Source organism: Falsiroseomonas sp. (genome assembly GCF_041690465.1).
GTDB lineage: Bacteria > Pseudomonadota > Alphaproteobacteria > Acetobacterales > Acetobacteraceae > Falsiroseomonas.
The window spans coordinates 110105-166615 of the sequence record NZ_JAWLHG010000008.1 but is presented as its reverse complement, the minus strand read 5'-3'; the positions used below and the strand labels follow the sequence as shown (position 1 = coordinate 166615).

General features: G+C 71.2%; 50 protein-coding genes (1 of these 50 running past the window's edge). 26 read left to right on the top strand and 24 right to left on the bottom strand.

All coding sequences use genetic code 11. The features are described from left to right. Positions 1–43 precede the first annotated feature (43 nt). A complete protein-coding gene (locus ACESM1_RS11165) occupies positions 44–532 on the top strand; it encodes a cupin domain-containing protein (protein WP_372620066.1) in 489 nt (162 codons plus the stop codon). A gap of 24 nt (positions 533–556) precedes the next feature. On the opposite strand, the gene ACESM1_RS11160 is transcribed toward ACESM1_RS11165, so the two are convergent. Next, the gene (locus ACESM1_RS11160; protein ID WP_372620064.1) at positions 557–928 is read right to left on the bottom strand and encodes a TraR/DksA family transcriptional regulator; all 372 of its coding nucleotides are present in this window, start codon (positions 926–928) and stop codon (positions 557–559) included. A gap of 265 nt (positions 929–1193) precedes the next feature. On the opposite strand from ACESM1_RS11160, the gene ACESM1_RS11155 reads away from it, so the two are divergent. The 3 genes from ACESM1_RS11155 to ACESM1_RS11145 all read left to right on the top strand — a co-directional run bounded on the left by ACESM1_RS11155 (position 1194) and on the right by ACESM1_RS11145 (position 4192). Continuing rightward, entirely contained in the window at positions 1194–2675 is a 1482-nt protein-coding gene (locus ACESM1_RS11155) for a SulP family inorganic anion transporter (protein WP_372620099.1), read from the top strand. Positions 2676–2688: 13 nt separating this feature from the next. After that, entirely contained in the window at positions 2689–3543 is an 855-nt protein-coding gene (locus ACESM1_RS11150; protein ID WP_372620062.1) for a universal stress protein, read from the top strand. 193 nt (positions 3544–3736) lie between these two features. Further along, complete coding sequence (locus ACESM1_RS11145; protein ID WP_372620060.1) at positions 3737–4192, top strand: cupin domain-containing protein; 456 nt, start codon at positions 3737–3739, stop codon at positions 4190–4192. Positions 4193–4412: 220 nt separating this feature from the next. Here ACESM1_RS11145 and hppD read toward each other — a convergent pair whose 3' ends face one another. After that, positions 4413–5522: a 4-hydroxyphenylpyruvate dioxygenase gene (gene hppD / locus ACESM1_RS11140; protein WP_372620058.1), complete on the bottom strand. Its 1110-nt coding sequence runs from the start codon at positions 5520–5522 to the stop codon at positions 4413–4415. Positions 5523–5629: 107 nt separating this feature from the next. Here hppD and ACESM1_RS11135 point away from each other — a divergent pair, with 107 nt between their 5' ends. Beyond that, positions 5630–6109, top strand: a complete 480-nt coding sequence (locus ACESM1_RS11135; RefSeq protein ID WP_372620057.1) for an Lrp/AsnC family transcriptional regulator — start codon at positions 5630–5632, stop codon at positions 6107–6109. A 7-nt stretch (positions 6110–6116) separates the two neighbouring features. On the opposite strand, the gene ACESM1_RS11130 is transcribed toward ACESM1_RS11135, so the two are convergent. Beyond that, entirely contained in the window at positions 6117–6635 is a 519-nt protein-coding gene (locus tag ACESM1_RS11130) for a response regulator (protein WP_372620056.1), read from the bottom strand. A gap of 52 nt (positions 6636–6687) precedes the next feature. Then, positions 6688–8979, bottom strand: a complete 2292-nt coding sequence (gene glgX, locus ACESM1_RS11125) for a glycogen debranching protein GlgX (RefSeq protein WP_372620054.1) — start codon at positions 8977–8979, stop codon at positions 6688–6690. Positions 8980–9190: 211 nt separating this feature from the next. Between glgX and treZ the strand changes: the two genes are divergently transcribed. From treZ to ACESM1_RS11095, 6 genes are all read left to right on the top strand, one after another. Next, positions 9191–10933, top strand: a complete 1743-nt coding sequence (gene treZ, locus ACESM1_RS11120) for a malto-oligosyltrehalose trehalohydrolase (protein WP_372620052.1) — start codon at positions 9191–9193, stop codon at positions 10931–10933. Next, positions 10930–13107 (top strand): 4-alpha-glucanotransferase, encoded by a 2178-nt coding sequence (gene malQ, locus ACESM1_RS11115; RefSeq protein ID WP_372620051.1) that lies wholly within the window; start codon positions 10930–10932, stop codon positions 13105–13107. The genes treZ and malQ overlap by 4 nt, the downstream gene beginning before the upstream one ends. Then, on the top strand, positions 13100–15880 hold the full coding sequence (gene treY / locus ACESM1_RS11110) for a malto-oligosyltrehalose synthase (RefSeq protein ID WP_372620050.1): 2781 nt from the start codon (positions 13100–13102) through the stop codon (positions 15878–15880). The genes malQ and treY overlap by 8 nt, the downstream gene beginning before the upstream one ends. A gap of 297 nt (positions 15881–16177) precedes the next feature. Further along, positions 16178–18001, top strand: coding sequence for an FAD-dependent oxidoreductase (locus ACESM1_RS11105; protein ID WP_372620049.1), 1824 nt, complete (start codon positions 16178–16180; stop codon positions 17999–18001). Positions 18002–18009: 8 nt separating this feature from the next. Continuing rightward, positions 18010–19854, top strand: a complete 1845-nt coding sequence (locus ACESM1_RS11100) for a 2-oxoacid:acceptor oxidoreductase subunit alpha (protein WP_372620048.1) — start codon at positions 18010–18012, stop codon at positions 19852–19854. Next, positions 19851–20906, top strand: a complete 1056-nt coding sequence (locus ACESM1_RS11095) for a 2-oxoacid:ferredoxin oxidoreductase subunit beta (RefSeq protein WP_372620046.1) — start codon at positions 19851–19853, stop codon at positions 20904–20906. Before ACESM1_RS11100 ends, ACESM1_RS11095 begins: the two co-directional genes overlap by 4 nt. Positions 20907–20915: 9 nt before the next feature. On the opposite strand, the gene ACESM1_RS11090 is transcribed toward ACESM1_RS11095, so the two are convergent. The 6 genes from ACESM1_RS11090 to ACESM1_RS11065 form a co-directional block, all read right to left on the bottom strand. After that, positions 20916–21641 carry an SDR family oxidoreductase gene (locus ACESM1_RS11090; protein WP_372620044.1) on the bottom strand — a complete coding sequence of 242 codons (726 nt, stop codon included), beginning with the start codon at positions 21639–21641 and terminating at the stop codon, positions 20916–20918. Next, positions 21638–23149 (bottom strand): tripartite tricarboxylate transporter permease, encoded by a 1512-nt coding sequence (locus ACESM1_RS11085; RefSeq protein WP_372620042.1) that lies wholly within the window; start codon positions 23147–23149, stop codon positions 21638–21640. The genes ACESM1_RS11090 and ACESM1_RS11085 overlap by 4 nt, the downstream gene beginning before the upstream one ends. Continuing rightward, on the bottom strand, positions 23146–23697 hold the full coding sequence (locus ACESM1_RS11080) for a tripartite tricarboxylate transporter TctB family protein (RefSeq protein WP_372620040.1): 552 nt from the start codon (positions 23695–23697) through the stop codon (positions 23146–23148). The genes ACESM1_RS11085 and ACESM1_RS11080 overlap by 4 nt, the downstream gene beginning before the upstream one ends. Beyond that, the gene (locus tag ACESM1_RS11075) at positions 23694–24704 is read right to left on the bottom strand and encodes a Bug family tripartite tricarboxylate transporter substrate binding protein (protein WP_372620039.1); all 1011 of its coding nucleotides are present in this window, start codon (positions 24702–24704) and stop codon (positions 23694–23696) included. Before ACESM1_RS11075 ends, ACESM1_RS11080 begins: the two co-directional genes overlap by 4 nt. A 71-nt stretch (positions 24705–24775) precedes the next feature. Continuing rightward, entirely contained in the window at positions 24776–25624 is an 849-nt protein-coding gene (locus ACESM1_RS11070; protein WP_372620037.1) for a GNAT family N-acetyltransferase, read from the bottom strand. Next, positions 25621–25857: a hypothetical protein gene (locus ACESM1_RS11065; protein WP_372620036.1), complete on the bottom strand. Its 237-nt coding sequence runs from the start codon at positions 25855–25857 to the stop codon at positions 25621–25623. Before ACESM1_RS11065 ends, ACESM1_RS11070 begins: the two co-directional genes overlap by 4 nt. A 202-nt stretch (positions 25858–26059) precedes the next feature. Between ACESM1_RS11065 and ACESM1_RS11060 the strand changes: the two genes are divergently transcribed. From ACESM1_RS11060 to ACESM1_RS11050, 3 genes are read left to right on the top strand one after another with little or no spacing between them, the layout of a single operon-like run. Further along, entirely contained in the window at positions 26060–27070 is a 1011-nt protein-coding gene (locus ACESM1_RS11060; RefSeq protein WP_372620034.1) for a Gfo/Idh/MocA family protein, read from the top strand. Beyond that, on the top strand, positions 27070–27888 hold the full coding sequence (locus ACESM1_RS11055; protein ID WP_372620032.1) for a sugar phosphate isomerase/epimerase family protein: 819 nt from the start codon (positions 27070–27072) through the stop codon (positions 27886–27888). The genes ACESM1_RS11060 and ACESM1_RS11055 overlap by 1 nt, the downstream gene beginning before the upstream one ends. Further along, positions 27888–29315 (top strand): mandelate racemase, encoded by a 1428-nt coding sequence (locus ACESM1_RS11050; RefSeq protein ID WP_372620030.1) that lies wholly within the window; start codon positions 27888–27890, stop codon positions 29313–29315. Before ACESM1_RS11055 ends, ACESM1_RS11050 begins: the two co-directional genes overlap by 1 nt. A 9-nt stretch (positions 29316–29324) precedes the next feature. On the opposite strand, the gene ACESM1_RS11045 is transcribed toward ACESM1_RS11050, so the two are convergent. The 3 genes from ACESM1_RS11045 to ACESM1_RS11035 form a co-directional block, all read right to left on the bottom strand. Then, entirely contained in the window at positions 29325–30371 is a 1047-nt protein-coding gene (locus ACESM1_RS11045; protein ID WP_372620029.1) for a dihydrodipicolinate synthase family protein, read from the bottom strand. 2 nt (positions 30372–30373) lie between these two features. Beyond that, positions 30374–31396, bottom strand: coding sequence for an NAD-dependent epimerase/dehydratase family protein (locus ACESM1_RS11040; protein WP_372620027.1), 1023 nt, complete (start codon positions 31394–31396; stop codon positions 30374–30376). A 69-nt stretch (positions 31397–31465) separates the two neighbouring features. Then, positions 31466–32617, bottom strand: a complete 1152-nt coding sequence (locus ACESM1_RS11035; RefSeq protein WP_372620025.1) for an FAD-dependent oxidoreductase — start codon at positions 32615–32617, stop codon at positions 31466–31468. Positions 32618–32686: 69 nt separating this feature from the next. Here ACESM1_RS11035 and ACESM1_RS11030 point away from each other — a divergent pair, with 69 nt between their 5' ends. Continuing rightward, entirely contained in the window at positions 32687–33727 is a 1041-nt protein-coding gene (locus ACESM1_RS11030; RefSeq protein WP_372620023.1) for a ring-opening amidohydrolase, read from the top strand. Here ACESM1_RS11030 and ACESM1_RS11025 read toward each other — a convergent pair. Genes ACESM1_RS11025 through ACESM1_RS10990 form a run of 8 tightly spaced genes read right to left on the bottom strand, consistent with a single transcriptional unit; the run spans position 33724 to position 42135 of the window. Continuing rightward, on the bottom strand, positions 33724–34893 hold the full coding sequence (locus ACESM1_RS11025) for an amidase (RefSeq protein WP_372620022.1): 1170 nt from the start codon (positions 34891–34893) through the stop codon (positions 33724–33726). The genes ACESM1_RS11030 and ACESM1_RS11025 overlap by 4 nt on opposite strands. Then, on the bottom strand, positions 34890–35882 hold the full coding sequence (locus ACESM1_RS11020; protein WP_372620020.1) for an ABC transporter substrate-binding protein: 993 nt from the start codon (positions 35880–35882) through the stop codon (positions 34890–34892). Before ACESM1_RS11020 ends, ACESM1_RS11025 begins: the two co-directional genes overlap by 4 nt. Before the next feature lie 11 nt (positions 35883–35893). Further along, positions 35894–36826 (bottom strand): ABC transporter permease, encoded by a 933-nt coding sequence (locus ACESM1_RS11015; protein ID WP_372620018.1) that lies wholly within the window; start codon positions 36824–36826, stop codon positions 35894–35896. Next, a complete protein-coding gene (locus ACESM1_RS11010) occupies positions 36823–37695 on the bottom strand; it encodes an ABC transporter permease (protein ID WP_372620016.1) in 873 nt (290 codons plus the stop codon). Before ACESM1_RS11010 ends, ACESM1_RS11015 begins: the two co-directional genes overlap by 4 nt. Beyond that, on the bottom strand, positions 37685–38461 hold the full coding sequence (locus ACESM1_RS11005; RefSeq protein ID WP_372620015.1) for an ABC transporter ATP-binding protein: 777 nt from the start codon (positions 38459–38461) through the stop codon (positions 37685–37687). The genes ACESM1_RS11010 and ACESM1_RS11005 overlap by 11 nt, the downstream gene beginning before the upstream one ends. After that, a complete protein-coding gene (locus tag ACESM1_RS11000) occupies positions 38448–40787 on the bottom strand; it encodes a molybdopterin cofactor-binding domain-containing protein (RefSeq protein WP_372620013.1) in 2340 nt (779 codons plus the stop codon). The genes ACESM1_RS11005 and ACESM1_RS11000 overlap by 14 nt, the downstream gene beginning before the upstream one ends. Further along, entirely contained in the window at positions 40787–41269 is a 483-nt protein-coding gene (locus ACESM1_RS10995; RefSeq protein ID WP_372620011.1) for a (2Fe-2S)-binding protein, read from the bottom strand. The genes ACESM1_RS11000 and ACESM1_RS10995 overlap by 1 nt, the downstream gene beginning before the upstream one ends. After that, entirely contained in the window at positions 41266–42135 is an 870-nt protein-coding gene (locus ACESM1_RS10990) for an FAD binding domain-containing protein (protein WP_372620009.1), read from the bottom strand. The genes ACESM1_RS10995 and ACESM1_RS10990 overlap by 4 nt, the downstream gene beginning before the upstream one ends. Before the next feature lie 135 nt (positions 42136–42270). Between ACESM1_RS10990 and ACESM1_RS10985 the strand changes: the two genes are divergently transcribed. Next, positions 42271–42822, top strand: a complete 552-nt coding sequence (locus tag ACESM1_RS10985) for a nucleoside 2-deoxyribosyltransferase (RefSeq protein ID WP_372620008.1) — start codon at positions 42271–42273, stop codon at positions 42820–42822. A gap of 61 nt (positions 42823–42883) precedes the next feature. Here the strand turns inward: ACESM1_RS10985 and trpE are convergent, their stop codons facing one another. Together trpE and ACESM1_RS10975 are read right to left on the bottom strand one after the other, a co-directional pair. After that, complete coding sequence (trpE, locus tag ACESM1_RS10980; RefSeq protein WP_372620007.1) at positions 42884–44383, bottom strand: anthranilate synthase component I; 1500 nt, start codon at positions 44381–44383, stop codon at positions 42884–42886. Then, positions 44380–46281, bottom strand: coding sequence for a peptidylprolyl isomerase (locus tag ACESM1_RS10975; RefSeq protein WP_372620006.1), 1902 nt, complete (start codon positions 46279–46281; stop codon positions 44380–44382). Before ACESM1_RS10975 ends, trpE begins: the two co-directional genes overlap by 4 nt. Before the next feature lie 98 nt (positions 46282–46379). On the opposite strand from ACESM1_RS10975, the gene tpiA reads away from it, so the two are divergent. The 8 genes from tpiA to ACESM1_RS10935 all read left to right on the top strand — a co-directional run bounded on the left by tpiA (position 46380) and on the right by ACESM1_RS10935 (position 52779). Further along, positions 46380–47138, top strand: a complete 759-nt coding sequence (gene tpiA, locus ACESM1_RS10970; RefSeq protein ID WP_372620097.1) for a triose-phosphate isomerase — start codon at positions 46380–46382, stop codon at positions 47136–47138. Positions 47139–47396: 258 nt separating this feature from the next. Further along, positions 47397–47786, top strand: coding sequence for a hypothetical protein (locus ACESM1_RS10965; RefSeq protein ID WP_372620005.1), 390 nt, complete (start codon positions 47397–47399; stop codon positions 47784–47786). Between the two features lie 32 nt (positions 47787–47818). Then, positions 47819–47998 carry a hypothetical protein gene (locus tag ACESM1_RS10960; protein WP_372620003.1) on the top strand — a complete coding sequence of 60 codons (180 nt, stop codon included), beginning with the start codon at positions 47819–47821 and terminating at the stop codon, positions 47996–47998. Positions 47999–48100: 102 nt separating this feature from the next. Next, on the top strand, positions 48101–49084 hold the full coding sequence (locus tag ACESM1_RS10955; protein ID WP_372620002.1) for an LLM class flavin-dependent oxidoreductase: 984 nt from the start codon (positions 48101–48103) through the stop codon (positions 49082–49084). 242 nt (positions 49085–49326) lie between these two features. Beyond that, a complete protein-coding gene (locus tag ACESM1_RS10950) occupies positions 49327–49635 on the top strand; it encodes a hypothetical protein (RefSeq protein WP_372620000.1) in 309 nt (102 codons plus the stop codon). A gap of 286 nt (positions 49636–49921) precedes the next feature. After that, the gene (locus ACESM1_RS10945) at positions 49922–50746 is read left to right on the top strand and encodes a DUF389 domain-containing protein (protein WP_372619999.1); all 825 of its coding nucleotides are present in this window, start codon (positions 49922–49924) and stop codon (positions 50744–50746) included. A 246-nt stretch (positions 50747–50992) separates the two neighbouring features. Next, positions 50993–51388: an SPW repeat protein gene (locus ACESM1_RS10940; RefSeq protein ID WP_372619997.1), complete on the top strand. Its 396-nt coding sequence runs from the start codon at positions 50993–50995 to the stop codon at positions 51386–51388. Next, complete coding sequence (locus ACESM1_RS10935; RefSeq protein ID WP_372619995.1) at positions 51385–52779, top strand: NAD(P)/FAD-dependent oxidoreductase; 1395 nt, start codon at positions 51385–51387, stop codon at positions 52777–52779. Before ACESM1_RS10940 ends, ACESM1_RS10935 begins: the two co-directional genes overlap by 4 nt. 58 nt (positions 52780–52837) lie before the next feature. Here the strand turns inward: ACESM1_RS10935 and ACESM1_RS10930 are convergent, their stop codons facing one another. Beyond that, on the bottom strand, positions 52838–54544 hold the full coding sequence (locus ACESM1_RS10930) for a di-heme-cytochrome C peroxidase (protein ID WP_372619994.1): 1707 nt from the start codon (positions 54542–54544) through the stop codon (positions 52838–52840). A gap of 161 nt (positions 54545–54705) precedes the next feature. Between ACESM1_RS10930 and ACESM1_RS10925 the strand changes: the two genes are divergently transcribed. Both ACESM1_RS10925 and ACESM1_RS10920 read left to right on the top strand, forming a co-directional pair. Beyond that, positions 54706–55902: a M20 aminoacylase family protein gene (locus ACESM1_RS10925; protein ID WP_372619992.1), complete on the top strand. Its 1197-nt coding sequence runs from the start codon at positions 54706–54708 to the stop codon at positions 55900–55902. 135 nt (positions 55903–56037) lie between these two features. Further along, on the top strand, positions 56038–56511 hold the beginning of the coding sequence (locus tag ACESM1_RS10920) for a peptide ABC transporter substrate-binding protein (RefSeq protein WP_372619991.1). It continues 1323 nt past the right edge of the window; 474 of the gene's 1797 nt are visible here — the first part of the coding sequence; the start codon lies at positions 56038–56040; the stop codon falls past the right edge of the window.

The window sequence follows — 56511 nt, the reverse complement described above, 5'->3', positions numbered from 1 at the left end:
CTCCTGTGCGTTTGATCACCTGTGCCGCAGTCAGGAGCCCCCCATGCCGCACGATGGCCACACCCCCCAGGCGACGCCCGAGGACGGCTGGAAGCACACAGGCGTGCGTGTCATCCCCGGCGAGAGCCTCGACACCAACACTCCTCAGACCCCCGGGATGAACCGGGCCGCCGCGATCAACGCCGCGCGCGTCGGTGCGCAGAAGATCTGGGCCGGCACCGTCCACATCCACCCAGACGCCAAGACCGGTGCGCACCACCATGGCCCGCTGGAGAGCGTGATCTATGTGCTGCGCGGCCGCGCGCGCATGCGGTGGGGCGAAAGGCTGGAATTCGTCGCCGAGGCCGGCCCTGGCGACTTCATCTACGTCCCGCCCTACGTCCCGCACCAGGAGATCAACGCGAGCACCGAGGAGACGCTGGAATGCGTCCTGGTGCGCTCCGACAACGAGGCGGTGGTCGTCAACCTCGACATCGAGCCGGTGGAGAAGCCCGAGGGCGTTGCCTGGGTGGACCCGATCCACAAGGCATAGCTGCGCCGCGCTGCCAGGACCGCACTACCGCTTCGATTGCCCCGCGCAGGCGATGCAGGTCGGGACCGCGGGATCGAGCGCGAGCCGCGCCGGCGCGATCGGCTCGCCGCATTGCGTGCACCAGCCGTATTCCCCCGCCTCGACGCGTGCCAGCGCCGCCTCGATGCGCTGCAGCGCGGCGGCACGGCGGCGCTCGGTCGCCATGGCCATCGCCTGCTGGTTCATCGCATCCATCCGCGACAGGCGCCCGACGCTCGCCTGGTCGAGCGCCACCGGATCGCGGCTCTCCGCAGAGGCGGTACTCACGTCGCGCAGCGCATCGCGTTCCGCAAGCAGGCGCCGATGCAGTGTCGCGACATCCACGCCAGGGTGATCACCATGCTGGTTTGAGCTCATCGCCTCATCACAGCCAAGGCGACGGCGCGAGGGAAGCGACAATCGCGTGCCATGCCGGCCATCGCGGTATTCGGGTTGTGCAGCGCAGTATAATGCTGGTAGAGGCTCGCAGATGAACTTCGCGCCGCCGTAACGCGCCTCCTGTCAGGCGTCAGCCAGACCGACGCGCATCGCCGCACGCCATCGTGTGCCGCGCCTTCCCTGCCATGACCTCGTCGCCATCGCGGCCGCTGCCGCGGCGGTCGGGCTGTTCCTGGAGTTCGTCATGTCCTTCGCCCGGCTGCGCGCCGAGTGGTTCGGCAATGTCCGCGCCGATATCCTGGCCGGTACCGTCGTCGCCCTCGCCCTGATCCCGGAGGCGATCGCCTTCTCCATCATTGCCGGCGTGGATCCGAAGGTCGGCCTCTACGCCTCGTTCTGCATCGCCGTGATCATCGCCTTCGCGGGCGGCCGGCCGGGCATGATCTCGGCGGCCACCGGCGCGATGGCGCTCGTGATGGTCACGCTGGTGAAGGAGCATGGGCTGCAGTACCTGCTGGCGGCGACGCTGCTCTGCGGCGTGCTGCAGATCCTGGCCGGCCTGCTGAAGCTCGGCGTGCTCATGCGCTTCGTCTCGCGCTCGGTGATGACCGGCTTCGTCAATGCTCTGGCCATCCTCATCTTCATGGCGCAGCTGCCGGAGCTGATCGGCGTCACCTGGTTCACCTACGTCATGGTCGCGGCCGGGCTGGCGATCATCTATCTGCTGCCGCGCGTGACGACGGCGGTGCCGTCGCCCCTGGTCGCGATCGTGCTGCTGACCGCCGTCGCGATCGGCTTCGGCCTCGATGTGCGCACCGTCGGCGACATGGGCGAACTGCCGGCCGAGCTGCCCGCCTTCCTGCTGCCCGAGGTGCCGCTCACCTTCGAGACGCTGCGCATCATCCTGCCGGTCTCGCTGACACTCGCGGTGGTCGGGCTGCTGGAATCGCTGATGACGGCGCAGATCGTGGACGAGCTGACCGACACCGACAGCGGCAAGCACCGCGAGAGCATGGGGCAGGGGGCGGCGAACATCGTCGCCGGCCTGTTCGGCGGCATGGCTGGCTGCGCGATGATCGGCCAGTCGGTGATCAACGTGAAGTCCGGCGGCCGCGGGCGGCTTTCCACCCTCTGGGCCGGTCTGTTCCTGCTGTTCCTGATCCTGGTGCTGGCCGACTTGGTGCGGCAGATCCCGATGGCGGCGCTGGTGGCGGTGATGATCATGGTCTCGATCGGCACCTTCTCCTGGAAGTCGCTGGCGGATCTGCGCGTTCACCCCAGGGAATCGAGCGTGGTGATGCTGGCAACCGTCGCCGTCACGGTCGTGACGCACGACCTGGCGCAAGGCGTGCTGGTGGGCGTGCTGCTCTCCGGCATCTTCTTCGCGCGTAAGGTGGCGCGCATCTTCACGGTGGACTCGGAACTCTCGGCCGATGGCCGCACGCGAACCTACCGCGTCACGGGCCAGGTGTTCTTCGGATCGGCCGAGGCCTTCGGCGAGGCCTTCGACCTGCGCGAGGCGATCGAGCGCGTGGTGATCGATGTCACCCGCGCGCATGTCTGGGACCTCACGGCGGTGGCGGCGCTCGACCGCATCGTGCTGAAGTTCCGCCGCGAGGGCGCGGAGGTCGAGATCCTCGGCATGAACGCGGCGAGTGCCACGCTGGTCGACCGGCTCGCCACCTACGACAAGCCGGGCCGCGAGGCGAACCTCGCGCTGCATTGAGGGAGGCAACGCAATGGCCCGCATCCTGGCCTGCACCGACGGCTCGATCTATGCGGAGAGCATCCTGGACCACGCTGCCTGGGCCTCTTCCCGGCTCGGGGGCGCGGGCGTGCGCGTGCTGCACGTGCTGGACCGCGCTGGCGCCGCGCTGCCGGTGGACCGCAGCGGCACGCTCGGCCTCGACGAATCCGAGGAATTGCTGCGCGAGCTCGCCGCCCTCGACGAGGCGCGCGGGCGCCTCGCGCTGCGGCGCGGCCGCGCGATCCTCGAAGCCGCCGAGGCACGACTGCGCGCCGCCGGCGTGGCCGAGGTGACGCTCACCCAGCGCCACGGCGCGCTGGTGGACACGGTGGTGGAGTTCGAGGAGGAGGCCGACCTGCTGGTGGTCGGTAAGCGCGGCGAGGCGGCGGATTTCTCCGTCGGCCATCTCGGCGCCAATCTCGAGCGCGTGCTGCGCGCCAGCCCGCGCCCGGTGCTCGTCGCCTCCCGCGCCTTCAAGCCGATCACGCGGTGCGCCATCGCCTATGATGGCGGGCCGGCGGCGCTGAAGATCGTGGAGTTCGCAGCGCGCGCGCCGGCGCTTGATGGGCTGGAGGTGCATCTGGTCACCGTTGCGCCGCCCGGCGCCACCGGCGCGACGCTGCTGGAGACTCCCTCCGGCATCCTCGAACGCGCCGGCCGGGCACCGGTGCGCGCGGTGCTGCACGGCGAGACCGAGCAGGCGATCGCCGCTCATGTCGCCGCCGCGGGGATCGACCTGCTGGTGATGGGCGCCTATGGCCATGGCCGCATCCGCACCATGATCCTCGGCAGCACCACCACGGCGCTGCTGCAGGCCTGCCGGATTCCGGTGCTGGTGTTCCGCTGACGGTCCCGTCGCTGGTCGCGCCGCGCCGCGTCTCGTGATCGGCCGCCACGGAACCGGCGGCCGGGGGCGATGCGTCAAGCGGTTGCGGGCAGCAAAGGGTGCGGCCATGCAGGCGAGCGACCATACAGGCGCGAAGATTCTCGGGCCCGGTGACGGAGCCTCCGGATTCCTTGGCACCATCGGTGTGCGCTTCATGATAGGCGGCAGCGAGGCCGGTGAGCGCTTCGCCCTGGTCGAGCACCCGATGCCGCCGCGTGCGCTCGCAGCGCCGATGCACCGACATGCGCGCGAGGACGAGTACAGCTTCGTGCTGGAGGGGCGCATGGGTGCGCTGCTCGGGGACCAGGTGGTGTTCGCCGGTCCGGGCGACCTGGTCTTCAAGCCACGCAACCAGTGGCACACCTTCTGGAACGCCGGCGACGCGCCGGCGCGCATCCTTGAGATCATCTCGCCCGCCGGCTTCGAGGAATTCTTCCGCGAGGTGGTCGAGCGCGGCGGCGTGACGCGCATCGCGCCGGAGGACTTCGCCGGCCTCTGCCAGCGCTACGCCCTGGAAATGGACATGCGGAGCGTGACGGGGATTGTGCAGCGCTTCGGCTTGCGCTTCCCGGCCGAGGTGCCGAACCCCGCCGGGAACGCGCGCGACTAACGACGATGCGTTAGAGCGGCGTGCCGAAATGCTGGTGCATTTCGGCCTTCAAACGCCAGCGCCGCTCCGCGGCTCGGCTTCGCCGCACTGGCGGCGGCGGCCGTTCGGCCGCTCGGCCGGCGTCATGCTGAAGGCATGCTCTCCGCATGACGCCGGCCGCAGGTCAGAATATCGGCACGTCGCTCAAGGCCGAGCCGCTTGCGGTGCCTCGGCCCTGCCGCTATCCCGCCGTCGGCTTCAGCACGCCGCGGCGGATCTGGTCGAGCTCGATGCTCTCGAACAGGGCGCGGAAATTGCCCTCGCCGAAGCCCTGGTCGCCCTTGCGCTGGATCAGCTCGAAGAAGATCGGGCCGATCACCGTGCCGGTGAAGATCTGCAGCAGCCGCCCGCCCTCCGGCGTCGGCGCGCCGTCGGTCAGGATCCGGTTCTTCGCCAGCCGCGCCACTTCCTCCGCGCCCAGGTCCGGCATGCGTTGCGGCAGCAGCTCGTAGTAGGTGTCGGGCGTGTCCATGAACTGCACGCCGCCGGCGCGCATCGCCTCCACGCTCGCGAAAATGTCGGTGGTGCCAAGCGCCACGTGCTGGATGCCCTCGCCACCATAGGCGCGCAGGTATTCCTCGATCTGGCTCTTGTCGTCGCTGCTCTCGTTGATGGGGATGCGGACCTGGCCACAAGGCGAGGTCAGCGCGCGGGACTTCAGCCCGGTCAGCTTGCCCTCGATATCGAAGTAGCGGATCTCGCGGAAGTTGAAGAGCTTCTCGTAGAACTGCCACCACACATCCATCCGTCCGCGATGGACGTTGTGCGTCAGGTGGTCGATCACCGTAAGTCCGCTGCCCGCCGGCTTCGGGTCGCGCTCGCCGGTCCAGCGGAAATCCACGTCGTAGATGCTGCCATTCGTGCCGTAGCGGTCCACGAAGTAGAGCAGGCTGCCGCCGATGCCCTCGATCGCCGGGATGTTCAGCTCCATCGGCCCGACCTTGCCCGTCACGGGCTTCGCGCCCAGCGCGATGGCGCGGGCGTAAGCCTGCGCCGCATCGGCGACGCGGAATGCCATGGCGCAGGCGGAGGGGCCGTGCACGCGCTGGAAGGCTTGGGCGAAGCTGTCGGGTTCGGCGTTGAGGATGAAGTTGACGTCGCCTTGCCGCCACAGCGTCACCTGCTTGGAGCGGTGCCGCGCCACCGCGGTGAAGCCGAGCCTGCCGAACAGCGCTTCGAGACAGGCGATGTCCGGCCCCGTGAACTCGACGAACTCGAAGCCATCGGTGCCCATCGGGTTTGCGTCGGTGATCTGGCCGGCCAGCGCCGTGCGGTCGGGCGGGATGTCCATGCGTCGCCTCCTCGTTCGAGGCGAGGGATAGCCCATGCGGCGGAGCGGAAGGCGGCGGATTGCATGGAAAATTTGCGCGCAGCCGCAGGAATCCGCTACGAAGCCGCATGCTGAAGGCGAAATCCACCATCGAGCTGGATGCGGCCGATCGCCGTATCCTGCGCGTGCTGCAGCGCGACGGTCGCATCGCCGTCACCGCGCTGGCCGAGGAGGTCGGCCTTTCCGCCACCCCCTGCCAGCGCCGCATCCGCCGGCTGGAGGAGGCGGGCGTGATCGCGCGCTACGCCGCGGTGCTGGATCCCGCACGCGTCGGCCTGCCGATCCAGGCCTTCGTGCAGGTCGGCCTCTCCTCCCACGCCGAGGAGGTCGCGGAGGCCTTCCACAAGGCGATCGCCGCACGCGAGGAGGTGCTGGCCGCCTGGGCGATGAGCGGCGGCATGGACTACATGCTGCATGTCGTCGCCGCCGATTTCGACGCCTATGCCGAGTTCGCGCTGAAGGCGCTGCTGCGCATGCCGGGCGTGAAGGAGACGCGCAGCTCCTTCGTGCTCACCGCGCTGAAGCCGCCGGGCGCCGTGCCGGTGTGATCGGCGATCAGTCCACGAACAGGTGGAAGCCGGGCGGCCAGGCGCGCGGCGCCTGCCCACGGCCGAGCTGCTCCAGCGCCTCGAGCGCCCCGGGCAGGTCCGCCACGGCAAAGGGCTTCTGCAGGCAGGCGCGGCCGCCGCTGTCCTCCATCTCCTGACGGAAGCCGGGGCCGTAGGCGCTGGCATAGAGCACCGTCACGCCGCGCTGCGTCAGCACGCGGCCGACATTCAGCCCGTTACCGCCATGGCCCAGCTTGATGTCCACCACCGCAAAGGCTGGCGGTGCGGCGGCGGCGAGCTGCAGTGCTTCCGTCTCGCTACCCGCCATGCCGCTGACGTGGAAGCCGGACTGTTCCAGCGTCTCGGCCATCGCCATCGCCGACAGCGTCTCGTCCTCCACGACGAGCACGGTCCGTGCCGGATGTTCGTCGTGCCGCGGGCGCCGCTCGGCGCGGGCTGGACGCTGCGGCGGCGCAGTAATGTCCAGCCGGAACACCTCCGGCGCGCTCTGGCGTCGTGCCTGCATGACGATGGCGCTCCTCCCGGCCGTATGCCCCACTATCTGGGCTGTAACTCCATCATCGTGCTCGCGTCCGCGTGCGCGGACTGCGCACATTCGGTTGAGGATCAGGAGCAGTACGTTCCGGTTTCGGGATCGCCGGCGGAGTCGTGCCGGCCAGCAGCGCCGTGCGAGCGGCCGCCAGGATCGCCCCGCCGCCCCGCTCCGGATGCAGCAGGAACAGCAGCAGCGTCCGCGCCGCCACCGGATAGGGATGGCCGAAGCCGAACTCCTCCGGCTCGTCCATGTCGGGGCGGTGCGTGTCCACCATCAGCAGCCAGTGCTGGCCCGCCGGCGGTTCCGGCAGCTCGAACTCCACCCTCTCATGTTGCGCGTTCAGCACCAGCAGCAGCGTGGCGTCGGAAGCCGGGCGGCGGATGCCGGTAGCCTGCGCGCGGCCGTCGAGCAGCATGCCGAAGCAGCTGGTCGCCGGGTCGTCCCAGTGGCCGTTGTCCATCTCCTCGCCGGAAGGCTTCAGCCAGGTGACGTCCTTCACTGCCAGCGCCTCGTTCATCGCGCCGGTGAGGAAGCGGCCGCGGCGCAGCACCGGGAAGTTCTGCCGCAGCGCCACCAGCTTGCGGGTGAAGGCGGCGAGGCTGCGCCCCTCCTCGTCGATCCCCGACCAGTCCACCCAGTTGATCGCGTTGTCCTGGCAATAGGCGTTGTTGTTGCCGCCTTGCGTGCGCCCGAACTCGTCGCCCGCCAGGATCATCGGCGTGCCCTGCGCCAGCAGCAGGGTCGCCAGCATGTTGCGCTTCTGCCGCGCGCGCAGCTCGCGGATCTCGGGGTCGCCGGTCGGGCCTTCCGCGCCATGGTTCCAGGAGAGGTTGTGCTCGTGGCCGTCCCGGTTCTCCTCGCCATTCGCATCGTTGTGCTTCTCGTTGTAGGAGACGAGGTCGTTCAGCGTGAAGCCGTCATGCGCGGTGACGAAGTTCACGCTCGCCCATGGCTTGCGCCCGCGCCGGTCGAACAGGTCGGACGAGGCGGTGAGCCTGGTCGCGAGCTCCGCCGCCTTGCCGCCATCGCCCTTCCAGAAGGCGCGCACGGTGTCGCGGAAGCGGTCGTTCCACTCGGCCCAGCCCGGCGGAAAGCCGCCCACCTGGTAGCCGCCCGGCCCGCAATCCCAGGGCTCTGCGATCAGCTTCACGCGGGAGAGCATCGGGTCCTGGCGGCAGCTGTCGAGGAAGCCGCCGCCCTCGTCGAAGCCGTGATCCTCGCGGCCAAGGATGGTGGCGAGATCGAAGCGGAAGCCATCCACCCGCATCTCCCCGGCCCAGTAGCGGAGGCTGTCGGTGACCATCTGCAGCACGCGCGGATGCGAGAGGTTCAGCGTGTTCCCGGTGCCGGTGTCGTTGATGTAGTAGCGCCGTTCCGGCGCCAGCCGGTAGTAGCTGGCATTGTCGATGCCCTTGAAGGACAGCATCGGGCCGCGCTCGTTGCCTTCGGCGGTGTGGTTGTACACGACGTCGAGGATCACCTCGAGCCCGGCATCGTGCAGCCGTGCCACCATCTGCTTGAACTCGCGCGCAGCGTAGCCCGGGTTGGTGGCGTAGCGACGCGTGGGCGCGAAAAAGACGATGGTGTTGTAGCCCCAATAGTTCGTCAGCCCCTTTTCGAGCAGGAACTGGTCGTTGACGAAATTGTGCACCGGCAGTAGCTCGACCGAGGTGACACCGAGTGTGCGCAGGTACTCCACCACCTCCGGCGCGGCGAGCCCGGCATAGGTGCCGCGCATCTCCTCCGACAGAGTGGGGTGGCAGCGGGTGAAGCCCTTCACATGCGTCTCGTAGATGATGGTGCGGTCCCACGGCACGGCGGGGCTACGCTCGCGCCCCCAGGTGAAGGCGGGGTCGATCACCCGGCATTTCGGCATCAGCGCGGCGCTGTCGCGCTCGTCGAGGGTCAGGTCGTCGCCGGATTCCAGAACGTAGCCGAAGATCTCGGGTCCCCAGGTCAGATCGCCCACCACCTCCCGCGCATAGGGGTCCAGCAGCAGCTTGTTTGGGTTGAAGCGGTGGCCGGCCTCCGGCGCATGCGGACCGTGCACGCGATAGCCGTACACCGTGCCGGGCCGTGCATCGGGCAGGTAGCCGTGCCAAACCTCGTCGGTGAATTCCGGCAGCTCGACCCGTTCGAGCTCGCGCTCCCCCGCATCGTCGAACAGGCACAGCTCCACCTTCGACGCATGCGCGGAGAACAGCGCGAAGTTCACGCCGAGCCCATCCCAGCTCGCGCCGAGCGGGAAGGGAAGTCCCTCGCGTACCCGTGAGGGGCGCATCTGTGCCGGTGCTGCCACAAAGTCCGAAGCCATGTATCTTCTGCCCAGTCCATTCCTCGCCCGTGCCAGAACAGGGCGCCCATCGCGGCGTTCCCCGCAGCGTTCCCTCGGCTTTCCCTCGGGGGCGCTTCGGCGCGGAGCATAGTCACGTATGTCACAAAGGCCACCCGAAGCGCGGGCGACCGCGACGCCCGCGCGTTGCGCGCACCGCATGCCCTTTGGCGCCGAGCTGCGCAAGGATGGCGTGCGGTTCCGTCTCTTCGCGCCCGCCCATGCGACGATCGGGCTGGAGCTCGACGGCGCCGATCCGCTGCCCATGCATGCGGCGGATGGCTGGCACGAGCTGCATGTCGAGCAGGCGCGCGCCGGCACGCGCTACCGCTTCGTGCTGCCCGATGGGCTGCGCGTGCCCGATCCCGCCTCCCGCTTCCAGCCTGAGGATGTGCACGGCCCGAGCGAGGTGGTGGATCCCGCCGCGCACGCATGGCACGACGCCGGCTGGACCGGCCGCCGCTGGGAGGAGGCGGTGATCTATGAGCTGCACATCGGCGCCTTCACGCCGGAGGGCAGCTTCCGTGCGGCGATCGGGCGGCTCGATCACCTCGTCGCGCTCGGCGTGACGGCGATCGAGATCATGCCCGTTGCGGCATTCCCCGGCGCGCGCAACTGGGGCTACGACGGCGTGCAGATCTTCGCGCCGGACGCATCCCATGGCCGCCCGGAGGATCTCAAGGCATTGGTGGAGGCGGCGCATGCGCGCGGCCTGATCGTGCTGCTCGACGTGGTGTACAACCACTTCGGGCCGGAGGGGAACTACCTGCACCCGATCGCGCGTGACACCTTCTTCACCGAGCGGCACCACACGCCCTGGGGCGCGGCGCTGAACTTCGACGGGCCGGAGAGCCGGCCGGTGCGCGACTTCTTCATCCACAACGCGCTGTACTGGATCGAGGAGTTCCATCTCGACGGCCTGCGCCTCGATGCCGTGCACGCCATCCTGGACGACGGCCCGCGCGACGTCCTGACGGAGCTCGCCGAACGCGTGCGCGCAGCCGCGCCCGGCCGGCACATCCACCTGGTCCTGGAGAATGAGGGCAACGAGGCCTCGCGCCTGCCGCGCGACAGCGAGGGGCGGCCGCGCCTCTACACCGCGCAGTGGAACGACGACGTGCACCATGTGCTGCATGTCGCCGCGACGGGCGAATCCGCGGGCTATTACGGCGAGTACCTCGGCGACACGCGCAAGCTCGCCCGCGCACTGGCGGAGGGCTTCGCCTTCCAGGGCGAGCACATGCCCTATCGAGGCCATGCGCGCGGCGAGCCAAGCGCACACCTGCCGCCGACCGCCTTCGTCGCCTTCATCCAGAACCACGACCAGATCGGCAACCGCGCCTTTGGCGAGCGCATCACCTCGCTGGCGCCGGAGGACGCGGTGCGGGCCATCGCGGCGACATACCTGCTGCTGCCGCAGGTGCCCATGCTGTTCATGGGCGAGGAGTGGGGCGCCATGCAGCCCTTCCCCTTCTTCTGCGATGTCGGGCCGGAACTGGCCGACGCGGTGCGCGAGGGCAGGCGCGCGGAGTTCGCGCGCTTCCCCGAATTCCGGGATCCCGCCGCGCGCGCACGCATCCCCGACCCGCTGGCCGGTTCCACCTTCGCGAGCGCGAAACTGCGCTGGGAGGATGCGTCGCGCCCGCCGCATGCCGCTTGGCTCGACTGGTACCGCCGCATCCTCGCGCTCCGGCACGCGGAGATCGTGCCGCGCCTTGGCGCGATCCGCAGCGGCGGTGCATGGGAGATCATCGGCGAAAGCGCCGTCGCGCTGCGCTGGGGTGCGCTGCACCTGGCGGCGAATCTCTCTGCCGTTCCCGTCGCAGGGTTCCCACAAGCGGGCGGCCGCATCATCTGGCAGGAGGGTGAGCCCGGCGAGACGGGCGCGTTCGGGCCATGGTCGGTCCGCTGGAGCATCGAGGAGGAGCGGCCATGACGGCAACGCAGGATGGCACCGCCGCATTGGACGCGCTGGCGCTGCGCATGGGGATCGAGCCCGAATACCGCGACGTGCGCGGCCAGCTGATGCGCGCGGGCGCGGAGTCGAAGCGGATGCTGCTCGCAGCGATGGGCGTGCCGGCGCCGGACGAGGCGGCGGCGCGCGCCGCCCTGGAGGCGCTGGAGCGCGATGAGTGGCGGCACGCGCTGCCGCCGGTGATCGTGCTGCGCTCCGATGATCCCGCGCCGAAGGTCACGCTGGCGCTGCCCGCCGGCAGCGGCTCCGTCGCCTGGCAGCTCTCGCTGGAGCAGGGCGGCGAGCGCGGCGGCGAGCTGGCCTTCGACACGCTGGACCGCATTGCCGAGGCGACGCTCGACGGAGGCCGCATCGAACGTCGCGCGCTGCCGCTGCCGGCGGACCTGCCCTGGGGCTATCACCGCCTGCGCGTCACGCCGGGCGATGCGGCGATGCTTGTCATCGTGACGCCCGGCCGCTGCTGGTTGCCGCGGGCACTGCAGGAGGGCCGACGCGTATGGGGCATCTCGGCGCAGCTCTATACGATGCGTTCGGCCGGCGATTGGGGCATCGGCGATTACGGCGACCTGCGCAGCCTGGTGGAGATCGCCGCCGCGCGCGGCGCCGCGGTGATCGGGCTCAACCCGCTGCACGCGCTGTTCCCCGATAATCCGGAGCATGCTAGCCCCTACTCTCCGGCCAGCCGGCTGCTGCTGAACATCCTCAACATCGACGTGACCGCGCTGCCGGAGCTGCCGGAATGCCGCTCGGCGCGGGACCTCCTCGCCTCCGCCGAGTTCCGTCGCCGCATCGCCGCGGCGCGCGCGAAGCCGTTGGTGGATTACAGCGCGGTCACCGCGCTGAAGCTCGAGATGCTCGAGCTGCTGTTCGAGACCTTCCGCACCGTCGGCGACCGCAAGCGCCATGACGCCTTCGCCGCATTCCGCCGCGAGCTCGGCGAGGTGCTGGAGCGGAGCTGCCTCTTTCTCGCGCTGCGCGAGCACTTCGCCAGGCAGGCGCCGGAGCTCGCCGACTGGCGCAGCTGGCCGGCCGGCTTCCGCGACCCGGCCTCGCCCGAGGTGCGCCGCTTCGCGGAGGAGCACGCGCATCGCCTGGACTTCCACGTCTGGCTTCAATGGGTGGCGGATGCGCAACTCGGCGCCGCGGCGGAGGCGGCGGCGCGGCATGGCATGGTCGTCGGGCTCTACCGCGACCTCGCCGTCGGTGCCGACAGCGCAGGCGCAGAAACCTGGACGGACCAGAAGGCTGTGCTCTCCGGCGTGCAGGTCGGTGCGCCGCGCGACATCTTCAATCCTGCCGGCCAGGATTGGGGCCTGCCGCCCTTCCATCCGCGGGCGCTGCGCGCGGAAGGCTATCGCAGCTTTATCGAGTTGGTGCGCGCCAACATGCGGCACGCCGGCGGCCTGCGCATCGACCATGTGATGGGTCTGCTGCACCTGTTCTGCATTCCCGCGGGGAAGAAGCCGGCGGAAGGCGCCTACATTGCCTATCCGATCGACGACCTCGTCGGCATCCTCGCGCTGGAGAGCCAGCGCAATCGCTGCCTGGTGGTGGGCGAGGATCTCGGCACCGTGCCGGCTGGCTTCCGCGAGCGGATGGCGGCGGCGAACATCCTTTCCTACCGCATCCTGTTCTTCGAGCAGGAGGAGGATTCCGGCGTCTTCCTTCGCCCCGACGCCTACCCGCCGCTCGCCATGGCGGTGGTCGGCAGCCACGACCTGCCGACGCTGCGCGGCTGGTGGGAAGGGCGCGACATCGACCTCAAGGAACGCTACGGCCTGCTGCCCACCGAGGAGGAGGTGCGCTGGCAGCGCGACCTGCGCGAGCGCGACCGCGCGCGCCTGCTGGAGGCGCTGCGCGAGGCCGGCCTGCTCGGTGCGGGCGAGCCCGACGTTCCCGCTATCTCGCGTGCTGCGCATGCCTTCCTCGCGCGCAGCTCATCCCTCCTCGCCGTCGCGCAGCTCGACGATATGCTGGACGAGGGCGACCAGGTGAACGTGCCCTCCACCTCCTGGGAGCATCCGAACTGGCGGCGCAAGCTCTCGTTGCCGCTGGAGGAATTGCCGGGGAATCATGGCTTCGACGCGTTGGCCGCGCTGTTCCGTGCCGAGCGTGGCGCCACCGGCCATGGATGAGCCGCCGCGCGCGACCTACCGGCTGCAATTCCATGCCGGCTTCGACTTCGCGGCGGCCGCTTCGCTGGCGCCCTATCTCGCGCGGCTCGGCGTCAGCCATGTCTATGCCTCGCCCTATCTGAAGGCGCGGCCGGGCAGCAGCCATGGCTACGACATCGTGGACCATGGCAGCCTGAACCCGGAGCTCGGCGACGAGGCGGCGTTCCGCGCGATGGCGCAGGCGTTCCGAGCGCACGGGCTTGGCCAGATCCTGGACTTCGTGCCGAACCACATGGGGGTCGGCGGGGCCGACAATCCGCGTTGGCTCGACGTGCTGGAATGGGGCGCCGATTCCGTCTTCGCCGGCTGGTTCGACATCGACTGGGACCCGGACCGCCGCTATCTGCTCGGCAAGCTGCTGATCCCGTTCCTCGGCGACCAGTACGGCAAGGTGCTGGAGGCTGGCGACCTCGCGCTGCGCTTCGACGCGGAGGCCGGCGGCTTCGCCGTCTGGGCCTATGACACGCACAAGCTGCCCATCTCGCCACGCCATTACGCGCGCATCCTCGGCGATGCGCATCCCGAGCTCGAACGGCTGGGCGATGCCTTCTCCGCACTTCCGGACTGGCACGTCCATCTCGGCCGGCGCGCGCGCGAATTGCAGGCGGAACTCGCCGCGCTGGCGCGCGACCGCACCGATGTGCGCGCGGCGGTCGAGGAAGCGGTCGCTCGGCTGAACGGCACGGCGGGCGACCTGGAAAGCTGGCGCGCGCTTGACGCGTTGATCCAGGACCAGTCCTGGCGCGCCGCGCATTTCCGCGTCGCCGCCGACGACATCAACTACCGCCGCTTCTTCAACATCAACGAGCTTGCCGGCATCCGCATGGAACTGCCGGAACTGTTCGACCACGCCCACCGGCTGATCTTCGACCTGCTGCGCGACGGCACGCTGGACGGGCTGCGCATCGATCATGTGGACGGGCTGCTCGACCCGAAGGGCTACCTGGTCCGCCTGCGCGAGCGTGCGCCGCGCCCCTTCTACCTGGTCGTCGAGAAGATCCTCGCCCGCCACGAAGCGCTGCGCGAGGACTGGCCGGTGGAGGGCACCACCGGCTACGAATTCGCCAATCTGCTCACCGGCCTCCTGACCGACCCGTCCGGCGAGGCCGCGCTCACCCGCGCCTATGCCGATTTCGCCGGCGACACCGGCGCCTTCGCCGACATCGTGCGTGACAGCAAGCTGCGCATCATGGACAACGAGATGGCGAGCGAGCTGAACGTGCTCGCGCGTGATGCCGGCCGCATCGCGCGGCAGAACCCGCGCACTGCCGATTTCACCCGCAACATCCTCGGCCGCGCGCTGAAGGCGGTCGTCGCCGCCTTCCCGGTGTACCGCACCTATGTGGATGCCGAGGCCGCGCCCTCCGAAGCCGACCGCCGCGACCTCGACTGGGCTGTGGCGCAGGCCCGGCGCGCCGAGCCCGACCTCGATCCCAGCGTCTTCGATTTCCTGCACCGGTTGCTCTCGGCGGATCTGGTCGCGCAACCGCGCAGCGGATTCAGCCGGCACGCCGTCACGCGCTTCGCCATGCGCGTGCAGCAGTACAGCGGCCCGGTGATGGCCAAGGGCCTCGAGGACACCGCCTTCTATCGCTACAACCGGCTGGTGGCGCTGAACGAGGTGGGCGGCACGCCGGAACAGGTGGGCCTCGGCCTCGCCGCTTTTCACAAGGCGAATGCGCAGCGTGCGCGTCGCTGGCCGCAGGCGATGCTCTCCACCTCCACCCACGACACCAAGCGCGGCGAGGATCTGCGCGCGCGCCTGCTGACGCTGTCGGAACTGCCGGAGGAATGGGCCCGCCAGGTGCGCGCCTGGAGCCGCATCATCCGCGCGCGGCGCGGCGACGTGGAAGGCACCGCGCCGCCGCATCCGAACGACGAATACCTGTTCTTCCAGCTGCTGCTCGGCGCCTGGCCCGCGGAGATGACCGGCATGCTGCCGGGTGCCGATGCGGTGGCTTCGCTCACCACGCGCCTCCAGGAGGCGATGCGCAAGTCGCTGCGCGAGGCGAAGCTCCGCTCCTCCTGGGCAGCGCCGAACGCGCCCTATGAGGAGGCGATGCTCGGCTTCGTGCGGGATGCGCTCGACACCACCGCCTCCAACGCCTTTTTCGAGGCCTTCCTGCCCTTCCAGGCGCGCATCGCCGGGCTCGGCCTGCGCAATGCGCTGGTGCAGGCCGCGCTGAAGCTGACCCTGCCGGGCGTGCCCGATATCTACCAGGGCGCAGAGCTGTGGGAACTCAGCCTCGTGGATCCCGATAACCGTCGCCCGGTGGATTTCGCCCATCGCGCGCGGCTGCTGGAGGCGGTGGAGCGTGACCTGGCCGGCGATCGCACTGCCTCGCTGCGGGCGATGCTGGAGAGCTGGCAGGATGGCCGCATCAAGCTGGCGCTCACGGCAACGCTGCTGGCGCATCGGCGCGCGCGGCCGCGCCTCTTCGCCGCAGGTGGCTACACGCCGCTGGCGGCGCAGGGCGAGGAGGCGGACCGAATTTGCGCGTACCACCGTAGCGAGGGCGAGGATGCGCTGCTGGTGGTGGCCTGCCGCTTCCCCGCACGCGGCCCGCTCGCCGCCGGCACCATGCTGCCCTGGCCCGACGCAGTGCCGGAGGGCAGCACGTGGTGCGACCTGCTGACCGGCCGCGTGGTGGAGCGGAGCGCGCCGCTGCTGGACCTCGCGGCGCCGTTGGAGGCGTTGCCCGTGGCCGTGCTGGTCCCGGCCGCATCCGGCTGAACAGCTACCGGCCGCCGGGCGGCGGCAGCCGGTTCTCGCAACACCGGGTCTAGGCAGTGCGTTGGCGCTGCGGCATCCTTATGGGGTCGCTGCTCGTCACGGTCGGATTCGGCCGCGGCGTGTCGGTGGCACCGGTTGCGCTGTGCAGTGGATCTGGGGAGATCCGGCGCGGTGCCGGCTTGGCACCCTGGCGGACCACCTTCGCGTCGCGGCCTCGCGGCGCCCAAGTCTCCTTCGCGGCGCAGCCCAATGGGGGCGGCCCGGACAGCCCCCGCTGGCACAGCGAGGGAGGTACGCGTGAAGGTCACTGCGGCGAAGTCCCCGGACCATTTTCACAAGGTGGTGGACTGCCAGTACGCCTGCCCGGCGCATACGCCGGTGCCCGAATACATCAGGTTGATCGCGGCCGGGCGCTACACCGATGCCTACATGGTCAACTGGCGCTCCAATGTCTTCCCCGGGATCCTCGGCCGCACCTGCGACCGCCCCTGCGAGCCCGCCTGCCGCCGCGGCCGGGTGGAGGAGGAGCCGGTGGCGATCTGCCGGCTGAAGCGCGTGGCGGCCGACAACAAGCAGGACATCCGCGCCCTGCTCCCCGCGCCGGCCGCAGAGCGCAACGGCAAGCGCATCGCCTGCATCGGCGCCGGGCCGGCCTCGCTCACCGTGGCGCGCGACCTCGCCCCGCTTGGCTACGAGGTGGTGGTGTTCGACGGCGATGCGAAGGCCGGCGGCATGATACGCACCCAGATCCCGCGCTTCCGCCTGCCGGAGGAAGTGATCGACGAGGAGGTGGGCTATGTCCTCGGCCTCGGTGTCGAAACACGCCTCAACCGCCGCGTGGACAGCCTGAAGGCGCTGCTCGCCGAGGGTTGGGATGCCGTCTTCGTCGGCACCGGCGCGCCGCGCGGCCGCGACCTCGACGTGCCGGGCCGGAAGGAAGCGGCGGCCAACATCCATATCGGGATCGAGTGGCTCTCCTCCGTCTCCTTCGGTCACATCGAGAGGATCGGACGTCGCGTCGTCGTGCTCGGCGGCGGCAACACGGCGATGGATTGCTGCCGCTCCGCCCGTCGCCTCGGCGGCGAGGAGGTGACGGTCGTCGTCCGCTCCGGGTTCGCGGAAATGAAGGCGAGCCCCTGGGAGAAGGAGGACGCGATGCACGAAGGCATTCCGATCCTCAACTACCTGGTGCCGAAATCCTTCACGCACGACGCCGGCCGGCTCACTGGAGCGGTGTTCGAGAAAGTGGCGCCGCAAACGGACGAGAAGGGGCGCCGCCAACTGGTGCCGACCGGAGAGCCGGACGTTCACATCCCCTGCGACGACGTGCTGGTGGCGATCGGGCAGGAGAATGCCTTCGAGTGGATCGAGCGCGACATCGGGCTCGAGTTCGATCGCTGGGGCCTGCCTAAGCTCGACCCCGCGACGCACCAATCCACGATCCCGAATGTCTTCTTCGGCGGCGACGCCGCCTTCGGGCCGAAGAACATCATCTGGGCCGTGGCGCATGGGCACGAGGCGGCGGTCTCGATGGATCTCTTCTGCCGCGGCGAGGACGTGACGGTCCGGCCGCCGCCCGACTACAGCCTCGTGAGCCAGAAGATGGGCATCCATGAGTGGAGCTACGACAATGATATCTCGATAGACCTCCGCTACAAGGTGCCGATGCGGGAGACGGATGTGGCGTTGCGCGACATCCGCGTGGAGGTCGAGCTCGGCTACGATCGGGAACTGGCCTTCAAGGAAGCCGAGCGCTGTCTGAACTGCGACGTGCAGACGGTGTTCGCGCCGAAGCTCTGCATCGAATGCGATGCCTGCGCCGACATCTGCCCGGTGGACTGCATCAGCTTCATCGAGGATGGCGAGGAGGCGGAGTTGCGCACGCGGCTGCGCGCGCCGGCGATCAACCTCACGCAGGACCTCTATATCGGCGAGGGCCTGAAGACCGGCCGCGTGATGGTGAAGGACGAGGATGTCTGCCTGCATTGCGGGCTCTGCGCCGAGCGCTGCCCGACCGGTGCGTGGGACATGCAGAAATTCCTGCTCGAGACCGCGAAGCCGCACCCCTGCGGCCGATCCGCGCTCGCCCGGCCGGCGCCGCTGGCTGCCCCTGCGGAGTGATGCCGGAGATGCCTCAGCCTGTCACCGCGACCAACGACTTCGTCGTCAAGTTCGCCAACGTCAACGGATCCGGCTCGGCCAGCGCCAACCAGCTCTTCGCCAAGTCGATCCTGCGCATGGGTATCCCCATCGCATCCCGCAACATCTTTCCCTCCAACATCCAGGGCCTGCCGACCTGGTTCGAGGTGCGCGTCTCCGGCGAAGGCCATCTCGGCCGGCGCGGTGGCGTGGACCTGATGGTGGCGATGAACCCGCAGACCTGGGACCGCGACCTCGCGGACCTCGAGCCGGGCGGCTACCTGTTCTACGATTCCACGCGCCCGATCCTGCCCTCGCGCCTGCGCTCGGACATCACGGTGATCGGCGTGCCGCTGACGGCGATGTGCAACGCCTCCTATGAGGAGCCGCGGCAGCGCCAGCTGTTCAAGAACATCATCTATGTCGGCGCGCTCTCCGCATTGCTGAACATGGATCCGGCCGCGACGGAGCAACTGATCCGCGAGCAGTTCAAGGGCAAGGACAAGCTGATCCAGCCGAACCTCGACGCGCTGAAGATGGGGCGTGACTGGGCGTTGGCGAACCTGGACTGTCCGATCGGATTGCGACTCGAGAAGGCCGATGCGGTCGGCGACCGCATCTTCGTGGATGGCAATGGTGCCGCCGGCCTCGGCGCCGTCTATGGCGGCGCGACGGTCTGCGCCTGGTATCCGATCACGCCCTCGACTTCACTCGCCGAGGCCTTCGAGCGACGCGCCCGGCAGTTCCGCACCAACCCGGACGGCACGAAGCGCTACGCCATCGTGCAGGCGGAGGATGAACTGGCCTCCATCGGCATGGTCATCGGCGCCGGCTGGAACGGCGCGCGCGCCTTCACCGCCACGTCCGGCCCCGGCATCTCGCTGATGGCGGAGTTCGTCGGCCTCGCCTACTTCGCCGAGATCCCCGCGGTGATCTTCGATGTGCAGCGCGCCGGTCCCTCCACCGGCATGCCGACGCGCACCCAGCAGGCCGACATCCTCGCTGCGGCCTATGCGAGCCATGGCGACACCAGGCATGTGCTGCTGCTGCCCGAGGATCCGCATGAATGCTTCACCATGGGTGCGGATGCCTTCGATCTGGCGGATCGGCTGCAGACGCCGGTCTTCGTCATGCTCGACCTCGACATCGGCATGAACGACTGGCTCTGCGCCCCCTTCCGCTGGGACGATGCGCGGCGGATGGACCGCGGCAAGGTGATGACCGCGGAGGAGTTGGAAGCCGGCAGGACCTTCGGCCGCTACCTCGACGTGGATGGCGACGGCATCCCCTATCGCACCTGGCCCGGCACGCACCCGACCAAGGGCGCCTATTTCACCCGCGGCACCTCCCGCGATCGCTTCGCGCGCTACACGGAGGAAGGCCCGGCCTATGTGGACAACATGCAGCGCCTGCTCCGCAAGTTCGACACCGCGAAGGGCATGGTGCCGCGCCCCGTGGAGCGCGCGGCCGCGCAGCCGACGCCCTATGGCGTGATCTACTACGGCTCGACCTCGGCGGCGATGAACGAGGCGCTGCAGTCGCTGGAGGCGGAGGGCATCCACCTCGACGCGCTGCGCATCCGCGCCTTCCCCTTTCACGACGACGTTGCCGGGTTCGTGCACCGGCACGAGCGCGTCTTCGTGGTCGAGCAGAACCGCGACGCGCAGCTCCGCACGCTGCTGATGAACGAGTGCGAACTCGATCCCGCCGCGCTGCTCCCCGTGCTGCACTACGATGGCACGCCGATCACCGCGCGGTTCATCCGTACCGCCATCGCCGACCGCGCGTCGGCCCTCAAGATCGTCCCGCTCGTGCGGGCCGGAGCCGCCGAATGACCTTCCTCCCCAAACCCCAGCTCCACCACCCGAAGCTCGCCACCAATGCGCTTGGCCTGACGCGGCGCGACTATGAGGGCGCGGTCTCAACCCTCTGCGCCGGCTGTGGCCATGATTCGATCAGCGCCGCCATCGTGCAGGCCTGCTTCGAGCTGGACCTGCCGCCGCATCGCATCGCGAAGCTGTCCGGCATCGGCTGTTCTTCCAAGACTCCGACCTACTTCCTCGGCGCGGCGCACGGGTTCAACTCAGTGCATGGCCGCATGCCCTCGGTGCTGACCGGCGCCAACTTGGCGAACCGGGAGCTGGTCTATCTCGGCGTCTCGGGCGACGGCGACAGCGCCTCCATCGGCCTCGGCCAGTTCGCGCACAGCCTGCGCCGCGGCGTGAACATGACCTACATCGTCGAGAACAACGGCGTGTACGGCCTCACCAAGGGCCAGTTCTCCGCCACCTCCGACAAGGGTTCCAAGGCCAAGAAGGGCACCATCAACACCGACGAGCCGATCGACCTGGTGGCGATGGCGCTGCAGCTTGGCGCCACCTTCGTCGGCCGCTCCTTCTCCGGCGACAAGACGCAGCTCGTCCCGCTGATCAAGGCGGCGCTGCTGCATCCCGGCGCGGCCTTCATCGACTGCATCAGCCCCTGCGTCGCCTTCAACAACCATGAGGGCTCCACCAAGAGCTTCGACTTCGTGCGCGCGCACAACGAGGCGGTGAACAAGCTCGACGTCATCCTCGGTCGCGACAAGATCGAGACCGAGTACGAGCCGGGCAGCGTGGTGGAGGTCACGCAGCATGACGGCAGCGTGCTGCGCCTGCGCAAGCTCGCGGCCGAGCACGACCCGACCGACCGTGTCTCGGCGATGAACTACCTGCAGGAACGCAAGGCGGCCGGCGAGATCGTCACCGGCCTGATTTTCGTCGAGCCGGACGCGGAGGACCTGCACGACCATCTCGGCAGCGTGCAGGCGCCGCTGAATGCGTTCGGCGACGCCGATCTCTGCCCCGGCGCGGCAGCACTCGACAAGGTCAATGCTGCGCTGCGCTGAGGCGCCGCGCTACGTCAGGCCGCCATCCACCCGCAGCAGCCGGCCGGTGATGGCGGAAGCAAGGTCGCTCGCCAGGAACAGCGTGGCCTTCGCGACCTCCTCCGCGGTGGCCGCCCGACCGAGCGGCGTCTCCGAGTCGTAATCGGCCAGCGCCTGCTCCGGCGCCGGGCCGAGGCCGCTCGCCGCGCGTGTGGCGATGCGGGCGTGCAGCGCCTCGGTCGCGACCGGCCCCGGGCCCACCGCATTCACGCGGATGCCGCGCGGCCCGAGTTCCTGCGCCGCGACGCGCACGATGCCCAGCACCGCGTGCTTGGTCGCGTTGTACAGCGCCTGCCGTGGCGCGCCGCGCTCCGACATGATGGAGCCCATCGCAACAACCGAGCCGCCGCGCGGCATTAGCGGCACGCCATGCTTCAGGCAGAGCGCGACGCCGCGCACGTTCACCGCGAAGATGCGGTCCCACTCCGCCATGTCGAGCGCCGTCAGCTCCCGCCAGGGGGGCACCAGGCCAGCATTGGCCACCAGCACGTCCAGCCGCCCGTGCCGCTCACCGATCCGCCCGAAGGCTGCGGCGACCTGCGCCTCATCCGCCACGTCGCACCGCTCGTCCGCGCCATCGAGGTCGAGCGTGACGACTGCCGCGCCCTCAGCGCGGAAGCGCGCGGCGATGGCGGCACCGAGGCCGCGTGCGCCACCGGTGACGGCGGCGATGCGCCCCGCGAGCAGACCGCTCACGTGACGGCGCTGCCCCGCCGGAAGGGCCGGGTGATGCGCGCCATCGCGCCCGGGATCGCCCACAGCGCCGCCAGCACGGTCAGCGCGCAGATGAAGGCGCTGATCGGTCGCGTGAAGAAGGGGCTGATATCGCCGCCGGTCAGCGTCAGCCCGCGCAGCAGGTTCTTGTCCAGCAACTCGCCCAGCACGATGCCGAGCACCAGCGGCGCCATCGGGAAGCGCAGCTCCCGCAGGATGAAGCCGACCAGCCCCGCGCCGAGCATCACCCAGATATCGAACAGGCGGGAGGTGATGGCGAAGGCGCCGACGGTGCACAGCACGAAGACGATGGGCATCAGCCGCGCGCGCGGGATCAGCAGCACCCAGAGCAGCGGCCGCACCAGCACCAGGCCATAGACCAGCTTCACCATGTCGGCGATCACCAGCATGGCGACGATCTGGTAGATGAACTCCGGCGCCGTGATCGCCAGCATCGGGCCGGGGTTGAGCCCGTGGATCATCATCGCCGCCATCAGCACCGCCGCCGGCGCGCTGCCCGGCACCGCGAGGGTCAGCACCGGGATGATGGCGCCGGGGACGCAGGCGCTCTCGCCGGTCTCGGCCGCCATCAGCCCTTCGACGCTGCCCTTGCCGAACTTCTCGCGCTCCGCGCTCGCCCGCTTCGCGGCGGCGTAGCTGGTCCAGGCGGCGATGTCTTCGCCCAGGCCCGGCATTGCGCCGATGAAGGTGCCGAGTGCGCCGGAGCGGAAGATGGTACGCCAGTACTGCGCGACGTCGCGGATGCGCGGGATCACGCTGTCGAGCTTGGAACTCGCCGCCTTCACCGCCGGCCCGCGCATGGAATTCAGCACCTCCGCCACGCCGAAGACGCCCACCAGCACCGGCAGCAGGCCGAGCCCGCCCGCGAGGTCCGCACTGCCGAAGGCGAAGCGCGGATAGGCGTGGTTCGTCTCCTGGCCCACGGTTGCGACCAGCAGACCGAGGAAGCCGGCGATGTAGCCCTTCAGCGGATCGCCGCCCGAGAGGCTGCCGGCGATGACGATGCCGAACAGCGCCACCCAGAACATCTCGTAGCTGCCGAATTCCAGCGCGAACTCGCCGAAGATCGGCGCGAAGGTGGCGAGGATCATCGCGCCGAACAGCGTGCCGAGCCAGGACCCGAGCGTGGAGATGCCCATCGCCCGGCCTGCCAGGCCCTGCCGCGCCAGCGGGTAGCCGTCGAGGGTCGAGGCGGCGGAGGCCGGCGTGCCCGGGATGTTCAGCAGGATGGCGCTGCGCGAGCCGCCATAGATCGCGCCGACATAGACGCAGACCAGGACCATCATCGCCACGTTCGGGCCCATGCTGAAGGTCAGCGTGGTCAGCAGCGCGACACCCATCGTCGCGGTCAGCCCCGGCAGTGCGCCGACAAAGATGCCGATCAGCACCGCCCAGAAGGCGTGGAAAGCCACCCCGCCCTCGAACACATGCGCAAAGCCCGCGACGAGCATGGAAATCGGGTCGTTCAAGGCAGGCGCACCAGGAAGATCCGCTCGAAGACGTAGGTCACCGCGAGCCCGGTGCCGAGGCCGAGCAGCGCCGCCTCGATCACCCGCCGCCAGCGGCGCTGTGCGCTCGCTTCCCATTCGAAAGCGGTGGTGAAGGCGAAGACGAACAGCGCGCTGGCCATCCAGAACGGCATCCGCCCGACCAGCACGCCGGCATAGAGGACGCCGAGCCCCGCCGCGATCAGCAGCTTCCGCCCGTCACCCGATGCCAGCGCCCGTGCCGGCGCAGGCGATCCGGACAGCGCGCCGCGGCGGATGGCGCGCAGCCCGAGCAGGATGGCGAGGATGGCGACGACCGTGCCGTGGAAGCCGGGCACGATGCCCGGCGCCGTCAGGCCGGTCTGCGACTGCTCGATGAAGGTCGGCATCTGCAAGGCAAGCGCGACGACGCCGAGGCCGAAGGCAAGCAGCACCGCCGCGGTGTAGAGGTCCACCCGCGGCGAAAGCGGCGCCCGCTCGCCGGAGAAGGGGCTTTCCGCTTCCTGCTCCGGCGTCTCGGGTTGGCTCAAAGCCGCTCGATCCCCAGCGTGCCCGGGTTCACCTTCGCCGTGCCGCCGTCGAAGTAGAGCCAAGCGGTCTGCCGCACCATCTTCCACGCCTCGTCATAGGCCTCCTGGCCTTGGATCGGCGTGAAGACGGCGGCGCGGCGGTCTGCGTATTCCTTCATGCGGTCGCTGTTCGCGATCTTCTCGCGCCAGACCTGGCCGACGGTGTCAACGACGTTCTGCGGCACGCCCTTGGGGCACCAGATGCCGAAGTAGTTGAGCGGCGCCGGCATGTTCTGGATCCAGTTCCGCACCGAGGGGATCTCGCCATGCCCCGACAGCGTCACCGGTCGTTCCGCCTGAACCGCCAGCGGGATCAGGCGGCGGGCGCGGATCATCTCCGCCGCTTCCACCAGCAGCACCGCGCCGAGCGGCGTCTCGCCGCTCACCGTCGCGATCATCGCCGGGTTGCCGCCGTCATAGGTTGCGTGGCGATAGTCGATGTTGGTGGCGGCCTTGATCGCCGACATCATGTTGTGCCCTGCCGAGCTGACGCCCGCCGTCGCCACCGCCAGGCCCGTGCCCCGGCTCCGCAGCGCCTCCAGCGCGCCGGCGAAGTCGCGGATGCCGGCCTGCGGGTTGGCGACCAGGATGTTCACGTTGGCCACCGCGAAGAACAGGTTCCAGTCCTTCAGTTCGGTGTCGAGCAGGCCGAGCACCTTGTAGCAGCCGACATCCACCGCGGCGCCGGCCGCCCAGGTCAGCCCGTCCTTCTCCGCGGCAAGCGCGTTGCGCGTGCCGATGGAGCCCGAGGCGCCGGGCTGGTTCACCACTACGAAGCGCTGGCCGAGCGCGGATTCGAGCTCGGTCGCGACGAGGCGCGCCATCTGGTCGGTGGAGCCGCCCGCCGCCCAGGGCACGATGATCGTCACCGGCCGTTCCGGCCGCCACGCGCCCTGCGCGCGCGACAGGCCGGGCATGGCGAGCGCCGCCGTGCCCGCGGCGATCAGGTTTCTCCGAGTCGTCGTCATCTGCTTACCTCCCTCCCGTGGTTGCGGTAACCCGCCGGTTACCCGAATGGTGCTGGCATGTCGGCCGAGCGTCAACCGAACTCCGGCCCCGCCATCGCCACGAGGCGTCGCACGATGCCCGGCGGCGGCGCGCCGCGTGCCATGCGGGTGAAGGGGCGCAGGCGTTCCGCGCCGGCGTCCTCCAGCAGCGCGGCCGCCTCGTCTGCCAGGTCGAGCAGCGCCGGCCCGCCGATCGCACGCGAAGCGGCGGCGACCAGCGCGCGGGCGGTGGCGGGGTCCTCGGCGACCACCGGCCCGATCTGCGGCGTTCGCAACCCGTCGCGGCCGAGCACGAAGCCGGAGCCGTCCTCCGCAATCCAGCAGGCCTGCGGCAGTCTGGCTGCGAATCCGCGCAGCAGCGACGCGCGCGGCGCGCCGAAGGCGGCGGCGTCGCAGGCGAGCAGGGCGGGCCAGTCGGTATCGCGCAGCGGGCGCACGCGGCGCTCGGGGCCGCGCAGAGGCGCAGGCAGCCGCCAGCGGGTGAAGCCGAACACATCGGCGAAGCCGAGCCGGCGATACACCTCCCGCCCGGCCGGCGAGGCATCCAGTGCGACGCAGCGAGTGGCCGCCAGATGTCCGATCGCCCATCCCATCAGCCCGGTCGCCAGCCCACGCCGGCGCAGCTCCGGCCGCACCAGCACCATGGAGATCCAGGCGAGATCCGACCCGAAGGGCAGCACCGCAGCCGTGGCGGCGAGGATCGCAGGATCGCCGTCATCCATCGCACGCACCGCGCCGTCCCGCAGGAAGACGCTCCAGTCGGCTTCGTTCTGGTTCCACCCCACGGCGGCGGAGAGCGCGACGGCGCGCGGCAGGTCGTCGCCGGTCAGGTCTCGCATCTGCATCGGGGCGAGGCTGTCGGGGCGCCGCCCGCCGGTCAACCTCCGGTCTCGCCGAACCACACGCCGAACAGTGCGGCGAGCGCCACGAGCATCGGGAAGCCGTTCAGCACCAGCAGCACGGGGCGCGGCAGGCGGCGCACCTCGGGCCGCGGCGCGTTGATGTCCGGCCACAGCTCCCGCCAGACTGCGGCGGCGAAGCAGGCGGCGCTGAACAGGACGAGCACCGAGCCGGTCAGCACCACCGCCCGTTCCGGCAGCACGCCCTCCAGCACCTTCTTCGCGCCGACGCCGCCGGCCAGTGCCGCCAGCCCGGTGCGGAATCAGGCGGCATAGGTACGCTCGGCCGCCAGCACGGTGCGGTCCGCGGCGAGCACGGTGCGACGGTCGGCACTTTCCTACATCAGGTGAGCAACGCGGAACCCGCGCCCCGGCTCCGCCTTGACCCGCCGTGCGGCCGGGCCTTCGCTGGCGCCCATGGTACGGGTGCTCCTGATCGGCTGCGGCGCCTTCGGGCGCGTGCATGCGGCGGCGCTGGCGCGGCTGGGCGTGGAGGCGATCGGGCTCGATCCCGATCCAGCATCGCGCACTGCCCTGCCGGCTCTGCGATTCGCCGATGGCCTGGAGGCGGGCCTCGCCGTCACCGACGCCGCCATCATCGCCACGCCGCCCGCGAGCCATGTGGGGCTTGCCGAGGCCGTCCTGCGCGCCGGCCGCGACCTGTTCCTGGAGAAGCCGGCAACCGAGACGGCGGCTCAGAGCGCGGCGTTGGCGCGGCTGGCGGAGGAGACCGGGCGCATCGCGCAGGTCGGGCTCTATTTCCGCTTCCACCCGAAGGCGCAGGCGCTGCAGGCGATGCTGCGGCGCGGCGAGTTTGGCGCGCTGCATCACCTCTCCGCGCGCATGTCCGGGCTGAAGCGCGCGCGCGGCGATTCCGGCGCGCTGCTCAACGACGCGGTGCACTTCGCCGACCTGCTGCCCTGGCTGGCCGGCGAGGCGCCTGCGCGCGTCTTTGCGACCACCGCCGATCCGCTCCGCCGCGGCCGCGAGGACCTGGCGCTTATCCACCTGCTCTTCCCCTCCGGCGCCACCGGCTTCATCGAGGCCGGCTGCGTCCTGCCCGGCGAGCATGCGGACGCCGTGGTCCCCGGCGCCGAGACGCGCAAGCTGCTCGCCGTCGCGGGGCGCGAGGCGCTGGCCGAGCTGGACTTCGCCGCCGAGCGGCTCGTCCTGCGGCGGGGCCGGCACGAGCCCGCCCCCGGCAGCGCCTGGCTGCCGCACCACGCGCCGCGCGAGGAGGTGGGGGCGCCGGCGCTCGATCCCCTCGGCGTCGTCACCGCGCAGCTCGAGGCCTTCCTGCGTGCGGTGGCCACGCGTGTGCCGCAGGGGCCGGGTCTCGCCGAGGGCGGCGTCGCGCCGCTCGCCATCCTGGACGCCGCGCGGCGTTCCGCGCATGAAGGGCGCGTCGTCGCGCTGGGGGAGGGGTGATGCGCATCGCGCTCTGCAACGAGGTCGTCGCCGCGCTGCCGTTCCAGGACCAGGCGAAGCTTGCCGCCGGACTCGGCTATGCCGGGCTGGAGGTCGCACCCTTCACGCTCGATCCCGAGGCGCCGCACCTGCTGCCCGCCTCGCGCCGCGCGGAGCTGCGCCGCATCGCGGAAGCGGCGGGCGCGCCGATCACCTCGCTGCACTGGCTGCTGGTGGCGCCCGCGGGCCTGTCCATCACCAGCGCAGATGCTGCGATCCGCACACGCACGCTGGACGCGATGGAGCGGCTGATCGGGCTCGCCGCCGATCTCGGCGCGACCCTGCTCGTGCATGGCTCGCCGAAACAGCGCCAGCTGGAGGCCGATGGCGATGCAGGTCGCGCGGAGGAGGCGATGGCAAAGGCCGGCGCCTGGGCCGCGCAGCACGGACTGACCTATTGCCTGGAACCGCTGGATGCGCGGCAGACCAACTGGGCGACGACGGTGGCGGAGGCGGTGGAGATCGTCGCGCGTATCGCCTCGCCGGGGCTGAAAACGATGCTGGATGTCAGCGCCGCCGGCAACGGCGAGCGCGACTCGGTGGAGGAGCTGCTGCGCCGCTTCGTGCCGAGCGGCTGGGTCGCGCATGTGCACCTCAACGACCGCAACCGCCGCGGCCCGGGGCAGGGGAGCGACCGCTTCGGCCCGGTGCTGCGCGCGCTGCGCGAGACCGGCTATGCCGGCTTCTGCGCCGTGGAGCCCTTCGACTACCACCCGGACGGCCCGAGCTGCGCCGCGCGCGCGATCGGCTACCTCTCCGGCCTGATGGAAACGCCGTGATGGACGCACCGCGCTTCACCCTGGTCGAGACGCAGCGCCTGGAATGGCCGTTCCGGCTGCGCATGCCCTTCCGCTTCGGCGTCATCACTGTCACGCATGGCCGCCAGGCCGTGGTGCGCGCGCGCATCCGTCTGGAGGATGGCCGCGAGCAGTGGGGCGTGGCGGCCGAGACGCTGGCCGCCAAATGGTTCGACAAGGACCCCGCGCTGAGCGACGCGCAGAACGAGCACCAGCTCCGCCGCGCCCTGGAACTCGCCGAGCACGCGACGCGCGCCGCCGGTGCCCGCGCCGCCTTCGCGCATTTCGCCGACACCTATGCCGACGTCACCGCCGCCGGCGGTGCGGAGAAGCTGAATCCGCTGGTCGCCAGCTACGGCCGCGCGCTGCTGGACCGCGCCATGCTGGACGCGCTGCTGAAGGCGAAGGGTGTCTCCTTCTGGCGCGGCATGCGCGCGAATATCGGCGGCATGGCGCCGCACGCCATCGTGCCGGACCTCGCCGGCTTCGACTTCGCCGCCATGCTCGCCTCGTCGCAGCCACTGCAGCGCATCCATGCGCGCCACACCGTCGGCCTGGTGGACCCGATCACCGCATCCGAGCAGACGGAGCGGGTGGATGACGGCCTGCCCGAGACGCTGGAGGAGGTCGTCGCCACCTACCGCCACCGCTACTGGAAGCTGAAGGTCGGCGGCAATGTGCAGGCCGACGTCGAGCGTCTCTCGCGCATCGCCGCGGTGCTCGACCGGCTGCATGGCGGCTACCATGCCAGCCTCGACGGCAACGAGCAGTACGAGGATGCCGAAGGCGCGCTCGCCCTGTGGCGTGCCATGGAGAGCGAGCCCCGGCTCGCGAAGCTCTGCGCCTCCATCCTCTACATCGAGCAGCCGGTGAAGCGCGCCCGGGCGCTCGAGACGGGGATGAGCGCGCTCGCAGCCGCCCGCCCGGTCATCATCGACGAGAGCGACGGCCCGCTCGATGCCTTCGTCACCGGCCGCGCGCTCGGCTATGCCGGCGTCTCCTCCAAGGCCTGCAAGGGCGTATGGCGTTCGCTCATCAACCTCGCGCGCTGCCGCGCCTGGAATGCCTCGGAGGGGCGCGAGCGCTACTTCATGTCGGCCGAGGACCTTACCACGCTCGCCGGCGTCTGCGTGCAGCAGGACCTGGCACTAGTCGCCCTGATGGGCCTGCCGCATGTCGAGCGCAACGGCCATCATTTCGTGGACGGCTTCGCCGGCCGCCCGAAGGCCGAGGCGGTGCGCTTCATGGAGGCGCATCCCGATCTCTACGCCGACACGCCGCGCGGCCCGCGGCTGAGGATCAGCGATGGCGCGCTGGACATCGGCTCTCTGGACGTGCCCGGCCTCGGCGCGACGGCGGAGCCGGACTATGCGGCGATGGAGGCGATGCCGAAGGCGGCGTGGCCCTGACGCCCGCCCCTACGACAGCCAACGCTCCAGATTCGCCCGCACGAAGGCATCGTCCGTCAGCTGCGGATAGCGCTTCGCCACCGCCGTCAGCAGCTCCGCCTGCCCTGGCGAGAGCGCCTCCTGCGGATCGAGGCACCAGATCCCCTCCAGGAGCCCCTGCCGGCGCAGCACCTCGTGGCAGCCGGCGATGACGCCGTGGAATGCATTGGCGACGTCGAACACCGCCGCGTTCATCTCCGTCACCTGCGCATCCAGCGCCAGCAGCCCTGCCGGGATCGGCCCGTCGCCCACCGCCCGGCAGCGCGCCTGCAGCTCCACCGCCGCGCGCGTCCACACCGACCAGTGCCCGAGCAGCCCGCCGACGATGCGCAAGCGTGCGCCGCCGCCCAGGTCGAAGGGCGTCAGCAGGTCGCCCACGATGTGGTCGTCATTGCCGGTGTAGAGCGCGATGCGATCCGATGCGCCCGCCTCCTGCACGCCCCGCAGCACGTCCAGCGTGGCATAGCGGTTGAAGGGCGCGATCTTGATCGCCACCACGTTCCCGATCTGCGCAAAGCGCCTCCAGAAGCTGGCGGGCAGGGGCACGCCGCCGACCGCGGGCTGCAGGTAGAAGCCGACCAGCGGCATCTCCTTCGCCACCGCCTCGCAATGCGCGACGATCTCGTCCTCGCTCGCGCCCTTCCACGCCGCCAGCGAGAGCAGCACGGCGTGGTAGCCGAGCCCGCGCGCCAGCTGCGCCTCGCGCACCGCCTGCGCGGTGCGTCCGATCGCGCCGGCGATCAGGAGCGGTGCCTGCGCCTGCTCCGCCGCCGCCTCGGCCGCGATGCGCAGCACCGGCTCGAACAGCCCGACCTCGCGGATCGCGAACTGGGTGGTGTGCACGCCCACCGCGATGCCGCCCGACCCCGCATCGAGATAGTAGCGCGACAGCGCCTTCTGCCGCCGCGGATCTAGCTTGCGCTCCGCCGTCAGCGCCAGCGGATGCGCCGGGATCACGCAGCCCGCGCGCAGCCTGTCGAGCAGGCCCGCAGGCCAGTCCTGCCAGTGAAGGCCCATGCTCAGAACCTCCCGTCGCGCACTTCGAACTTGGTCGGCTTGCCGAGCGCCCGCCCGCCGCGCGAGACCCAATCCGCCTGCCAGCGCACCAGTATCTCCAGCGGCACCGTCGGGTAGCCGAAGATCGAGAAGGCGCGCGCGGCATTGGAGAGCAGCGCCTCCGGCGCCTCCGCCCCGGCGAAGTCGGGGGTCCGGTCCATCAGCGCGCCGAAGCGCGTGGCGAGCCAGCGGATCGAGACCGTCTCCGGCCCCGTCACGTTCAGCACCGGGCAGGACGCATCCGCATGGCGCAACGCGCGCAGCGTCCAGGCATTGGCGTCGCCCTGCCAGATCACGTTGGCGTGGCCCATCGCCAGCGGCACCGGCGTGCCGGTCCATACCTTCGTCGCCACGTCGTGCAGCACGCCGTAGCGCAGGTCGATCGCATAGTTCAGCCGCACGCCGAAGCAGCGCGTGCCGCGCGTGGCCGCGGCGTGCTGGAACACCCGCTCCCGTCCCAGGCAGCTCGCTGCGTATTCGCCGACCGGCGCCGGCGTCGTGCCCTCGTCCGGCGAGGGGCCGTTCACCGGCACCAGCGGCAGCACGTTGCCGGTGGAGAAGAACACGATGCGCGACGCCTGGAAGCGCTCCGCCACGATCGACGGCAGCAGCACGTTCATCGCCCAGGTCAGCGCCTCGTTGCCGGTGGAGCCGAATTTGCGCGCCGCCATGAACACCACGTTCGGCGCATCCGGCAATGCGGCCATCGCCGCGCGGTCCGTCAGGTCCGCGGAGAGGCATTCGATGCCCCAGGACTCCATCCGCTCGCGCAGCCCGGGCTCGGACCAGCGCGCCACCGCGATGACGCGCCGCGCCGGATCGGCGCGCTTCGCCAGCCGGCAGAGCGTCGGCCCCATCTTGCCCGCCGCGCCGAGCACCAGCAGGTCGCCCGGCACCGCCGCGAGGTCCTCGCGCAGCGCCGCGTCCGGGCGCGACATCAGCTCTTCAAGCTCGGCCTCGTCTGCGATCGCCGCCGGCCATGCCATGCCATTTCCTCCCACGCCTTGCCGGGGCGCAGCATGGCCCCGGAGACCGGCGCCGCGCCAGACCCCGGCTCAGGCGACCTCGGTGTAGGTCCGGCGCAGCTTGTCCAGGAACTCCGGCCGCATCTTGGCCCGCGTGCCCGCCACCACGTCGCAGCCCGGCACCAGCGTGTCCGAGGCTTCCAGCGAGAAGTCGCGCACGAAGGTGACGCGCGCATCCCGCGCCGCGGCGACATCCCGTGCGCCGCCGCCGCGCCGCAGCACCTGCGCAGCCACCACGCCGCACTCCACCGCCTGTGTCGCGCCCTGGCCGAGGGTCGGCACCATCGCCTGCGCGGCATCGCCGAGGAACAGCGCGCGGCCCGAAACATCATGCCGCAGCAGCGGCGCGGTGGCGGAACGCGCCCAGTGGATTTCCGCCAGCTGCGCTTCCACCTGGTGCAGCATCCAGGCCACGGAAGGGCAGGGCGCCGCACCCGCCGGCGTGAACAGCGCGCGCTGCGCCGCAGCGGTCTTCATCGCCTCCGGAATCGTGTCGGCGCCGAACAGGGGAAAGGTGCCGGCGATGTACACCGCGCCACCCGGCACGCGGAAGGAGAGCAGCCGCGCATTGCCCTGGAACCACTGGCCGTAATCGTCATGCGGGCAGTCCGCCGCCTCCGTCACCAGCAGCCGCCAGATGCAGACGCCGAGCGGCGTGCCTTCCGGTTCGCCGCAGGCCAGGGCGCGCAGCCGGCTGTAGCGGCCATCGGCGCCGACCAGCAGGTCGAAGCCGCCATGCCGCGTGAGCCCGCCGGGAGTGCGGAACACCGGCACCAGCCGGCCGGCTGCGTCCTCCTCCAGCGCCTCCAGCACGTGCCCATGGCGCGTGCAGCCTGCCGACGGCGCGCGCAGCAGCCGGTAGAGCTCCGACCAGCGGATGCGGATCCCTGGCTCCTCCGCCACCTCCAGCAGGTCGAGGTCGAACAGCCGTGCGCCGTCCGTCAGGTCCACGAACCAGCGCTGCCAGGGCAGCGAGGCCTCGCGCAGCGCCGCATGCCGCGCCGGCATGTGCAGGCGCAGCGCCTTCATCGCGTTGGGGCCGACATTCAGCCCGGTACCGGCCTCGGCATGCTCGCCGGGCGCGATGCGGTCGAAGGCCGCGACCTCGATGCCCGGTGCGCCGAGCAGCGCCTCCGCCAGCAGGCTGCCCGCGACTCCCGTGCCGATGATGCCGATGCGCATGGGCGCAAGATCTCCGAAGTTCCGCACGGGGGCGTGCAAGCGGCGCGCCACGCGCAGTATGCTCGCGCCATGCCGCGCCTCGCCATCCACCGCCTCGCCATGGCCCATCCGGGCGACCTGTCGGAGCTCGAGACGTTGCTCCGCGACGGCACCGTCCGCGCCGGCGAGATCCGCGCAGTGATCGGCAAGACGGAGGGCAATGGCGGGCTCAATGACTTCACGCGCGGCTACTTCACGCAATCACTGATGCTGCTGTTGGCGTCGCAGACCGGTGAGAGCCCCGCGGCGCTCGCCGCGCGCATCCCCTGCGTGCTGTCCGGCGGCACCGAGGGCGCGCTGAGCCCGCACTACATGGTCTTCGCCGTGGAGGACGCCGAGGCGACGGGCCAGCGCGGCCTGGCGCTCGGCACGTCCTTCACGAACACGACTCCTGCACGCGACATTGGCCGGGACGCGCAGATTACGGACGTCATGGAGGCCACCAGGTCCGCCATGGGGCGTGCCGGCATCAGCCGGACGGAGGACGTGGTGCTGGTGCAGGTCAAGGCGCCCGCCCCAGCCGCGCCAGACCCGGCCGCCCGCAGCCAGGATGCCAAGGCGCTGATGGCCCTCTCGCGCGCCGCAGCTGCGATCGGCGTCGCGCGCGCGCTCGGCGAGGTTCCGGATGGTCGCGCAACCGAGTCGGCCCTGCTCAGCGACCTACCACTGTATTCCAACCGCGCTTCGATTTCCTCCGGCGTCGAGGTGACCTGCAATGAGGTAGTCGTGTTCGGCTATGCCGACGGCTGGGCGGAGGGCATCGTCGCGGGCGTCGCGCCTATGGCGGATCTGCTCGATCTCGCCGGCGTGCAGGCGGCCTTCGCGGCGGCGCCCGGTGAGGTGCTCGGCGTGATCGCCAAGGGCGAGCCGGATCGCTCTGGCGCGATCCGCGGGCAGCGCCACACCATGCTCGGCGACACCGACCTCGATGCGCAGCGGCATCTGCGCGGTGCACTGGGCGCGATCGTGGCGGCCGTGGCGGGCGATGGCCGCGTCTTCGTGAGCGGCGGCGCTGAGCATCAGGGCCCGCCGGGCGGCGGGCTGGTCTGCGTCTTCGCGCGGAAGCGTTAGGCGCGTGCCGCCAGACCCAGCAGCGCCTCGTCGCTGCCGGGCATGCCCATCAGCGCCAGGCCGAGCGGCAGGCCCTCGACCTCGGCGAAGGGCAGCACCACCACGGGCGCGCCGAGCAGGCCGGCGATTGCGGTGACGCGCGCGATGCGGTTGCGCAGCGGCCAGTTCACGCTGCGCCTGAGGCCGCGTGGCGGGGCGGCGAACGGGGTGGCAGGAAAGGCGAAGACCGCGCGCCCGCCATCGAACAACTCCTCGGTGCGTGCGCGTTGCACGGCGCGGAAGCCGGCCGCATGCGCAAGCTCCGCCGCGCCACGGTCGCGGCCGGCGATGAAGTTCAGCGCGACTTCCCAGGTGAAGCGCGGGTTCGTGCGGTCGATCCAGTCGGCGAAGCTGTCCCACGCCTCGCGCTGCTGCAGCGCCCCCTGCTCGGCGAACCAGTCGCCGACCGGCGGCTCGGCGCAGAAGGCGCGATGCTCCGCCGCGCCGAGAAGTGCCTCGATGCGCGGCAGTGCGGCGCGTGCCGCCTCGGCAGCGGCGTCATCGGCGAGGGCCGCAATGTCGGCGGCGAAGATCAGGCGTTCCGGCGCGGCGACTTGCGGTGCGGGATCCAGCAGCACACTGCCGACGCGCGCCAGTGTCGCGCCGTCCGTCGCGAGCCAGCCCAGCGTGTCGAAGCTCGGCGCCTGCGCGATCACACCGGCAAACGGCACGCGGCCATGGGTCGGGCGGATGCCGTAGACGCCGCAGAAGCTCGCCGGCGCGCGCACCGAGCCACCGGTGTCGGTGCCCAGCGCGAAATCGGCGAGTTCCCCTGCCACCGCCACCGCGGAGCCGGAGGAGGAACCGCCGGGCAGCCTCTCCGGCGCACGCGGGTTGATCGGCGCACCGTCCTGGCTGGTCTCACCGAATATGCCGCGCGAAAGCTCGTCGGTATGCGTCTTGCCGACGAAGCGGGCGCCGGCGGCGAGCAGCCGCGCAACCACCTCGGCGTGCCGCGCGGCCGGCGCCTGGGCCGCCGCCCAATCCGGGTTGCCGCCGCGGGTAGTCCAGCCGGCGACGTCGATCAGGTCCTTCACCGCGAAGCGGAGGCCTGCCAGCGGTCCCTCGGCAGCGTGCTGCGGCGTCGGGCCGTGGCTGTCCACGAAGGCGTCGAAGCGGTCGGTCATCGGATCGCGTCCACCACCCGATGCGTCCAGGCGCCGGTCGGCGCCCGCGTGATCACCGGGTTCTCGCCGCCGGAGGAGAGCAGCGTCTGCACCGTGCGCTCGTAGTCGGCGGGGTCGAGGCGGCCATCGGCGCTGGTGTCCAGCAGCCGCGCGATCTCGCCCATCATGCGGCGCTGATGCGCCTCGGTCTGCGCGCCGGAGGCATCGTTGTCGAGCACGATTGCCGCCGCCGCGTCCGGGTTCTGCCGCGCCCAGTCCCAGCCCTGCATGGAGGCACGCACGAAGCGCGCCATGCGCGCCACGAAGGCGGCGTCGTTCAGCCGGCCTTCCAGCACGTAGAGCCCGTCCTCCAGCGTGGAGACGCCCTGCTCCTCGTAGCGGAACACCGTCAGCTGCTCCGGCCGGAATCCGCCATCGATCACCTGCCAGTATTCGTTGTAGGTCATGGTGGAGACGCAATCCGCCTGGCGCTGCAGCAGCGGGTCCACGTTGAAGCCCTGGCGCAGCACGCGCACGCCTTGTGGCGAGCCATCCGTGCGATAGCCAAGCCGCGACATCCAGGCGAGGAAGGGGTACTCGTTGCCGGAGAACCAGACGCCGAGCGTACGCCCGCGCAGGTCGGCAGGCGTGCGGATGCCGGTTTCGGCGCGGCAGGTCAGCATCAGGCCGGAGCGCTTGAAGGGCTGCGCGATGTTGACCAGCGGCACGCCGCGCTCGCGGCTGGCGAGTGCGGCCGGCATCCACTCCACCACGACATCGGCGCGGTTGCCGGCGATCACCTGCGGCGGGGCGATATCGGGCCCGCCCGGATTGATCCGCACGTCGAGCCCTGCCTGGCGGTAGAAGCCGCGCGCCTGCGCCGCATAGTAGCCGGCGAACTGCGCCTGCGTGACCCATTTCAGCTGCAGCGTCACGCGTTCCTGCGCGTGCACGGCCGTCGCGCCGCCGACCAATGCGAGCGCCACCAGGGCGCCGAGCCAACGCTTCATGCCACCTCTCCTCATGCCCGCATGGACGGATGCCAGAAGGTCGCCGCCCGCTCCGCCAGCACGACGAGACCATAGAAGACGGTTCCCGCGACCGCCGCCACCACGATCTCCGCCCAGACCAGGTCGAGCGCGAGCTTCGCGGCTTCCGTGGTGATGCGGAAGCCCATGCCGGTGGTAGGGGAGCCGAAGAACTCCGCGACGATCGCGCCGATCAGCGCCAGCGGCGCGTTGACCTTCAGCGCGGTGAAGATGAAGGGCAGCGCCGCCGGCAGCCGCACCAGCCACAGCGTCTGCGCGTGGCTCGCGGCGTAGGAGCGCATCAGGTCGCGCTCCTGCGCGCCGGCGGCGGCAAGGCCCGCCAGCGTGTTCACCAGCATCGGGAAGAAGGTCATCACCACGACGACCGCGGCCTTCGATTGCCAGTCGAAGCCGAACCACATCACCATGATCGGCGCGATGCCGACCACCGGCAGCGCCGAGACGAAGTTGGCCACCGGCAGCAGCCCGCGACCGAGGAAGGGCAGCCGGTCCGCCAGCAGCGCGACGGCGAAGCCGAGCAGCCCGCCCAGCACGTAGCCGGCCAGCACCGCCTTGACGAAGGTCTGCACGAAATCCTGCGCCAGCAGCGGCGCCGAGGCGGCGAGGCGCATGGCGATGGCGGAGGGCGCGGGCAGCAGCACCATCGGCACCGCAAAGCCGACCACCAGCACCTCCCACAGCGCCAGCACCAAGGCGCCGAAGCCGAGCGGGGCGAGCAGCGACAGCGCGCGCCCGCGCCAGCCTCGCCCACCAAGCGCTGCAAGCCGCGCCACCAGCCGGCCGGCGAGAAGCGTGAGCGCGACCACCGCGCCCCAGAGCGGCGCGGCCGCTCCACCCGCATGCGCCACGGCGATCGTCGCCGCGAAGCCGGACGGCACGATGGCGGCGAGCAGGAGGGTGCTCATGCGTGCATGCCCATGCGCCGCGCCACCAGCCGCTCCGCCGCGGCGAGCAGCCCGACCAGCGAGGCCGAGAGCACCGCGGCGGCCACCAGCGCAGCCCAGATCTGGATCGTCTGCCCGAAATAGGAGCCGGCGAGTAGCCGCGCGCCGAGGCCTGCCTGCGCGCCGGTGGGCAGTTCCGCCACGATCGCGCCGACCACCGCGCCGGCCGCGGCGATCTTGAGGCTGGCGAAGAGGAAGGGCAGGGAGGCGGGGAGGCGCAGCTTCCAGAAGACATGCGCCGGCGTCGCCGAGTATGTCCGCATCAGGTCGCGCGCCAGCAGGTCCGGCGCGTTCAGCCCCTTGGTCACTGCGATCGCGACGGGGAAGAAGCAGAGATAGGCGGCGATCACCGCCTTCGGCAGCAGCCCTTCGAGGCCGAGCGTGCCGAGCGCCACGATCACGATCGGCGCCAGCGCGAGCACCGGGATGGCCTGGCTGGCGATGATCCAGGGCATGAGGCTGCGCTCCAGCACGCGCAGATGCACGATCGCCACCGCCGCCAGCACGCCCGTCAGCACGCCGAGCGCGAAGCCCGCGAGCGCGGCAGACAGCGTCACCCAGGCATGATGCACCAGGCTGCGGCGGGAGGTGACGGGCAGCGTGGCGGTGCTGCGCCAGATTTCCTGCACCACCTGGTGCGGCGCCGGCAACAGTGGGCGGTTGTGGGAGAGCGTGGCGGCAACGGTCTGCCAGGTGTCGGGCGGCAGGTCGGCGCGGGCGCGCGCATCGGACACCACCTGCCAGTTCAGCGCGACGGCGCCCGCGTACCACAGCGCGGTGAGCGCGGCGACGACCACGAGGACAGGCAGGAGCGTACTGCTACCCCTCATAGGAATGCCCCGCCCGCAGCCCTTCGCGCACGCGCTGCGCGATGCGCAGGAATTCCGCCGTCTCGCGGATCTCGAGCGGACGGTCGCGGCCGAGATCGCAGGGCACGATGTCGGTGATCCGACCCGGCCGCGGCGACATCACCACGATCCGCGTGGAGAGGAACACCGCCTCCGGGATGGAGTGCGTGACGAACACCACCGTCTTGCCGGTGCGCCGCCAGAGCGCGAGCAACTGCTCGTTCAGATGGTCGCGAACGATCTCGTCGAGCGCGCCGAAAGGCTCGTCCATCAGCAGCAGCGCCGGATCGAAGGCCAGCGCACGCGCGATGGAGGCGCGCTGCTGCATGCCGCCCGAAAGCTGCCAGGGGAATTTCCGCTCGAAGCCGGCCAGGTTGACCAGCGCCAGCTGCCGCTGTGCGCGCGCACGGCGCTCCGCACGCGGCAGACCCATCACTTCCAGCGGCAGGGTGACGTTGGCCTCGATGCGGCGCCAGGGCAGCAGTGCGGGCGCCTGGAAGACATAGCCGTAGTCGCGCCGCAGCCGCGCCTGTTCCGGCGCCACGCCGTTGACGCGGATCTCGCCGCCGGTCGGCGTCTCGAGGTCCGCGATGACGCGCAGCAGCGTGGTCTTGCCGCAGCCGGAGGGGCCGATCAGCGAGACGAACTCGCCGGCCTCGATGGTCAGGTCCAGCTCGGTGAGCGCGTGGACCGGACCGTCCGCCGTGCGGAAGGTCAGCGAGAGGCCGCGTGCCTCAATCGCCGCCATGCACGATCTCCCAGAGTCGCGATGGCGAGAGTGGGATCTCGGCGATCTCGATGCCTTTCGCTGGCAGGTCCAGCGCATCCTCGATCGCCTGCGCGAAGAGCGCGCCGACCGGAATGGCGCCGCCTTCGCCGGCGCCCTTGGTGCCGAGCGGGTTGAGCGGCGAGGGCGTGACGGTGTGGTGCAGCTCCATGCGTGGCACGTCGAGCGCGGTGGGCAGCAGGTAGTCGGCGAGCGAGGCGTTCATCAGCTGCCCCTCCTCGGACCAGGCGAGCTGCTCGAAGAAGGCGTTGCCGATCCCCTGTGCGACGCCGCCCTGGATCTGGCCGGCGAGGATCAGCGGATTGAGCACCGTGCCGCAATCATGCACGACGACATAGCGCAGGATGGTGGGGCGCATGGTCTGCGGGTCGAGCTCGATCACCATGGCATGCGCGCCGGCGGCGGTGGCGCCCATCTCCGGGCCGAAATAGCTGGTGGCTTCGAGGCCCGGCTCGGTGCCTGGCTTCACTGCGCCGCGCAGCGGATTCGCCAGTTGCGCCAGCGCGCCGAGCGCGATGTGCTTCTCGGGCACGCCGGCAATGGCGACCTTGCCGTCTTCCAGCACCAGATCGGCCTCGGCGCATTCGAAATGCACGGCGGCGGCCTTCAGGATCTTGGACCGCACCACCTTCGCCGCCTCGTGCGAAGCCGAGCCGGCGACGACCGCGCCGCGGCTGGCGAAGGTGCCGACACCCCAGTCGAACTGGTCGGTGTCACCGGTCGTCACCTCGACATCGCGCACATCCACGCCAAGCTGCTCGGCGACCACCTGCGCGAGGGCGGTGAAATGGCCCTGGCCCTGGGTGCCGATGCCGGTGGCGAGCGTGACCTTGCCACTGGCCTGCACGCGCACCCTGGCGCCTTCATAGGGGCCGATGCCGGTGCCTTCGACGTAGCAGACGATGCCGAGGCCGAGACACCGGCCTTCCGCCCGCGCCTTCGCCTTCTCCTCGGCAAAGCCGCCGTAGCCGATCGCCTCCAGCGCCTTGTCGAGGATCGGTTCGTAATTGCCGCTGTCATAGGTGAGCGGCGCGAAATCCTGGTAGATGATCTCGTTGCGATAGGGGAAGGCGTCGGGCGGGATCAGGTTCAGCCTGCGGATCTCCACGCGATCCAGGCCGAGCTCGCGCGCCGCGGCATCCAGCAGCCGCTCCATCACGAAGACGCCGTGCTGGCGGCCGGCGCCGCGATAGGGCGTGACCAGCGTGCGGTTGGTGTAGATGGCGCGGAAGCGCGATTCATAGGCCGGCACGTCGTAGCAGTTCAGCAGCGTGCACTGGCTGTTAAGCGGTACGGTCAGGCCGTACGGATTGTAGGCGCCGGTATCCATCAGGAAGTCGTCGCGCACGCCGAGGATCTTCCCCGTCGCATCCAGCGCGATCTCGGCCTCGTGGATCTGGCCGCGTTCGTGGGTGGTGGCGAAGAAATGCTCGAGGCGATCCTCGATCCACTTCACCGGCCGCTCCAGCCGCATTGCGATCCAGGGGACCAGCACTTCCTCGGGATAGAACATCATCATCTTCGGCCCGAAGCCGCCGCCGATGAAGGGCGCGATCACCCGCACCTGCCGCTCGCTCAGGCCGAGCATGGCAGCGAGGCCGTTGCGGATGCCGACCGGCGCCTGGGTGGTGTCCCACACCGTCAGGCGGTCCGCCTTCGCATCCCAGTCGGCGACGATCCCCCGCGTTTCCATCGGGATCGAGGCGCCGCGATCATACCGGAACCGCCGCCGCACGATGTGCGCCGCCCTGGCGCGCGCGGCGGCGTAATCGCCCTTCCGCTGCACCACCTCGGCGGCGATGTTGTCCGCCAGGTCGGCATGCACGCGCGGCGACGCGGGCGCGAGCGCAGCCTCGAGATCGCCGACCACGGGCAGCGGCGCGTACTCCGCGACGATGTCGCCGAGCGCGTCCTCGGCGATGTAGCGGCTTTCCGCGATCACCATTGCCACGGGCTCGCCGACATGGCGCACCACGTCCCTGGCAAGCGGCACCTGGCAGCGCTGCCGGAAGGTCATGCCGGGGATCGGCGGCGGCGGCACCAGCAGCGGGCCGGGCTTCCAGTAATCGCCGAGATCCTCGGCGGTGATCACCGCAAGGACGCCAGGCCGCGCCTTCGCTGCCTCGGTGTCCACGGAGAGGATGGTCGCATGCGCATGCGGGCTGCGCAGGAAGGCGGCGTGCAGCAGCCCCGGCCGTTCGACATCATCCACGAAGAGCGCGCGGCCGGTGAGCAGGCGCGGATCCTCGTTGCGGGTGATGGGGCGGCCGATATGGCGGGCTGTCATTACGCCGCCTCCCGCAGCCGCTTCGCCGCCAGCAGCACGGCATCCACGATGTGCTGGTAGCCGGTGCAGCGGCACAGATTGCCCGAAAGGGCGTGGCGGACCTGCTCCTCCGTCGGATCGGCGTTCTCTTCCAGAAAGGCGGAGACGGTCATCAGTATGCCCGGCGTGCAGTAGCCGCATTGCAGGCCGTGCGTGTCCTGGAAGGCCTGCTGCAGCACGGAAAGCTGCCCGCGCCCTGGCGCCAGCCCCTCCACCGTGGCGACGGCGTGGCCATCCGCCTGCACCGCAAAGATCAGGCAGGACCGCACCGCCGCACCGTCCAGCCGTATGGTGCAGGCGCCGCAGACACCATGCTCGCAGCCGACATGCGTGCCGGTGAGGCCGAGATCGCGGCGCAGGAAGTCCGACAGCAGCAGCCGCGGTTCCACCTCCCGCGCATGCTGCGCGCCGTTGACGCTGAGCGTGACGAGGACCCGCTTCATCGCGCGCGCTCCTTCGCCAGTGTCAGCGCGCGCGTGGCAAGAACCTCGGCCAGGTGCCGCTGATAGGCCGGGCTCGCCTGCACGCTTCCCATCGGCGCCACCTCCTGCCGCAGCAGGGCGGCGGCCTCGGCGATATCCGTCTCCGACACGCGCGTGCCGACCAATGCGGCGGCAGCGCGTGGCGCGGGCATCGGCGTCGGGCCGGCGCTGCAGCAGGCGATCCGCGCCATCGTGCAGAGGCCGTCCGCATCGCGTGTCAGCACCGCCGCAACGCCCATCATCGCGTAGTCGCCGCGCCGGCGCGCCACCTCGATGAAAGCCGTGCCCGAACGTGTCGCGAGGGATGGCAGCAGGATCTCCGCCAGCATCTCGTCCGGCTGCAAGGCTGTGGTGAGCGGCGCGAGGAAGAAGTCGGCCGCCGCCACCTCGCGCGTGCCGCGTGCGCTGCGCAGCACGAAGCGTGCATCGAGTGCCAGCATCACCGCCGGCATCTCGCTCGCCGGGTCGGCATGCGCCAGATTGCCGCCGAGCGTGCCGCGGTTGCGGATCTGTGGATGCGCGACCTCCCGCAGCGCTTCGGCGAGGAGCGGGTGGGTTCGCGCGGCGACGGCGTCGCGCTCGACGCGGGCGTTGCGCGCCATCGCGCCGATGCGCAGCGATCCGTCCTCGCCGGCATCGATGCCGCCGAGGCCCGCAACGCGGTTCAGATCGACCAGCACCGCTGGCTGCGCCACGCGGAAATTCATCGCCGGCACCAGGCTCTGCCCGCCGGCGAGGAAGCGGGCTTCCTCGCCATGCCGGGCCTTGAGCGCCAGCGCCTCCTCGATCGCCGCGGGGGCGTGCCAGTCGAACGGCGCGGGCTTCACGCGGGGCTCCTCATGCCGCGCAGCTTGGCAGAAGCCGCGCCGCCGTCGAGTACGGATTCGGCGCCGTCATGCGAAGCGCCGCGACGGACTGCCGCGCCCTTGCGCAGCCTGCCCGGCCGGTGGTCACCTGGGGCCATGCCGCTCGCCTATCTCGCCGGACCGGATGTCTTCCTGCCGAACGCGGCGGCGCACGCCGCACGCAAGGCCGCGATCTGCGCCGCGCACGGCATCACCGCCCTGCCGCCGCTGAACGAGGACATCGCGACCCTCGCCGGCATGACCGAGGAAGATGCTTGGCGCGCGATCTTCGCCAAGGATCTGGCGATGATGGAGCGCGCCGATCTGGTGATCGCCAACCTAACCCCGTTCCGCGGCGCCAGCGCGGATGCCGGCACGCTGGTGGAGCTGGGCTGGTTCCTTGGCCGCGGAAGGCCGATCTTCGGCTACTCGAACAGCGCGACGCCCTTCGCGGAGCGCAGCGCGACACTGCTGGCGCGCGTGCCCGACCCGATGGCGGGGCTGACGGTGGGCGGCTTCGGCCTGCCCGACAACCTGATGATCCCGGGCGCGGTGGAAACCGGTGGGCACCCGATCCTGCTGCCAGAGGGCGGCGCGGACCTGCCCTTCGACAGCCTGGAGGTGTTCGCCCGCTGCGTCGCGCTCGCCGCCGGCGCGCTCGGCCGCTGAACGCGCCCCGGCGCGTCAGCGCCGCCCTACGGTGTGCGTCAGCGCCGCTCGACGGCGCGCGTCAGCGCCGCCCGGCGGCGAAGCGCACGGCCTCCTCGGCTGCGCGGAACAGGGCACGGGCCTTCTGCTGCGTCTCGACGTATTCGGCCTCGGGATCGCTGTCGGCCACCACGCCGGCGCCGGCCTGCACATGCATCACGCCATCCTTCACCAGCGCGGTGCGCAGCGCGATGCAGGTATCCATGTCGCCGTCGGCGCCGAAATAGCCCACACCCCCCGCATAGGTGCCGCGGCGGGAGGGCTCCAGCTCCTCGATGATCTCCATGGCCCGCACCTTCGGCGCGCCGGAGAGCGTGCCCGCGGGGAAGCCCGCCATCAGCGCATCGAGCGCATCGAGCCCCGGGCGCAGGCGGCCGACGACCTCGCTCATGATGTGCATCACCTGGGAATAGCGCTCCACCTGGAAGCGTTGGGTGACGCGCACGCTGCCGATCTCCGCCACCCGGCCGACATCGTTGCGGCCGAGGTCGAGCAGCATCAGGTGCTCGGCCAGCTCCTTCGGGTCGGCGAGCAACTCCCGCTCGAGCCGCGCATCCTCCTCCGGCGTGGCGCCGCGCGGCCGCGTGCCGGCCAGCGGGCGCAGCTTCACCTCGCCATGCTTGACGCTGACCAGGATCTCGGGCGAGGCGCCGACCAGCGCAAATCCACCGAGGTCGAGGAAGAACAGGTAGGGCGCCGGGTTCAGCCGCCGCAGCGCACGATACAGCGCGAAGGGCGGCAGCGCGAAGGGCACGGAGAACCGCTGCGAGGGCACGATCTGGAAGGCATCCCCCGCGGCGATGTACTCCTTCGCCCTCTCCACCGCGGCGCAGAAGCCTTCCCTGGTGAAGTTGGAGGACGGCGCAGGCTGCGCCGGCAGCGCCGCGGGCGGCGCCGGGCGGGGCAGGGGCCGGTCGAGCGCCGCCTCCGCCTCGTCCAGTCTGGCCTGCGCCAGTTCCCAGGCGGCCCGGGGGTCGAGCCCCGGCGCCGGCCAGACCGGCGTGACGAGGGTGAGCGTGTCGCGCACATGGTCGAACACCGCCACCAGCGTCGGGCGGAACATCACGGCCTGGGGGATGCCGAGCACGTCCGGGTTCTTGCTCGGCAGCCGCTCGATCTGGCGGACCATGTCGTAGCCGAGATAGCCGAACAGGCCCACCGCGATGGAGGGAAGCCCGGCGGGGACCTTCATCCGGCACTCGGCGACCAGGGCGCGCAGGCTCTCCACCGGCGCGGCCGCCTCGGCCTCGAAGGCGTGCGGGGCGGCGAGGACATGGCGGTTGATCTCCGCACTGCCGTCGCGGCACCGCCAGATCAGGTCCGGCTCCAGTCCGAGGGAGGAGAAGCGCCCGCGTGTCGCACCGCCCTCCACGCTCTCCAGCAGGAAGGCGTTCGGCCTTCCCTGCACGAGGCGAAGGAAGGCGCCGACCGGCGTGTCGAGGTCCGCGACGCGCTCGCGGAACAGCACCTGCCCTTCGCCGGCGGCGAGGCCCTCGGCGAACTGCGCGAAGGTGAGCGTCATGGCACCACCTGCTGCATCAGCGACGGGCTGATCCGCGGCGCGGCGCGTGCGCGCAGCGCGGCGGCGTACTGCGCCTCGAGATCCTCGGCCTGCTGCAGCTGCGCGGCGCGGCGGGCATTGGCCAGCGCCTCGGCCTCCGCCGTCGGGTCGGGTGGCACGATCTCCAGCAGTTGCGCCACCGCGAAGCCGGACTGCGTCGGCACCATCACCGGCTCGTTGAGATTGGCGCCGAACAGCGGCGGCAGCAGCTCCGGCGGCAGGGTGAGGCCCGGAACGCCTGGCGTCGGCTCGCGGCCGAAGGGGCCGAAGCGCTCGGATCGGAGCCCGGCGGCCTGCGCCGCCGCCTCCAGCGTCTGCCCGCCGCGCATCGCCGCCATCAGCGCCGCCGCGCGCTCCTCCTGCGCCCGGCGACGGGCGTCGGCGAGCCAGGCGAGGCGGACCTCCTCGGCCACGCTCTCGAAGGGCTTGAGCGCCGGCGGCGCCGTGCCGCGCAGTTCCACCGCCACGAAGGCATCGGCGGCGCGCAACTCCTGCAGGCGCGGGGCGCGGCCCATCTCGGCGGCGAAGACCAGGCGCAACGCCTCGGCCCTGGCATCGGCCGGCACCGGCAGCGGCACCGGCGCGCCCTCCGCATCGCGGCCCTGCGCGTCGAGGCGGAGCGTGGCAACGGCCATGCCGTTCTGTCGCCCCGCCTCCTCCAGCGTGGCGCCGCCGGCCAGCGCATCCTCGATGCGGTTGGCGCGCTCGAAGGCGAGGTCGGCGGCGCGTTCCAGCGCCAGCTCGTCGGCCAGCCGCTCCCGCACCTCCTCGAAGGAAGCGGTGGTGCCGGGGGTGACGGCGGTGACGCGGAAGACATGCCAGCCGAAGGGCGACTGCACGGGCTGGGTGACGTTGCCGCCGGGCACGGCGAAGACCGCCTCGGCGAGCTCGGGCAGCGGCAGGTCGGCGCGGGCGACCGTGCCGAGCGCGGTGGCGGAGCCGCCCGCTGCCTGCGCCGCCTGGTTGATGGCGGCGAGATCGGCGCTGCTGGCCCAGGCGGCCGCGACCTGGCGCGCCGCTTCCTCGTTCGGCAGCAGCGCCTGCTCGACCTGCCGGCGCTCCGGCGTCTCGAACTGCGCGCGGCGGGCCTCGAAGGCGGTGCGCAGCTCCTCCTCGGGCACCTCGACCTGGTCGCGCAGCGTCTCGGCCGAGAGCACGGCGAGCGTCACCTCCCGCAGCTCGGGGGTGGAGAAGCGGTCGGGGTTGTTGGCGTGGAAGCGTTCCAGCTGCGCCTGGGTGGGGGCCGGGGGCTCCGGCGCGTCCAGCAGCGGCAGCTCGACCACCTGGGCGATGCGCTTCTGCCGCTCCCAGTTGAACAGCGCGCGGGCCAGGATGTCGGGCGCGGGCGCGCCGGCCCGGACCGCGCCGATCAGCTGCATGCGCTGCAGGTCGTCGCGCACGATCTGGAGGAACATCGGCTCCGTCATGTCGCTCTGCCGCAGGAACTGCTCCAGCGCGAGCCGGTCGAAGCTGCCGCCGGACTGGAAGGCGGGGATGGCGTGCACATAGGCCACCACCTGGCTGTCCGGGGTCGCCAGGCCGAGGCGGTCGGCCTCGATCCGCTGGGCGTATTCTGCGATCAGCGTTTCCACCGCCTGGCGGGCGATCGCCTCCCGCACCGCCTGGTCGGGCTCGAAGTCGGGACCGAGCTGGCGCTGGATGCGCTGGAGGTCGCGCCGGGCGGCGAATTGCGCCTCCGGCACCTCGATCTGCGCGCCTTCCATGCGCACTAACGCGGTCTCGCGCCCGAAATTGCGCACGATGTCCTCGATGCCCCAGATCGCGAAGGAGAGGATCAGGAGCACGAAGAGGATCTTGGCGACCCAGGACTGCGCCAGGCTGCGGAACCATGTGATCATGCTCGCGGCGTAGCGCAGAGCCGGCCCCGTTGCCAGTCCGCGGCGCGGTTGGTAGCGGGGTGACGGTTGGAAATGCGAGGCATTCGATGACCCCGGGCGTGCGACCGCTGATCGCCGGCAACTGGAAGATGCATGGCAGCATGGCCGAGGCGGCCGCGCTGGCCGGGGCGGTGCGGGAGGGCGCGGCAGGGCTGCCGGCCGAGTTGCTGGTCTGCCCGACCTTCCTGCATGTCGCCTCCGTCGCCTCGCTGCTGGCCGGCTCGGCGGTGGCGGTCGGCGGGCAGGACTGCCATGCCGCGGCGAAGGGCGCGCATACCGGCGACGTCTCGGCGCCGATGTTGCGCGATGCCGGGGCGAGCCATGTGATCCTCGGCCATTCCGAGCGCCGCACCGATCATGCCGAGACCGATGCCGCCGTGCGCGCCAAGGCCGAGGCCGCCGCCGCCGCCGGGCTGGTGCCGGTCGTCTGCGTCGGCGAGACCGAGGCGGAGCGCCTGGCCGGCCAGGCCGAGGCGGTGGTGGCGCGGCAATTGGCGGAGAGCCTGCCGGACGGCTTCGCCGGGACGGGCGCCCCCGCCGGCGCAGCCGGCATCATCGCCTATGAGCCGGTCTGGGCGATCGGCACCGGGCGCACGCCCACGGAGGCCGACATCGGCGCCCTCCATGGCTTCATCCGCGAGCGGCTGGCGGCGCGGTTCGGCGCGGCGGGGCAGGGGATGCGGATCCTCTACGGCGGCTCGATGAAGCCGGGCAATGCGAAGGCCATCCTGGCGCTGCCGAACGTGGATGGCGGGCTGGTGGGGGGCGCGAGCTTGGTGGCGGCGGATTTCCTCGCCATCGCGCGGGCGGCGGGGTGACGCCTTGTTCGCGGTGACGGCCGATCGGGGCTGAAGCCGTTCGCCTCGGTCTCGCCGGGCGGTGCCGGCGCGGCCCCAGGCCGGGATGGGGGCTCCGGCACTGCCCGCTCCCCGGTGGCCAGCTGGAACGCGGGTTCCCGGAAAGCGGGCTCACGGCCGGAACATGCCCGTGTCAGTCGCGTTGGCCGGATCGACCGACGATGGATCAGCCAGCCGGCGGGCAGCGGCCCGTCGGGAGAGGGGCACCGGATGCGCTTCGTGCCTACCCGCCTCCATGGCGCCGTGGATTACGCCTGGGGCCTGGCCCTGCTGCTGACCCCGCGACTGTTGCGGCTTCCGACTCGTTCCGCCGAGGCGCGGACGTGTCGGGTGGCCGGGGCAGGTGCGGTGGCCTACGCCGCCCTGACCGACTACGAACTCGGCCTGGTGCCGGCGCTGACCATGCGGGAGCACCTGGCGGTGGATATCGCCGGCGGCGCTGCACTCGCCGCCTCGCCCTGGCTCCTCGGCTTCTCGGACAGGATCCGTTGGCCGTATCTGGCCTTCGGCCTCTTCGCCGTGGCCGCCGGCCTCGTCACCCGCACACGGCCCGAGCGGGGGGCTGCGCTTGCCGCACCGGGCGCCGGCCGCGCGCGGATGCGCCGCTGACGGGTTGGCCAGTTGTCAGGCTGCTCTGGTCGGTGGGGGTCCTCCTGGTGGCGCTGGGCGTCGCTGCGCAGGTGTTCGGCTGGGATGCGCTGCTGTGGCTGCCGATGGCCGCGGTCGAGGCTGCCCGATCGAACCCTGAGACCTACGGCCTGGTCGTGATCGGCGTCGTGCTGATGGTGGTGGCGCGGCTCCTCGGACGGCGGCGGGAGTAGGACGCGAATCCAGCGCAGGGGGGCGGCCTCGCCGGGCCCGCCAGGCCGCGCCCAGCCGTCGGACCGGTTTCCGGCGGGCGAGCGGCCGCCCATATGCCTGCCATGACCCCCCTCTCCATCCTCGACCTCTCGCCGATCCCCGAAGGCAGCGATGCCGGCCAGGCGCTGCGCAACTCGGCCGACCTTGCCCGCCACGCCGAGGCCCTCGGCTACCGGCGCTTCTGGATGGCCGAGCATCACAACATGACCGGCATCGCAAGCGCCGCAACCGCCGTCGCGCTCGCGCATGTCGCAACGGGGACGCACCGGATCCGCATCGGCGCGGGCGGGATCATGTTGCCGAACCACGCGCCGTTGATCGTCGCCGAGCAGTTCGGGACGCTGGCCGCGCTTCACCCGGGGCGGGTCGATCTCGGGCTCGGCCGGGCGCCCGGCACGGATCAGATCGCGGCACGCGCGCTGCGGCGGAACCTGGCCGCGGATGCGGACGAGTTCCCGCAGGACGTCGTCGAACTGCTCGGCTACTTCCGCCCGGCCGAGCCAGGCCAGGCCCTGCAGGCGGTGCCAGGTGCGGGGCAGGATGTCGAGGTCTGGATCCTGGGCTCGAGCACCTTCGGCGCACAGCTCGCGGCGTATCTCGGCCTGCCCTACGCCTTTGCGTCGCACTTCGCGCCGGCACAGATGATGGACGCCATTGCCATGTACCGTGATCGGTTCCGCCCTTCGGAGCGGCTTGCGGCGCCTCACGTGATGCTCGGCGTGAACGTCTTCGCCGCCGAGACGGATGCCGAGGCGCGGCACCTGTTCACCTCGCTGCAGCAGGCGTTCCTCAACCTGCGGCGCGGGCGCCCCGGCAAGCTGCCGCCGCCGGCGAGCGACCTGGACGCACAGCTGGACCGGCACGCCCGCGCCTTGCTCGATCATTCGCTGGCGTGCTCGGTCGTCGGCGGGCCGGAGGCGGTCAGGCGCGGGATCGAGGAATTCGCCGCTCGCACAGGCGCCGACGAGCTGATGGTGACGGCGCAGATCCATGACCACGCGGCGCGCCTGAGGTCGTTCGAGATCCTCGCCGGAGTGCAGGCCTGACGCATTGGCGCGGCATGCGGCTCCGTCCGGGATGCCGGGGGGCAGGTCTGGCCCAGGCGCCCGACGCGTAAGGCGGGAGGCGGCAAGCCTGCCGGCGCGGGGATCGCGAACGTCCTTGCGAAGGCCGATCAGCGATCCGTCTGGTTGAGCGGCCCCGCGCGAGTGGATCGGCAGGCGGCGCTAACGGTCAGGTGACATCCGTGCCGGTGGCAGAGCAGGGGATAGGCTGGTACTGCCGACCGATGCAGAGCAACAGCAATCGCAGCGACAGCGACCAGGAACCGACAACGACCGAGACGGGCGACACCACACCAGCCGCTCCGACGAGGGCCGACATCTACCGGGAGCGCTTCCGTCAGGCACAGACCATTGCGGCGCAGATTGCCCGTGCCCGGGCAGCGGGCGGACTGCCGAGTGAGGACGAAGCGGCGCGGCTCGTCGCCGAGTTCCATGCGCGTGGTGGCCAGGTCACCGTCTGTCCTCAGCCCGAGGAGGCAGCGCCCGACGACCAGGACCGCAGGAAGCCCGGCAAGCGCCCCGCTGCCGGGTGATCTCGGGGCGGTGGAGCACGCCTGCCGCCGCGTCCGCGTCCTCAGCCGTCAGCGCCGCCCGGCCGCGGTGCGGATGACGAAGCGGTGCCGTGGGGGCGCAGCGCGCGAGTCCATGGCTGCCTGGTAACGGCACGCCGTCTTTCCCGTTTGGTCCTTGCCGGCGAGCAGCCTCGCTGCGCCCGCCAGCGAGGAGCACGGAATGTCACGGACCGTTGAGATATCGCTCTCGCCGGACAGGACGGAGGCGCTGACCGCCGAACTCCGTGCCGCCGAAGGGGTGATCGGCTTGAGCCTGCAACGCGGGGCCTCGCTGAAGCCGCAGGGCGACGTGCTGACCGTCCGGGTGAGCAACGACGGCATGGAAGATCTATGCTGCCTGCTCGATCGCCACGGGATCGGCCAGGAGAACGGCTCGGTCATGACAACCGAGCCACGCAGCATCATCTCCTCGAGCGGCCAGGAGGCGCTGGACCGCGAAACCAACGAGATGGCCTGGCAGGAGATGGCCTATCAACTCCGCCAGGAGAGCAATGTCGGCGGCAACTACGTCATGACCATGCTGCTCGCCGGCGCGGTGGCCGCCGCCGGGCTCTGGACGGACACGCTGCACATCGTCATCGGCGCGATGGTCATCGCCCCGGGCTTCGAGCCGATCATTCGCATTCCTTTCGGGCTGATGGGCCGTAGCGGGGATGGCGCACGGCAGGGCCTGGTCGGGACCGCCCTTGGCTACGCCGCCCTGGCCATCGGCGCCGCGCTGGCGCTGGTCGTCCTGCAGGCCATCGATCCCTCGCCGGTCAGCCTTGGGGAGCGCCACTGGGTCCAGTACTGGTCCAGCGTGCAGCCCTCCTCGGTGCTGATCGCCCTGGTCGCCGGCGCCGCAGGGGCGGTGACCATCGCGTCGGGGCGCTCGGTGCTCACGGCGGGGGTCATGATCGCGCTCGCCCTGATCCCGGCCATGTCCATTGCGGGTATGGCGGTGGCAGCCGGGGATCTCGCGCTCGCGGGCAAGGGGTTCGTGCGATGGGCCACCGATGCCGCCTGCGTCGCGTTCTCCGGCGGAGGTCTCTTCATGGCGAAGCGCATGCTCCAGCATCCCCGCACGTCGTGAAAACGGGCGCGCCGGTGTGCGGGCGACGCCGGGGCCGGTACCTTCCAGGTCCCTGCCTGTGCTGAAGCGCGGCGGGCTCAGGGCGCCTTGAATGGCGGAACGATGCCGAAGGCCGAAAGGTACTCACCGATGGGGCGGCTCCGCCTCGCCGACCAGGCCGTCGCCATGTGCGCAACGGGCGAACGGCACCGGCCGGCGCCGCGTTGGGACGGCCAAGGCGCTCTTCCGCGCCGCAAGGAGACTGCGATGCGCTTCATCTCCACCCGCACGCATGGCGTGATCGACTACCTCATGGGCGCGCTGCTGATCGTGGCGCCCTACATCCTCGGCTTCGCGGACGGTACCGCCGCGCAGTGGATCCCGCAGATCGTCGGCGCCGCGCTGATCGGCGCCGCTCTCCTGACGGACTACGAGCTCGGCGTCGCGCGCATGATCCCGATGCCGGTGCACCTGTTCCTCGACGTCGCCGCCGGCGCGCTGCTTGCCGTCTCGCCCTGGCTGTTCGGCTTCGCCGACCGCGTCTTCTGGCCGCATCTGATCTTCGGCCTGCTGGAGATCGGGGCTGGGCTGATGACGCAGACGAGGTCGACGACGGCGGCTGCCGCAGGTGCGGCGGAAACGACCAACCAGAAGTCCTGGTGACGGCCACGCCGACGCCTGGTCTGCGGTCGGATCCAGCGGCCGCGGCGCCGAAGCCCGGGACGCCGCTGCGGGTTGTCATCCTGGGCGCCGGCTTCGGCGGGCTGGAGGCTGCGCGTGCGCTCGCCCGCGCGCCGGCCGAGATCACGCTGCTGGACCGGCACAACCACCACCTGTTCCAGCCGCTGCTCTACCAGGTGGCGACCGCCGCGCTCTCGCCCGGCGACATCGCCTGGCCGGTCCGGGCGATCTTCCGCAGGCAGCGCAACGTGCGCGTGCTGATGGCCGAAGCGACCGGCATCGACCGGGCGGCGAAGGTCGTGCATGCCGCGGGTGGGCTCGCGCTGCCGTATGACGTGCTGGTGCTCGCCACCGGTGCCACCCATTCCTATTTCGGCCATGACGAATGGGCCGCGGTGGCGCCCGGCCTCAAGACGATCGAGGATGCGACAGCGATCCGCCGCCGGCTGCTGCTTGCCTTCGAGCGGGCGGAGGTCAGCACCGACGAGGTGGAGCGCCGGCGCCTGCTGACCTTTGCGGTGGTCGGCGCCGGGCCGACCGGTGTCGAGCTCGCCGGCGCGATGGTGGAGCTCGCGCGCGCCACCATCGCCGGGGAGTTCCGCGGCATCGACCCGCGCATGGCGCGCGTGGTCCTCATCGAGGCCGGACCGCGCGTGCTGCCGACCTTCCCCGAGGACCTGTCAACGGTTGCGCTCCGCTCGCTCGAGCGGATGGGCGTGCAGGTGCTGACGGGCACGCGGGTCACCCGCTGCGACCCGGGCGGCGTACAGTGCGGCGAGGAACGGATCGCGGCGAGCACGGTGGTCTGGGCGGCGGGCGTGGTCGCCTCGACTGCCGGCGCATGGATCGAGGCACCGCGCGACCGCGCCGGGCGCATCCGGGTGCAGCCCGATCTCTCGGTCCCCGGGCAGCCGGACGTCTTCGCCGTGGGCGACGTGGCCGCGGTGGCCGATGCGGCGGGCCGCCCGGTGCCGGGGAATGCACCGGCGGCGAAGCAGATGGGGCGCTATGCGGGCCAGGCGATCGCGGCACGCGCGCTCGGGCGGCCGGCCCCGCCGCCTTTTGCCTATCGCCACCACGGCGACCTGGCGACGATCGGGCGCCGCTCCGCGGTGGTGGCGCTGAACAATCTGCGTCTCACCGGCCTGATCGGCTGGTGGTTCTGGGGCATCGCCCATGTCTGGTACCTGATCGGCTTTCGCAGCCGGGTCGTCGTCTCCTTCGAATGGCTGTGGAGCTACCTGACCTTCCAGCGCGGCGCGCGCCTGATCACCGGGGACGACACCGATGCCGCCGGCGCCGCTTCGGCCGCGAAGGCCGAGCCCGTGCCGGCAAACGATCCGCAGCCGGCGCGCCGGCAGGGCTGGGGGTGAGCCTTGCCACGCGCGGGCAGCGCTGCCGGCACGGGCAACGTCCTGCCCGCCCGCGGGATCATTGGGCGACGAAGCGGAGCGGGTCCTTCAGGTATTCGATCACCGAAAGGCGCTGCGCCGGCGTCAGCGGCGTCGCTGGAAAGGCATGGCCCATGTTCCGGTTGCCGGGGAGCGAAGTGTCGAACCGGAAGCGGCCTGGTGCCTCCTCGGAGCGGAAGCCAAGCCTCTCCGTGTCCAGCCCTCGCCCGCCGGTCCAGAACACCGCCGGCCGCTCCGCCGGCGGCGAGAGCAGATCATAGACCGTCGGCACCGAGCCGTTGCGCAGGAACGGCCCGGTCGCCCAGATCCCGACCAGCGGGCCCGCCTTGATCGCGCCGAAATGCTCACGCGGGGCAGACCACGGCGTCGGCGGCCGCCCGCCCTGGCCCGGCGTGAAGCGGAAGCCGTTCCAGGCCAGCATCTCCTCCGGCCACAGGTTCTGCTCACGCAGTCCGCGTGCCGTGACCTGCGCCACGACGCTCCCGAAGAATTCCGGCGCCGGCACCTCCGCCCGCCCGCCGAACACCTCCGCCAGCGCGCCGGCGCGGACCATCCGCTGGCCAAGTGATGCGAGGTAGGTCGCATCGGTGCCGACGCGCGTGATCGGCACGATCCCGGCCTGGATGAAGCGCATCCCGCCCACCGCCAGCGCAGGATCGGTCATTCGCCAGGACGGCGGCGCGGTGTGGCAGCCGAGGCAGTTCTGCGCGACGATCGCCCGCCCTTCGTGCCAGCGTCCCTCGTCGATGGCGCCGAGCAGCCCCTCCGGCCAGCGCGGCGGCTCAAGAGACTGCAGCCAGGTCTCGATCGCGTGGATGTCCCGGAACCGCACGGTGGAGGCGTAGCGCGCCCCCGGCGGGCCGCGCAGATCCGCCTCGCCGAACACGCCCAGCACCTCGCCGGTGTTGCGCGCAATCGGGCTGGCGGCGATGGGCACCCACTGGACCCAGGCCTGCCGCGAAGTGGTCCAGAGGAACGGATAGCTGGTCGGCGCCGCCGGGGCGCGGTGGTTCGCCGGTTCGCCGAGCTGCAGCACGGCCAGCGCGTTGATGATCTGCCCGAGCGCATCCACCCGCCCGAAGCCCGACTCCACTGCCGGCCGCTGCACGCGCCAGAGCTCGGCCGAATGCGCCGCGTAGCTGGCGAAGCGTGGACGCAGCGCCTCCATCGGCTCGCCGGTGCGTGCCGCGAGGCGCGCGAGGCGAGCCGGCTCCCGCGCCGCCGCCTGCACCGCCGCATCCAGCTCCGCGCCGAACCGGTCGATGTCGAAGTTCGCCGGCGCGCCCTCGATCCGCAGCCGCACGCCGCGTGGCGCGACGACCTCGCTGGTGTGGCAGGCGGCGCAGGTCATGCCGAGCCAGCCATCCTGCTCGACCGCCAAGCCGATCGGCAGCCGGTCGGGGTTGAGCCCGGTGCCCGCATCGTCCGCCGCGTAGATCAGGCCATAGCGCCGCAGGTTCTCCGGCGCGGCGAAGCGCTGCCCCTCGGCATCCGCCCGCTCCAGCGCCAGGAACCAGCTGCGGGGGATCATGCGGGAGCCCTGTGGCGTGAAGTGGTAGAGGGCGCGCATCCGCGCATCCCATGCCTGGCCCTGCGGCAGCACCTGCGCTGCGCGCTCGGGCTCCGGTGCGCCGCCCACACAGCCCGCCGCGGCCAAGGCCAGTGCCCCGAGCAGGGCAAGGCGAAGGCGTCGGCCTCCATCGGCCGTGCAGGTCTTCTGGCGCATCTGTCCGGTCCCCCGCCCCTTGCCGGGGCAGGCTAGCGCAGAGCCGATAGCCGGGGGGAGAGACTTTGCTGAGCGACCCGGCTTGGCACCCGCCGCCCCACTTCCCCGCCACGGCGATCCCGTTCATGCTGGCCGAAACAGTTGACGGAGGCGACGCGCAGATGATCCATCCGGCGGTGGGGAAGGCGGCGGCGTGGCAGGCGGATCTGGCCGCCATCCGGCAGGACATCCACGCCCATCCCGAACTCGGCATGGAGGAGGCACGTACCGCCGCCCTCGTCGCACGGGAACTGCGCGCGCTCGGCATCGAGGTGACGGAGGGCGTCGGGCGCTTCGGCGTGGTCGGTACGATCCGCGGCACGCGGCCGGGCAATCGCAGCGTCGGGCTGCGCGCCGACATGGACGCCCTGCAGATCCCGGAAGCGACGGGCGCCCCCTATGCCTCGAAGTACCCCGGCATCATGCATGCCTGCGGGCATGACGGGCACACCACCATGCTGCTCGGCGCCGCGCGGTATCTCGCGGAGCATCGCGACTTCGGCGGCACCGTCCACCTGATCTTCCAGCCCGCCGAGGAAGGCCGCGGCGGCGCCAAGGCGATGCTGGACGATGGCCTTTTCGAGCGTTTCCCCTGCGACGCGGTTTATGGCCTGCACAACAAGCCGACCATCCCGGCCGGCCGCTTCGCCATCCGCCCCGGCCCGGCGCTGGCGGCGGCGGATCGCTTCAAGGTGGTGTTCCACGGCACTGGCGGGCATGGCGGCTCCACCCCGCATCTCGCCACCGACATCACGGTGGTGCAGGCGCACTTCGTGCTCGCATTGCAGACCATCGTGGGGCGGAACGTCGCGGCCACGGATGCGGCGGTGCTGAGCGTCGGCTCGATCGAGGGCGGCTCGCCGATCTCGCCCAACGTGATGCCGGCAACGCTCACCATCACCGGCACCGCACGCAGCTATACGCCCGCGGTGCGTGACCTGCTCGAGCGGCGGATCGCCGAGCTCGCGCGCGGCCTCGCCGCCATGCACGGCGCGACGGCCGAGGTGGAATACCGCCGCGGCGTTCCCGCGACGGTGAACCACGTCGAGCAGACGGAGATCGCCCGCGCCGCCGCCCGCGCCCTGGTCGGCGAGGCGGAGGTGACGGAGCACGCGCCGGTGACCGGCGGCGAGGATTTCTCGCTTATACTGGAGGCCCGCCCCGGCGCCTTCATGTTCATCGGCGGCGGCGCCGGGCCGGGCGGGACCTCGCCCAACCTGCATACCCCTCATTTCGATTTCAACGACGAGATCATCCCCCTCGGCGTCGCCTATTGGGCGAGCGTGGTGGAGCAGGAACTGGGCGGCGCCGGGGGGTAAGGCGGCGGGCGCCCGGGCGGAAGCGCCAAGATTCAGGACTGCCGCCGGGCGCCTCCTTCATGTAGTTTTCATGCAGGCGGCCATGCCGGCCCCCGCATCGGGCCGGCGAATGCGACTTGAACGGGGAGAAGAACGATGACGGAAGACGATCTTCGCCAAATGATCGGGCGCGTGAAGCGCGGCACGCTGTCGCGGCGCGGCTTCGTGCGGCGCCTTGCGGCCTTCGGCCTCACCGCGCCGATGGCCACCCAGCTGCTGGCGATCGCCGGCGCGGCGCCGGCGGGCGCGCAGAGCCTGCCGGAATACAAGCCGACCCGTCGCGGCGGCGGCGGCGCGCTGAAGATCCTCTACTGGCAGGGCGCGACGCTGCTGAACCCGCATTTCGCGGTCGGCACCAAGGACCAGGACGGCAGCCGCCTGTTCTATGAGCCGCTCGCCGGCTGGGCAAACGACGGCACGCTGGTGCCGATCCTCGCCGCCGAGGTCCCTTCGGTCGAGAACAAGGGGCTGTCCGAGGATGGGCGTTCCGTCACCTGGAAGCTTAAGCGCGGCGTGAAGTGGCACGACGGGCAGGACTTCTCGGCCGACGACGTCGTGTTCAACTGGGAA

What these genes read in the sequence shown, in the direction of transcription:
- ACESM1_RS11060 (WP_372620034.1), top strand. Translation starts at nt 26,060, where the DNA reads ATGGTACGGGTGCTCCTGATCGGCTGCGGCGCCTTCGGGCGCGTGCAT.
- ACESM1_RS10955 (WP_372620002.1), top strand. Translation starts at nt 48,101, where the DNA reads ATGACCCCCCTCTCCATCCTCGACCTCTCGCCGATCCCCGAAGGCAGC.
- ACESM1_RS11165 (WP_372620066.1), top strand. Translation starts at nt 44, where the DNA reads ATGCCGCACGATGGCCACACCCCCCAGGCGACGCCCGAGGACGGCTGG.
- ACESM1_RS10925 (WP_372619992.1), top strand. Translation starts at nt 54,706, where the DNA reads ATGATCCATCCGGCGGTGGGGAAGGCGGCGGCGTGGCAGGCGGATCTG.
- ACESM1_RS10975 (WP_372620006.1), bottom strand. Translation starts at nt 46,281, where the DNA reads ATGATCACATGGTTCCGCAGCCTGGCGCAGTCCTGGGTCGCCAAGATC.
- ACESM1_RS11130 (WP_372620056.1), bottom strand. Translation starts at nt 6,635, where the DNA reads ATGCAGGCACGACGCCAGAGCGCGCCGGAGGTGTTCCGGCTGGACATT.
- ACESM1_RS10940 (WP_372619997.1), top strand. Translation starts at nt 50,993, where the DNA reads ATGCGCTTCATCTCCACCCGCACGCATGGCGTGATCGACTACCTCATG.
- ACESM1_RS11030 (WP_372620023.1), top strand. Translation starts at nt 32,687, where the DNA reads ATGCCGCGCCTCGCCATCCACCGCCTCGCCATGGCCCATCCGGGCGAC.
- ACESM1_RS11040 (WP_372620027.1), bottom strand. Translation starts at nt 31,396, where the DNA reads ATGGCATGGCCGGCGGCGATCGCAGACGAGGCCGAGCTTGAAGAGCTG.
- ACESM1_RS11010 (WP_372620016.1), bottom strand. Translation starts at nt 37,695, where the DNA reads ATGAGGGGTAGCAGTACGCTCCTGCCTGTCCTCGTGGTCGTCGCCGCG.
- ACESM1_RS11015 (WP_372620018.1), bottom strand. Translation starts at nt 36,826, where the DNA reads ATGAGCACCCTCCTGCTCGCCGCCATCGTGCCGTCCGGCTTCGCGGCG.
- ACESM1_RS11145 (WP_372620060.1), top strand. Translation starts at nt 3,737, where the DNA reads ATGATAGGCGGCAGCGAGGCCGGTGAGCGCTTCGCCCTGGTCGAGCAC.
- ACESM1_RS11020 (WP_372620020.1), bottom strand. Translation starts at nt 35,882, where the DNA reads ATGAAGCGTTGGCTCGGCGCCCTGGTGGCGCTCGCATTGGTCGGCGGC.
- ACESM1_RS10995 (WP_372620011.1), bottom strand. Translation starts at nt 41,269, where the DNA reads ATGAAGCGGGTCCTCGTCACGCTCAGCGTCAACGGCGCGCAGCATGCG.
- ACESM1_RS11095 (WP_372620046.1), top strand. Translation starts at nt 19,851, where the DNA reads ATGACCTTCCTCCCCAAACCCCAGCTCCACCACCCGAAGCTCGCCACC.
- ACESM1_RS11055 (WP_372620032.1), top strand. Translation starts at nt 27,070, where the DNA reads ATGCGCATCGCGCTCTGCAACGAGGTCGTCGCCGCGCTGCCGTTCCAG.
- ACESM1_RS10950 (WP_372620000.1), top strand. Translation starts at nt 49,327, where the DNA reads ATGCAGAGCAACAGCAATCGCAGCGACAGCGACCAGGAACCGACAACG.
- ACESM1_RS11100 (WP_372620048.1), top strand. Translation starts at nt 18,010, where the DNA reads ATGCCTCAGCCTGTCACCGCGACCAACGACTTCGTCGTCAAGTTCGCC.
- ACESM1_RS11000 (WP_372620013.1), bottom strand. Translation starts at nt 40,787, where the DNA reads ATGACAGCCCGCCATATCGGCCGCCCCATCACCCGCAACGAGGATCCG.
- ACESM1_RS11035 (WP_372620025.1), bottom strand. Translation starts at nt 32,617, where the DNA reads ATGCGCATCGGCATCATCGGCACGGGAGTCGCGGGCAGCCTGCTGGCG.
- ACESM1_RS11005 (WP_372620015.1), bottom strand. Translation starts at nt 38,461, where the DNA reads ATGGCGGCGATTGAGGCACGCGGCCTCTCGCTGACCTTCCGCACGGCG.
- malQ (WP_372620051.1), top strand. Translation starts at nt 10,930, where the DNA reads ATGACGGCAACGCAGGATGGCACCGCCGCATTGGACGCGCTGGCGCTG.
- ACESM1_RS10930 (WP_372619994.1), bottom strand. Translation starts at nt 54,544, where the DNA reads ATGCGCCAGAAGACCTGCACGGCCGATGGAGGCCGACGCCTTCGCCTT.
- ACESM1_RS10985 (WP_372620008.1), top strand. Translation starts at nt 42,271, where the DNA reads ATGCCGCTCGCCTATCTCGCCGGACCGGATGTCTTCCTGCCGAACGCG.
- glgX (WP_372620054.1), bottom strand. Translation starts at nt 8,979, where the DNA reads ATGGCTTCGGACTTTGTGGCAGCACCGGCACAGATGCGCCCCTCACGG.
- ACESM1_RS11155 (WP_372620099.1), top strand. Translation starts at nt 1,194, where the DNA reads ATGTCCTTCGCCCGGCTGCGCGCCGAGTGGTTCGGCAATGTCCGCGCC.
- ACESM1_RS11050 (WP_372620030.1), top strand. Translation starts at nt 27,888, where the DNA reads ATGGACGCACCGCGCTTCACCCTGGTCGAGACGCAGCGCCTGGAATGG.
- ACESM1_RS11150 (WP_372620062.1), top strand. Translation starts at nt 2,689, where the DNA reads ATGGCCCGCATCCTGGCCTGCACCGACGGCTCGATCTATGCGGAGAGC.
- hppD (WP_372620058.1), bottom strand. Translation starts at nt 5,522, where the DNA reads ATGGACATCCCGCCCGACCGCACGGCGCTGGCCGGCCAGATCACCGAC.
- trpE (WP_372620007.1), bottom strand. Translation starts at nt 44,383, where the DNA reads ATGACGCTCACCTTCGCGCAGTTCGCCGAGGGCCTCGCCGCCGGCGAA.
- ACESM1_RS11160 (WP_372620064.1), bottom strand. Translation starts at nt 928, where the DNA reads ATGAGCTCAAACCAGCATGGTGATCACCCTGGCGTGGATGTCGCGACA.
- ACESM1_RS11135 (WP_372620057.1), top strand. Translation starts at nt 5,630, where the DNA reads ATGCTGAAGGCGAAATCCACCATCGAGCTGGATGCGGCCGATCGCCGT.
- ACESM1_RS11075 (WP_372620039.1), bottom strand. Translation starts at nt 24,704, where the DNA reads ATGACGACGACTCGGAGAAACCTGATCGCCGCGGGCACGGCGGCGCTC.
- ACESM1_RS11045 (WP_372620029.1), bottom strand. Translation starts at nt 30,371, where the DNA reads ATGGGCCTTCACTGGCAGGACTGGCCTGCGGGCCTGCTCGACAGGCTG.
- treY (WP_372620050.1), top strand. Translation starts at nt 13,100, where the DNA reads ATGGATGAGCCGCCGCGCGCGACCTACCGGCTGCAATTCCATGCCGGC.
- ACESM1_RS11025 (WP_372620022.1), bottom strand. Translation starts at nt 34,893, where the DNA reads ATGACCGACCGCTTCGACGCCTTCGTGGACAGCCACGGCCCGACGCCG.